General features: G+C 62.5%; 54 protein-coding genes and 1 tRNA gene (1 of these 55 cut by a window edge). 29 read left to right on the top strand and 26 right to left on the bottom strand.

The features are described from left to right. On the top strand, positions 1 to 190 hold a 190-nt coding region (locus IFU31_RS21625; RefSeq protein ID WP_206759191.1), incomplete at its 5' end, for a hypothetical protein. 27 nt (positions 191 to 217) lie between these two features. Here IFU31_RS21625 and tyrS read toward each other — a convergent pair. Then, positions 218 to 1,417, bottom strand: a complete 1,200-nt coding sequence (gene tyrS, locus IFU31_RS20585; RefSeq protein WP_192056420.1) for a tyrosine--tRNA ligase — start codon at positions 1,415 to 1,417, stop codon at positions 218 to 220. A 209-nt stretch (positions 1,418 to 1,626) separates the two neighbouring features. On the opposite strand from tyrS, the gene IFU31_RS20590 reads away from it, so the two are divergent. Together IFU31_RS20590 and IFU31_RS20595 are read left to right on the top strand one after the other, a co-directional pair. Next, positions 1,627 to 3,090 carry a peptidoglycan DD-metalloendopeptidase family protein gene (locus IFU31_RS20590; RefSeq protein ID WP_192104442.1) on the top strand — a complete coding sequence of 488 codons (1,464 nt, stop codon included), beginning with the start codon at positions 1,627 to 1,629 and terminating at the stop codon, positions 3,088 to 3,090. A gap of 3 nt (positions 3,091 to 3,093) precedes the next feature. Continuing rightward, complete coding sequence (locus tag IFU31_RS20595; RefSeq protein ID WP_192104444.1) at positions 3,094 to 4,185, top strand: anhydro-N-acetylmuramic acid kinase; 1,092 nt, start codon at positions 3,094 to 3,096, stop codon at positions 4,183 to 4,185. A gap of 59 nt (positions 4,186 to 4,244) precedes the next feature. Here IFU31_RS20595 and erpA read toward each other — a convergent pair whose 3' ends face one another. After that, a complete protein-coding gene (gene erpA / locus IFU31_RS20600) occupies positions 4,245 to 4,595 on the bottom strand; it encodes an iron-sulfur cluster insertion protein ErpA (protein WP_122477191.1) in 351 nt (116 codons plus the stop codon). A gap of 140 nt (positions 4,596 to 4,735) precedes the next feature. Further along, complete coding sequence (gene argC, locus IFU31_RS20605; RefSeq protein WP_192060016.1) at positions 4,736 to 5,770, bottom strand: N-acetyl-gamma-glutamyl-phosphate reductase; 1,035 nt, start codon at positions 5,768 to 5,770, stop codon at positions 4,736 to 4,738. A gap of 135 nt (positions 5,771 to 5,905) precedes the next feature. On the opposite strand from argC, the gene hemJ reads away from it, so the two are divergent. From hemJ to coq7, 4 genes are all read left to right on the top strand, one after another. Further along, positions 5,906 to 6,331 (top strand): protoporphyrinogen oxidase HemJ, encoded by a 426-nt coding sequence (hemJ, locus tag IFU31_RS20610; protein ID WP_122477187.1) that lies wholly within the window; start codon positions 5,906 to 5,908, stop codon positions 6,329 to 6,331. 95 nt (positions 6,332 to 6,426) lie between these two features. Then, positions 6,427 to 7,200 (top strand): SDR family NAD(P)-dependent oxidoreductase, encoded by a 774-nt coding sequence (locus IFU31_RS20615; protein ID WP_192056428.1) that lies wholly within the window; start codon positions 6,427 to 6,429, stop codon positions 7,198 to 7,200. 69 nt (positions 7,201 to 7,269) lie between these two features. Then, positions 7,270 to 7,608, top strand: a complete 339-nt coding sequence (locus tag IFU31_RS20620; protein ID WP_043192498.1) for a histidine triad nucleotide-binding protein — start codon at positions 7,270 to 7,272, stop codon at positions 7,606 to 7,608. A 78-nt stretch (positions 7,609 to 7,686) separates the two neighbouring features. Beyond that, a complete protein-coding gene (gene coq7, locus IFU31_RS20625) occupies positions 7,687 to 8,334 on the top strand; it encodes a 2-polyprenyl-3-methyl-6-methoxy-1,4-benzoquinone monooxygenase (protein WP_122714957.1) in 648 nt (215 codons plus the stop codon). A gap of 49 nt (positions 8,335 to 8,383) precedes the next feature. Here coq7 and IFU31_RS20630 read toward each other — a convergent pair whose 3' ends face one another. After that, on the bottom strand, positions 8,384 to 8,806 hold the full coding sequence (locus IFU31_RS20630; RefSeq protein ID WP_122477181.1) for an OsmC family protein: 423 nt from the start codon (positions 8,804 to 8,806) through the stop codon (positions 8,384 to 8,386). A 200-nt stretch (positions 8,807 to 9,006) separates the two neighbouring features. Between IFU31_RS20630 and crp the strand changes: the two genes are divergently transcribed. Continuing rightward, positions 9,007 to 9,645 (top strand): cAMP-activated global transcriptional regulator CRP, encoded by a 639-nt coding sequence (crp, locus tag IFU31_RS20635; protein WP_122714955.1) that lies wholly within the window; start codon positions 9,007 to 9,009, stop codon positions 9,643 to 9,645. A gap of 31 nt (positions 9,646 to 9,676) precedes the next feature. Here crp and IFU31_RS20640 read toward each other — a convergent pair whose 3' ends face one another. From IFU31_RS20640 to IFU31_RS20700, 13 genes are all read right to left on the bottom strand, one after another. Next, a complete protein-coding gene (locus tag IFU31_RS20640; protein ID WP_192104446.1) occupies positions 9,677 to 10,366 on the bottom strand; it encodes a lipoate--protein ligase family protein in 690 nt (229 codons plus the stop codon). 41 nt (positions 10,367 to 10,407) lie between these two features. Beyond that, the gene (trpC, locus tag IFU31_RS20645; RefSeq protein WP_192104448.1) at positions 10,408 to 11,208 is read right to left on the bottom strand and encodes an indole-3-glycerol phosphate synthase TrpC; all 801 of its coding nucleotides are present in this window, start codon (positions 11,206 to 11,208) and stop codon (positions 10,408 to 10,410) included. Further along, positions 11,205 to 12,254, bottom strand: coding sequence for an anthranilate phosphoribosyltransferase (gene trpD, locus IFU31_RS20650; protein ID WP_192056434.1), 1,050 nt, complete (start codon positions 12,252 to 12,254; stop codon positions 11,205 to 11,207). The genes trpC and trpD overlap by 4 nt, the downstream gene beginning before the upstream one ends. A 9-nt stretch (positions 12,255 to 12,263) precedes the next feature. Continuing rightward, positions 12,264 to 12,863, bottom strand: coding sequence for an aminodeoxychorismate/anthranilate synthase component II (locus tag IFU31_RS20655; RefSeq protein ID WP_122477174.1), 600 nt, complete (start codon positions 12,861 to 12,863; stop codon positions 12,264 to 12,266). Between the two features lie 77 nt (positions 12,864 to 12,940). Further along, positions 12,941 to 14,419 carry an anthranilate synthase component I gene (gene trpE / locus IFU31_RS20660; RefSeq protein WP_192104450.1) on the bottom strand — a complete coding sequence of 493 codons (1,479 nt, stop codon included), beginning with the start codon at positions 14,417 to 14,419 and terminating at the stop codon, positions 12,941 to 12,943. Positions 14,420 to 14,478: 59 nt separating this feature from the next. Beyond that, positions 14,479 to 15,297 (bottom strand): phosphoglycolate phosphatase, encoded by an 819-nt coding sequence (locus tag IFU31_RS20665; protein WP_185795321.1) that lies wholly within the window; start codon positions 15,295 to 15,297, stop codon positions 14,479 to 14,481. Further along, positions 15,294 to 15,968 (bottom strand): ribulose-phosphate 3-epimerase, encoded by a 675-nt coding sequence (rpe, locus tag IFU31_RS20670; RefSeq protein WP_122477170.1) that lies wholly within the window; start codon positions 15,966 to 15,968, stop codon positions 15,294 to 15,296. The genes IFU31_RS20665 and rpe overlap by 4 nt, the downstream gene beginning before the upstream one ends. A 312-nt stretch (positions 15,969 to 16,280) precedes the next feature. Then, positions 16,281 to 17,108: an ABC transporter permease gene (locus IFU31_RS20675; RefSeq protein ID WP_122795540.1), complete on the bottom strand. Its 828-nt coding sequence runs from the start codon at positions 17,106 to 17,108 to the stop codon at positions 16,281 to 16,283. Positions 17,109 to 17,119: 11 nt separating this feature from the next. After that, positions 17,120 to 18,367, bottom strand: coding sequence for an ABC transporter permease (locus IFU31_RS20680; RefSeq protein ID WP_192104452.1), 1,248 nt, complete (start codon positions 18,365 to 18,367; stop codon positions 17,120 to 17,122). A gap of 78 nt (positions 18,368 to 18,445) precedes the next feature. Beyond that, a complete protein-coding gene (locus IFU31_RS20685) occupies positions 18,446 to 19,480 on the bottom strand; it encodes an ABC transporter substrate-binding protein (protein WP_192104454.1) in 1,035 nt (344 codons plus the stop codon). Between the two features lie 96 nt (positions 19,481 to 19,576). Next, positions 19,577 to 20,692 (bottom strand): ABC transporter ATP-binding protein, encoded by a 1,116-nt coding sequence (locus IFU31_RS20690; RefSeq protein ID WP_122477165.1) that lies wholly within the window; start codon positions 20,690 to 20,692, stop codon positions 19,577 to 19,579. A 201-nt stretch (positions 20,693 to 20,893) separates the two neighbouring features. Continuing rightward, entirely contained in the window at positions 20,894 to 21,523 is a 630-nt protein-coding gene (locus tag IFU31_RS20695) for a response regulator (RefSeq protein WP_185795322.1), read from the bottom strand. Positions 21,524 to 21,558: 35 nt separating this feature from the next. Continuing rightward, positions 21,559 to 23,556 carry a sensor histidine kinase gene (locus tag IFU31_RS20700; protein WP_192104456.1) on the bottom strand — a complete coding sequence of 666 codons (1,998 nt, stop codon included), beginning with the start codon at positions 23,554 to 23,556 and terminating at the stop codon, positions 21,559 to 21,561. Between the two features lie 169 nt (positions 23,557 to 23,725). Here IFU31_RS20700 and IFU31_RS20705 point away from each other — a divergent pair, with 169 nt between their 5' ends. Continuing rightward, complete coding sequence (locus IFU31_RS20705) at positions 23,726 to 24,670, top strand: alpha/beta hydrolase family protein (RefSeq protein WP_192104458.1); 945 nt, start codon at positions 23,726 to 23,728, stop codon at positions 24,668 to 24,670. A 31-nt stretch (positions 24,671 to 24,701) separates the two neighbouring features. Here IFU31_RS20705 and IFU31_RS20710 read toward each other — a convergent pair whose 3' ends face one another. From IFU31_RS20710 to IFU31_RS20720, 3 genes are read right to left on the bottom strand one after another with little or no spacing between them, the layout of a single operon-like run. Next, positions 24,702 to 25,469, bottom strand: coding sequence for a DnaJ domain-containing protein (locus IFU31_RS20710; protein WP_192104460.1), 768 nt, complete (start codon positions 25,467 to 25,469; stop codon positions 24,702 to 24,704). Between the two features lies 1 nt (position 25,470). After that, positions 25,471 to 26,130 (bottom strand): N-acetylmuramate alpha-1-phosphate uridylyltransferase MurU, encoded by a 660-nt coding sequence (gene murU, locus IFU31_RS20715; protein WP_192104462.1) that lies wholly within the window; start codon positions 26,128 to 26,130, stop codon positions 25,471 to 25,473. Further along, the gene (locus tag IFU31_RS20720; RefSeq protein WP_192060032.1) at positions 26,127 to 27,140 is read right to left on the bottom strand and encodes an aminoglycoside phosphotransferase family protein; all 1,014 of its coding nucleotides are present in this window, start codon (positions 27,138 to 27,140) and stop codon (positions 26,127 to 26,129) included. Before IFU31_RS20720 ends, murU begins: the two co-directional genes overlap by 4 nt. Before the next feature lie 130 nt (positions 27,141 to 27,270). On the opposite strand from IFU31_RS20720, the gene IFU31_RS20725 reads away from it, so the two are divergent. From IFU31_RS20725 to IFU31_RS20775, 11 genes are all read left to right on the top strand, one after another. Continuing rightward, positions 27,271 to 30,033 carry an LPS-assembly protein LptD gene (locus IFU31_RS20725; protein ID WP_192056451.1) on the top strand — a complete coding sequence of 921 codons (2,763 nt, stop codon included), beginning with the start codon at positions 27,271 to 27,273 and terminating at the stop codon, positions 30,031 to 30,033. Beyond that, positions 30,014 to 31,330: a peptidylprolyl isomerase SurA gene (gene surA, locus IFU31_RS20730; protein ID WP_192104464.1), complete on the top strand. Its 1,317-nt coding sequence runs from the start codon at positions 30,014 to 30,016 to the stop codon at positions 31,328 to 31,330. The genes IFU31_RS20725 and surA overlap by 20 nt, the downstream gene beginning before the upstream one ends. Further along, on the top strand, positions 31,327 to 32,313 hold the full coding sequence (pdxA, locus tag IFU31_RS20735) for a 4-hydroxythreonine-4-phosphate dehydrogenase PdxA (protein ID WP_192104465.1): 987 nt from the start codon (positions 31,327 to 31,329) through the stop codon (positions 32,311 to 32,313). The genes surA and pdxA overlap by 4 nt, the downstream gene beginning before the upstream one ends. Then, a complete protein-coding gene (gene rsmA / locus IFU31_RS20740; protein ID WP_192056455.1) occupies positions 32,313 to 33,119 on the top strand; it encodes a 16S rRNA (adenine(1518)-N(6)/adenine(1519)-N(6))-dimethyltransferase RsmA in 807 nt (268 codons plus the stop codon). The genes pdxA and rsmA overlap by 1 nt, the downstream gene beginning before the upstream one ends. A gap of 108 nt (positions 33,120 to 33,227) precedes the next feature. After that, positions 33,228 to 33,608 carry a Co2+/Mg2+ efflux protein ApaG gene (gene apaG, locus IFU31_RS20745; protein ID WP_122477148.1) on the top strand — a complete coding sequence of 127 codons (381 nt, stop codon included), beginning with the start codon at positions 33,228 to 33,230 and terminating at the stop codon, positions 33,606 to 33,608. Continuing rightward, entirely contained in the window at positions 33,608 to 34,489 is an 882-nt protein-coding gene (locus IFU31_RS20750) for a symmetrical bis(5'-nucleosyl)-tetraphosphatase (protein ID WP_192104466.1), read from the top strand. The genes apaG and IFU31_RS20750 overlap by 1 nt, the downstream gene beginning before the upstream one ends. A 28-nt stretch (positions 34,490 to 34,517) precedes the next feature. Continuing rightward, positions 34,518 to 34,841: a thiosulfate sulfurtransferase GlpE gene (glpE, locus tag IFU31_RS20755; RefSeq protein WP_122477145.1), complete on the top strand. Its 324-nt coding sequence runs from the start codon at positions 34,518 to 34,520 to the stop codon at positions 34,839 to 34,841. Between the two features lie 307 nt (positions 34,842 to 35,148). Continuing rightward, complete coding sequence (locus tag IFU31_RS20760) at positions 35,149 to 37,071, top strand: PrkA family serine protein kinase (RefSeq protein WP_122477144.1); 1,923 nt, start codon at positions 35,149 to 35,151, stop codon at positions 37,069 to 37,071. A 104-nt stretch (positions 37,072 to 37,175) separates the two neighbouring features. Next, positions 37,176 to 38,447, top strand: a complete 1,272-nt coding sequence (locus IFU31_RS20765) for a YeaH/YhbH family protein (RefSeq protein ID WP_122477142.1) — start codon at positions 37,176 to 37,178, stop codon at positions 38,445 to 38,447. Beyond that, positions 38,444 to 40,006 (top strand): SpoVR family protein, encoded by a 1,563-nt coding sequence (locus IFU31_RS20770; RefSeq protein ID WP_122477140.1) that lies wholly within the window; start codon positions 38,444 to 38,446, stop codon positions 40,004 to 40,006. The genes IFU31_RS20765 and IFU31_RS20770 overlap by 4 nt, the downstream gene beginning before the upstream one ends. 66 nt (positions 40,007 to 40,072) lie before the next feature. After that, entirely contained in the window at positions 40,073 to 41,296 is a 1,224-nt protein-coding gene (locus tag IFU31_RS20775; RefSeq protein WP_192104468.1) for a multifunctional CCA addition/repair protein, read from the top strand. A gap of 82 nt (positions 41,297 to 41,378) precedes the next feature. Here the strand turns inward: IFU31_RS20775 and folK are convergent, their stop codons facing one another. Further along, positions 41,379 to 41,894 (bottom strand): 2-amino-4-hydroxy-6-hydroxymethyldihydropteridine diphosphokinase, encoded by a 516-nt coding sequence (gene folK, locus IFU31_RS20780; protein ID WP_192104470.1) that lies wholly within the window; start codon positions 41,892 to 41,894, stop codon positions 41,379 to 41,381. Further along, the gene (folB, locus tag IFU31_RS20785) at positions 41,885 to 42,238 is read right to left on the bottom strand and encodes a dihydroneopterin aldolase (protein WP_192104472.1); all 354 of its coding nucleotides are present in this window, start codon (positions 42,236 to 42,238) and stop codon (positions 41,885 to 41,887) included. Before folB ends, folK begins: the two co-directional genes overlap by 10 nt. Before the next feature lie 76 nt (positions 42,239 to 42,314). Here folB and plsY point away from each other — a divergent pair, with 76 nt between their 5' ends. After that, the gene (plsY, locus tag IFU31_RS20790) at positions 42,315 to 42,884 is read left to right on the top strand and encodes a glycerol-3-phosphate 1-O-acyltransferase PlsY (protein ID WP_192104474.1); all 570 of its coding nucleotides are present in this window, start codon (positions 42,315 to 42,317) and stop codon (positions 42,882 to 42,884) included. An 18-nt stretch (positions 42,885 to 42,902) separates the two neighbouring features. Here plsY and tsaD read toward each other — a convergent pair whose 3' ends face one another. Continuing rightward, positions 42,903 to 43,928, bottom strand: coding sequence for a tRNA (adenosine(37)-N6)-threonylcarbamoyltransferase complex transferase subunit TsaD (gene tsaD, locus IFU31_RS20795; RefSeq protein WP_122477133.1), 1,026 nt, complete (start codon positions 43,926 to 43,928; stop codon positions 42,903 to 42,905). Between the two features lie 195 nt (positions 43,929 to 44,123). Between tsaD and rpsU the strand changes: the two genes are divergently transcribed. From rpsU to IFU31_RS20830, 7 genes are all read left to right on the top strand, one after another. Then, on the top strand, positions 44,124 to 44,339 hold the full coding sequence (gene rpsU, locus IFU31_RS20800) for a 30S ribosomal protein S21 (RefSeq protein ID WP_002551877.1): 216 nt from the start codon (positions 44,124 to 44,126) through the stop codon (positions 44,337 to 44,339). 308 nt (positions 44,340 to 44,647) lie between these two features. After that, positions 44,648 to 46,606 carry a DNA primase gene (gene dnaG, locus IFU31_RS20805; protein WP_122477131.1) on the top strand — a complete coding sequence of 653 codons (1,959 nt, stop codon included), beginning with the start codon at positions 44,648 to 44,650 and terminating at the stop codon, positions 46,604 to 46,606. A 67-nt stretch (positions 46,607 to 46,673) separates the two neighbouring features. Beyond that, entirely contained in the window at positions 46,674 to 48,518 is a 1,845-nt protein-coding gene (rpoD, locus tag IFU31_RS20810; protein ID WP_122477129.1) for an RNA polymerase sigma factor RpoD, read from the top strand. A 152-nt stretch (positions 48,519 to 48,670) separates the two neighbouring features. Continuing rightward, complete coding sequence (locus IFU31_RS20815; RefSeq protein ID WP_244657720.1) at positions 48,671 to 51,841, top strand: bifunctional diguanylate cyclase/phosphodiesterase; 3,171 nt, start codon at positions 48,671 to 48,673, stop codon at positions 51,839 to 51,841. A gap of 14 nt (positions 51,842 to 51,855) precedes the next feature. Beyond that, a tRNA-Ile gene (locus IFU31_RS20820) sits at positions 51,856 to 51,932 on the top strand. Next, positions 51,921 to 52,214 carry a formate/nitrite transporter family protein gene (locus IFU31_RS20825; RefSeq protein ID WP_342345300.1) on the top strand — a complete coding sequence of 98 codons (294 nt, stop codon included), beginning with the start codon at positions 51,921 to 51,923 and terminating at the stop codon, positions 52,212 to 52,214. The genes IFU31_RS20820 and IFU31_RS20825 overlap by 12 nt, the downstream gene beginning before the upstream one ends. 41 nt (positions 52,215 to 52,255) lie before the next feature. Continuing rightward, the gene (locus IFU31_RS20830; protein WP_192104476.1) at positions 52,256 to 53,026 is read left to right on the top strand and encodes a nuclease-related domain-containing protein; all 771 of its coding nucleotides are present in this window, start codon (positions 52,256 to 52,258) and stop codon (positions 53,024 to 53,026) included. A 37-nt stretch (positions 53,027 to 53,063) separates the two neighbouring features. Here IFU31_RS20830 and IFU31_RS20835 read toward each other — a convergent pair whose 3' ends face one another. From IFU31_RS20835 to IFU31_RS20845, 3 genes are all read right to left on the bottom strand, one after another. Beyond that, entirely contained in the window at positions 53,064 to 54,260 is a 1,197-nt protein-coding gene (locus tag IFU31_RS20835; protein ID WP_192104478.1) for a type II toxin-antitoxin system HipA family toxin, read from the bottom strand. Further along, on the bottom strand, positions 54,260 to 54,511 hold the full coding sequence (locus tag IFU31_RS20840; protein ID WP_192104480.1) for a helix-turn-helix transcriptional regulator: 252 nt from the start codon (positions 54,509 to 54,511) through the stop codon (positions 54,260 to 54,262). The genes IFU31_RS20835 and IFU31_RS20840 overlap by 1 nt, the downstream gene beginning before the upstream one ends. Positions 54,512 to 54,620: 109 nt before the next feature. Beyond that, positions 54,621 to 56,057 (bottom strand): DUF2723 domain-containing protein, encoded by a 1,437-nt coding sequence (locus tag IFU31_RS20845; protein ID WP_192104482.1) that lies wholly within the window; start codon positions 56,055 to 56,057, stop codon positions 54,621 to 54,623. Positions 56,058 to 56,403: 346 nt separating this feature from the next. On the opposite strand from IFU31_RS20845, the gene IFU31_RS20850 reads away from it, so the two are divergent. Next, on the top strand, positions 56,404 to 56,560 hold the start of the coding sequence (locus tag IFU31_RS20850; RefSeq protein ID WP_185795339.1) for an Lrp/AsnC family transcriptional regulator. Its footprint extends 311 nt past the window's final position; only the first 157 of its 468 coding nucleotides appear in the window; the start codon lies at positions 56,404 to 56,406; its stop codon lies beyond the right edge, outside the window.

The following is a 56,560-nucleotide window of genomic DNA, read 5'->3' on the forward strand; positions in this document are numbered from 1 at the left end:
CTCGCTTCGATCACTCGTCAGCGGGAGGCGAATTCTACAGCGTTTCAAACCGCTGTCAACTGCCTTTTTCACCGCTTCCGACCTTGACGATCGAAACCCTTCCGAACCCTCTGAAACGGCCAACTCATTGATTAACAAGGAGTTTATCGTTTCCGCTGCGCCGGAAGTGGGGCGAATTATAGACACTTGAAGTTCGCCGTCAAGCCCTTGTTTCGGATTATTCGTTTTTTAGCGTAATGCGGGCAAAAGCCTTCTTCCCGGCCTGCACTATATGGGTCGCACCCAGTGTGAAGACGAATGCCCGATCTACCACGACGCCATCGACACGAACACTTCCGGCATTAAGTAGATCGCGAGCGCCCGCGGCGTTCTTGACCATCCCTGCTTTATTAAGGATAGCGGCAATGGGCATATCTTCAGCGCCTGCGATATCCATTTCCGGCAGATCCTCCGGCAACTCGCCCTCCTTCATGCGATTGCCCGCAGCCTTGTGCGCGCTTTGGGCGGCTTCCTCGCCATGGAATCGCGCGACGATTTCTTCGGCGAGCTTGATCTTGATGTCACGAGGATTGGCGCCGGCCTCCACGTCAGCCTTGAACGCTTCGATCTCGTCCATGCTGCGAAAGCTGAGCAGTTCGAAGTAACGCCACATCAACGCATCCGGAATGGAGACCAGCTTGCTGTACATGATGCCGGGCGCTTCCTGGATGCCGACGTAGTTACCCAGCGACTTGGACATCTTCTTCACGCCGTCCAGGCCTTCCAGCAACGGCAGGGTGACGATGCACTGAGCTTCCTGACCATAGGCGCGCTGCAACTCGCGCCCCATCAACAAGTTGAATTTCTGGTCGGTACCGCCCAGCTCGACGTCTGCGCGCAGGGCGACAGAGTCATAACCCTGAACCAGTGGATAGAGGAACTCGTGGATGGCGATCGGCTGGTTGCTGGTGTAGCGCTTGCTGAAGTCGTCACGCTCGAGCATGCGCGCCACGGTGTACTGCGAAGCCAGGCGAATGAAATCGGCCGGGCTGAGGACGTCCATCCAGGTGGAGTTGAACGCCACCTCGGTTTTGGCCGGGTCAAGGATCTTGAACACCTGGGCCTTGTAGGTTTCGGCATTCTCGAGCACCTGCTCACGGGTCAAGGGCGGGCGCGTGGCGCTCTTGCCACTGGGATCACCGATGGAGCCCGTGAAGTCACCTATAAGGAAGATGACCTGGTGACCCAGCTCCTGGAACTGCCGAAGCTTGTTGATCAGCACCGTGTGACCCAGGTGCAGATCCGGAGCGGTGGGGTCGAAGCCTGCCTTGATACGCAGCGGCTGACCGCGCTTGAGCTTCTCGACCAGTTCGGATTCGACAAGCACCTCTTCCGTGCCGCGCTTGATCAGCGCCAGCTGCTCTTCAACAGACTTCATATAGGTCCTACAACGCTCGGATTCAAAGGGCTCAACGATACAAGATCACGGGTCAAATACAAGGCGCGAGCACAGATGTGACTCATTGGCGCCAAGCAAACGTCTGCGAGCTTGCTTTAGAGGGGTTTTGGTTATATTTTATACAGTTATTTCATCTTCATCATGTCATTCATCTCATCTTTCCATCTTCAAAAGTCAAAAAATCACCTATGACCAAGCAACCGCCTAAAGCGCCGCCGCTTTATCCGAAGAGCCACCTTGTGGCTGCCAGCGGCATAGCCGCCCTCCTCAGCCTTGCCTTGCTGGTATTCCCCTCCAGTGATGTGGAAGCAAAGCGCACCATCATGAGCCTGGAAATGCCGGCTCCCGCAGAACAGCTCAAGGACGCCGAACAGGACACTCCGGTAGCCCCGATCGCCGAGCAGGCTGCTCCCGCGCCATTTGCCCAGATCGAACCCTCTGCCGCGACAGACACCGAGCAGGCTGCACAGCCAGCTGCGCCGGCTACTCCTCAGGTAGCTGCGAGCAAGGAAGCGACTGTCGCCAAGGACGTCGCAGCGGTCAAGAAAGAGCCTTCGCACCGTCAAGTCGTTGTGGCCAAGGGCGACACGCTCTCCACGCTGTTCGAAAAGGTTGGCCTGCCAGCTTCCACCGCCGCCCAAGTGGTAGGCACTGACAAGAAGGCCAAGCAGTTCACCCAGCTCAAGCGTGGGCAACTGCTGGAGTTCGAGCTGTCGCCTGAAGGCGATCTGCTCGGCCTGCACAGCAAACTCAGCGAGCTGGACACCATCCGCCTGACCAAGGCCGGCAATGGTTTCGCATTCGAGCGTGAAACCAGCAAGCCAGTGACGCGCGAAGCCTATGCGCACGGAGTCATCAAGAACTCCCTGTCGCAATCTGCGGCGCGCGCGGGTCTGTCCCACAGCCAGACCATGGACATGGCCAGCATTTTCGGCTACGACGTGGACTTCGCTCAGGATATTCGCCAGGGCGATGAGTTCGATATCGTCTACGAGCAGCGTGTGCTCAACGGCAAGGTGATCGGCACTGGCGGCATCCTGGCCGCGCGCTTTACCAACCGCGGCAAGACCTATACCGCAGTCCGGTACACCAACAAGCAAGGCAACAGCAACTACTACACCGCCGATGGCAACAGCATGCGCAAGGCGTTCATTCGTACCCCGGTGGACTTCGCCCGCATCAGCTCGCGCTTCTCGATGGGCCGCAAGCATCCGATCCTGAACAAGATCCGCGCGCATAAGGGCGTCGACTACGCAGCGCCGCGGGGCACGCCGATCAAGGCTGCCGGCGACGGCAAGGTGACACTGGCCGGCCGCCGCGGTGGCTACGGCAATACTGTGATCATCCAGCACGGCAATAGCTACACCACGCTGTACGGGCATATGCAGGGCTTTGCCAAGGGCATCAAGACCGGCGGCAGCGTCAAGCAAGGCCAGGTCATCGGCTACATCGGCACCACCGGTTTGTCCACGGGCCCGCACTTGCACTACGAGTTCCAGGTCAATGGTGTCCATGTTGACCCACTGGGCCAGAAGCTGCCGATGGCCGACCCGATTGCCAAGGCCGAAAAACAGCGTTTCAACCAGCTGAGCCAGCCGTTGATGGCGAAGATGGACGCCGAGCGGACGACGCTGTTGGCGAGCAAGCGCTGAGTCATGACTTACTACCTGGGGGTAATGTCCGGCACCAGCCTGGACGGGCTGGACATTGCCCTGATCGAGCAGGACCGCTCGACTCGGCTGGTCGCGACGCACTATGTGCCCATGCCCGAAGCACTGCGCCAGCAACTGCTGGAACTGTGCGCCAGCGGTCCGGATGAGATAGCCCGGGCCGCTCTGGCGGAAAACCAGTGGGTCGCGTTGGCGGCTAATGGCATATCGGCCTTGCTCACCGCACAGCAACTGGCCCCTGCAGACATCCGTGCCATCGGCAGCCACGGCCAGACCGTTCGCCACGAGCCTGCCCGTGGCTTCACCGTGCAGATTGGCAACCCTGCCCTGCTGGCAGAACTGACCCAGATCACCGTGGTAGGCGATTTTCGCCGCCGCGATGTCGCAGCCGGTGGTCAAGGTGCTCCCCTGGTGCCGGCTTTCCACGAGGCCCTGTTCGGCGCCGAAGGCGAGGCGCGTGCGGTGCTCAACGTGGGTGGTTTCAGCAACCTCAGCCTGATTGGCGGGAATACGCCGGTCAGCGGTTTCGATTGCGGACCTGGCAATGTGCTGATGGATGCCTGGATTCAGCTCAAGCGCGGCCTGGACTATGACCAGGGTGGCGCCTGGGCAGCAACCGGCACGCTACAGCCGCATTTGCTCGGCGCGCTGCTGGGCGACCCGTTCTTCGCTGGCAGCGGACCGAAAAGCACGGGCCGCGAGGTGTTCAATCTGGGGTGGCTGCAGCGACACCTGGAGGCGCGGCCCGCGCTCGCCGATGCCGACGTTCAGGCAACGCTTCTCGAGCTGACCGCGCAGAGTACCGTACAGTCGCTGCGTGTCGCCCAGCCGACCACCCATGCGCTGCTGGTCTGTGGCGGCGGCGCGCACAACCAGACGCTGATGACGCGCCTGCAAGCCTTGTTGCCAGACACTCAGGTGGCCAGTACGGCGAAAGCCGGTGTCGACCCGGACTGGGTCGAGGCAATGGCGTTCGCCTGGCTGGCCGATTGCTGCCTGCAGGGCATAGCCGCCAATCGGCCGAGCGTGACTGGCGCACGCGGCCTGCGAGTACTGGGCGCTATATACCCGGCTTGAAGCCTGACGCCTGAAACGAAAACGCCGCGCAGATGCGCGGCGTTTTTGTTGGCGCTGGATCAGATCGAGAAGGACTGACCGCAACCGCAAGTGGTGCTGGCGTTCGGGTTGTTGATGACGAACCGCGAACCTTCCAGACCTTCCTGGTAATCCACCTGCGCGCCGGCCAGGTACTGGAAGCTCATGGGATCGACCACCAGGCTGACGCCTTCGCGCTCGACGATGGTGTCGTCTTCGGCAACGTCTTCATCGAAGGTGAAGCCATACTGGAAGCCCGAGCAGCCGCCACCGGTGACGAAGACGCGCAGCTTGAGGCGATCATTACCCTCTTCGTCGACCAGGTTCTTGACCTTGATGGCGGCCCCTTGGGTGAATTGCAATGCCATGGGGGTAAAGGATTCGACGCTCATGTAGAAGTTCTCCCGGCGTACGCCGTCATAATGCTCAATGGCGGCATTATCCGCTTCTCCTACGAAAATGGTCAAGAATTAGCCAGTGGCAAACGCAAAGAGGCCCGCAAGCGGGCCTCTGGAAACCGCTGCGGCAAGCGTCAGGGCAGCATGCCGGCGTGAGACAGACCGAAGCGCTCGTCCAGGCCGAACAGGATGTTCATGTTCTGTACGGCCTGGCCCGACGCCCCCTTGACCAGGTTGTCGATGACCGAAAGCACGACGACCAGATCACCGTCCTGTGGGCGATGCACGGCGATCCGGCAGACATTGGCGCCGCGTACGCTGCGGGTCTCGGGGTGGCTGCCGGCCGGCATGACATCGACGAACGGCTCGTCGGCATAACGCGCCTCGTACAACGCCTGCAGATCGACCGATTTGTCGACGACGGTGGCGTACAGCGTGGAGTGAATGCCACGGATCATTGGAGTGAGATGGGGAACGAAGGTCAGGCCCACTTCGCCGCCAGCCGCGCGACGCAGGCCCTGGGTTATTTCAGGCAGATGGCGATGCCCCTTGACTGCGTAGGCCTTCATGCTTTCACCCGCCTCGCAGAACAACGAGCCTACGCTGGCGCCACGACCCGCGCCGCTGACACCCGACTTGCAGTCGGCGATCAGACGCGTGTTGTCGGCCAGGCCGGCCTCGAGCAGCGGCAGGAAACCCAACTGGGTGGCCGTGGGATAGCAACCCGGCACGGCGATCAGACGCGCCTGACGGATCTGCTCGCGGTTGACCTCGGGCAAGCCGTAGACAGCGTCGACCAGCAGCTCGGGTGCACCATGGGGCTGGCCGTACCATTTGGCCCATTCATCGGCATCCTGCAGACGGAAGTCGGCGGACAGGTCGATGATCTTGGTTCCCGCCGCGAGCAGCTCACCGGCCAGGGCATGGGCGACGCCATGGGGCGTGGCGAAGAACACCACGTCGCAAGCACCCAACGTCTTGATGTCAGGGACGCTGAACGCCAGGCCGTCGTAGTGGCCTCGCAGGTTGGGGTACAGGTCGGCAACGGGCAGGCCAGCCTCGGATCGGGAGGTAATGACCTCTACCTGCGCCTGCGGATGCTGCGCCAGCAGACGCAGTAGTTCGACCCCGGTATAACCCGTGCCGCCGACGATACCGACCTTGACCATAAAATGCCCTCTTCACGATGCGACTGGAAAGCCTTCGATGATAGGGGGCCTGCGTCTGTGTAACAACCGTTGAGATGACGTGAGCGCTGGCAGACTCTACTATCGACGCTACCGTGAACCTGGGAATAACTGGAAATGCTTTATCTATGGATCAAGGCCCTGCACATCGTCAGCGTTGTCTGCTGGTTTGCCGGGTTGTTCTACCTGCCGCGCCTGTTCGTCTACCACGCCCAGAGCGAGGACACCGTCAGCCGCGAACGCTTCGCCGTCATGGAGCGCAAGCTGTACCGCGGGATCATGACGCCGGCGATGATCGCCACGTTCATCTTCGGCATCTGGCTGATCGCGCTGTCGCCGGGCTGGATGAGCCAGGGGTGGATGCATGCCAAGCTGACCCTGGTCATCTTGTTGACCGGCTATCACCACGTATGCGGCGCGCAGATGAAGCGTTTCGCGCGGGGCGAAAACAAGCGTAGCCATGTGTTTTTCCGCTGGTTCAACGAAATTCCGGTGCTGGTGCTGCTGGCCGTGGTGATTCTGGTGGTGGTCAAGCCATTCTGATCCTGCGCACAAGCAACGCGCTCAAAGCCGGTGCGCCCTGTAGACTGTCCATATGAAATCGCGCCAGCTTGCCTGGCGCGGGTATGGAGAATTCGATGACCCGTTATGCCATGATCACAGGCGCGTCGGCAGGCCTGGGCCTGGCCATGGCCGAAGCCCTGGCCAGGCGCGGACGCAGCCTGCTGCTGGTGGCGCGCCACCGTGACCCGCTGGAAATCATTGCCGCTGAACTGACCCAGCGCTTTGGTGTGGAAGTACTGTTTCGTGCCTGTGACCTCGGCGAGCCATTGCGGCTATCCGGCTTCCTGCTGGAGCTCGAGGAAAGCGAACGTCAGATCGACCTGCTGGTGAACTGTGCCGCCGTGCGCTCCCATGGGCACTTTCTTGCCCAGGACTGGAGCCAGGAACAGGACCTGATCGAACTGAACATTCTGGCCCTGACCCGCCTCTGCCATGCCCTGGGCAACGCCATGGCCGTGCAGGGCGGTGGGCAGATTCTCAATGTAGCCTCGCTGGCCGCGTTTCAACCCGGCCCATGGATGAGCAGCTATGCGGCCAGCAAGGCCTATGTCCTGCATTTTTCCGAAGGGTTGCGCGAGGAACTCAAGCAGACCGGGGTGAGGGTCTCGGTGCTGTGTCCGGGCCCCGTACGCGCAAGCCAACGGCGAATTCCGCGCCTGGCGGGCAGCTCGCTGGTGCTGGACGCCGAGCAGGTCGCCTTGCAGACCGTGCGCGCGCTCGCCCGCGATCGCGCGGTGATCGTACCCGGACGGCGCAATGGCTGGCTGGCAAGGGCTCCACGCCTGTTCCCGCGCTGGCTGACGCGGAGATTGGCCGGGTGGATCAACAAGGCCTATGCCCCGCATTGAAGCAGGCAACACTGGGCGCTGGACGCAAGCCTCAGTACACTGACCCTTCGACCGCCATGGAGATGCATTGTGGATACTCTGTTTACCAAGATCATCAACCGGGAGATTCCGGCCAGGATCATCTACGAGGACGACCAGGTGTTGGCCTTCCACGATATTGCGCCCCAGGCTCCGGTGCATTTCCTGGTCATCCCGAAAAAGGCCATTCGTACGCTCAACGACCTGACCGAAGACGACAAGGGCCTGGCAGGACACATTCTGTTCACCGCCCAGCGCCTGGCCAAGGAGCTGGGTTGCGAAGAAGGTTTCCGGGTGGTGATGAACTGCAACGAACTGGGCGGTCAGACCGTCTACCACATACACATGCATGTGCTGGGGCAGCGCCAGATGAACTGGCCGCCCGGCTGACCGGCATTCATTCGAGCCGCAGCCCAGTGCTGCGCGCTCGTGCGCCAACATGCAGGCAAGATTTCAACGGAGGTGCCCATGGCTACCCAGCGTCACTACTCGCCGATTGACCGATTGTTGCTGCAGGCCGACACGGCCATGCGCACCCTGCTGCCGTTCAGCGGCCATCCGTCGCGACCGTCGCCGGCCGTCGTCCAGCCCGAGGTGACGATGGACAAGCAACAGAGCCGGCACGTGGCCGGACTGATGCGCATCAATCACACCGGTGAGGTCTGCGCACAGGCACTGTACCAAGGCCAGGCACTGACCGCGAAGCTGCCCCAGGTGCGCAAGGCCATGGAGCATGCAGCAGAAGAGGAAGTGGATCACCTGGCCTGGTGCGAGCAGCGCATTCGTCAATTGGGCAGCCATACCAGTGTGCTCAATCCGCTGTTCTATGGGATGTCGTTCGGTATCGGTGCAGCCGCAGGGATTATCAGTGACCGTGTGAGCCTGGGCTTCGTGGCAGCCACCGAGCACCAGGTGGTCAAGCACCTCGACGAGCATCTGCTGCAACTGCCTGCCGAGGACGTGAAATCGCGGGCGATCCTGGCGCAGATGCGCAGTGATGAGCAGGCCCACGCCGAATCGGCGCTCGACGCCGGCGGAGCCAGGTTTCCGGCACCGATACGCTTTGGCATGAGTTTGCTGGCCAAGGTCATGACCAAGAGCACCTATCGCATCTGAATGCGTGTGAGGCATGCAGAAAGGGCGCTCGGTGAGCGCCCTTTTTCATTCATCCCAGCTCGACGATCTCGTAGTCATGGGTGATCTCGACGCCGGCGCGTCCCAGCATGATGGATGCCGAGCAGTACTTCTCTGCCGAGAGTTCCACCGCACGCTTGACCTGGGCCTCTTTCAAGCCGCGGCCCTTGACCACGAAATGCAGGTGGATCTTGGTGAAGACCTTGGGGTCTTCGCTGGCGCGTTCGGCTTCCAGAAAGGCCTCGCAGCTTTCGATGGGTTGCCGCGATTTCTTGAGGATGCTGACCACGTCATAGTTGCTGCAGCCGCCCAGGCCCAGGAGCAACATTTCCATGGGGCGCACGCCCAGGTTGCGACCGCCGCTTTCGGGAGGCCCGTCCATGACCACGACATGGCCGCTGCCTGACTCGCCCAGAAACATGGCCTCGCCGGCCCATTGAATACGCGCCTTCATCTTTCCGGACTCCCGTGTTCATAAAGCGGGTGAGCTTAACACAGCGCAGTTGTAACGATTGATGAGGCAGGATCGGCCGAACCGCCTGCCTCCCCGTCTAAATGGCGTGTGACTCTAGAGTGTGTCTGATAAGCTGACGCCAATGTACTGGCGTATCGCCGTGATTCATGCAGATAGATTGCCCTTTCCGGAACCAAGTCATGACCGCTGCCGCGCACAAGATCAAGAACCTCGAGAAGCTGCTCGCACACGGTCAGCGTTATCGGTTCGCCGCCAAGACCACCTTGATCGCCGCAGGTGCGCGTGACGACTCGCTTTCGTTGATTCTCAAAGGTTCGGCGACGGTGGTGATCGAGGCGGAGGAAGGTCGGGAGCTGGTGATTGCCTACCTCAACGTTGGCGATTTCTTCGGCGAGCTGGGCCTGTTTCAGACTGCAAGCGGCACACAGGCACACAACGCATGGGTACGCGCCAAGACCGAATGCGAAGTGGTGCAGATCAGCTATGCCGCGTTTCGCGAATTGGCCCAGCAGGAGCCGGAGATGCTCTACGCGGTGGGTGGACAGATGGCGCAACGTCTGCGCGACACCACGCGCAAGGTCGGCGACCTGGCGTTCTTCGATGTCACCGGACGGGTTGCCCGCTGCCTGCTCGACCTGTGCAAGCAGCCCGACGCCATGACCCACCCCGATGGCATGCAGATCAAGATCACCCGGCAGGAAATCGGGCGTATCGTGGGTTGTTCACGGGAGATGGTCGGTCGCGTGCTCAAGGATCTTGAAGAGCGCAGCGTGGTCCATGTCAAAGGCAAGACCATGGTGGTGTTCGGCACGCGCTGAGCGCAAGGCAGCCTCCACGCTCGGGCAGCGTTCAAGCCAGCGCCGACAGCATCCGCGTATAGACGGCGTGCAGCTCGTCGATCAGGTCAGGGGCGGGATGACGCTCATGCAGCGCGATATGGCTGTCGGCCTTGACCCGCTGTTCCAGACCACATTGCCGATTGAACAGATTGACCGCTGCTGCCATGGATTCACGCTCGTCATCCATCAGCATCGCCCCGTGCACCAACACCACCGGACGTGTGCTGCTCAAGCCCTGGCGCCAACGCTGCGCCGTGCCGACCCATTTGCGGCCGTCGAGATTGACGTTGAAACGGCCATCGCAAAAAGCCCCTTCTATTTCACCCAACGACGCACTGCCACCCAGTCGTTCGAGGGCATCGAGCAACGGCTGGCACAGGCGGCGGTAAGCCGTTTCGATACGATGCTGATCGCCTTCAGGCTGCGGAGCCACATACACCAACGCGACGTTGATGGTGGATGACGACTGCGGCACCGGTTCGCCGCCGGTTTCGCGCAGCAGCACCGGCCAGCCGCTGGCGGCCGAGGCGAGGCTGGCCTCCTGGAAACCATCGAGGCGGCTCATGCGTCGTGGCATCACCAGCGTGCGATCCGTCGGGCACCAGAACAGCAACCCCCAGGCTTGCTCGCCTTTGCAGACAGCGCCGAGCAGATCCTGCTCGGCGCGCAAACCCTGTTCCGTAGGCAAATGCACAAGCATTGACTGAGACTCATGAGGTGAAGGCCAAGGCGGCCATTGGATCAGGGGAAGAACAACCGCTGCAGCTCCAGGCCTGGATCTTCGGCGCGCATGAATGCTTCGCCGACCAGGAAGGAATAGACCCCGTTGATTTCCATCAACTGGACATCGGCGCGGTTGAAAATTCCGCTCTCGGTGATCACCAGGCGATCACGTGGAATGCGTGGAAGCAGATCCAGGGTGGTTTCCAGGCTGACGTCGAAGGTGTGCAGGTTGCGGTTGTTGACCCCGACCAGCGGCGTGTCCAGGGTGTTCAGCGCGCGCTCCAGCTCATCGCCGTCGTGCACTTCGACCAGTACGTCGAGGCCGAGCCCTTTGGCCACTGCGGCAAGTTCAGCCATTTGCGCATCCTGCAGTGCCGAGACGATCAGCAGGATACAGTCGGCGCCCAGTGCCCGTGCCTCGATCACCTGATAGGGATCGATCATGAAGTCCTTGCGGATCACCGGCAGCTGGCAGGCGCCGCGTGCCTGTTGCAAGTACAGGTCGGCGCCCTGGAAAAAGTCGATGTCGGTCAGCACCGACAGGCAGGTAGCCCCGCCCTTCTCGTAGCTGCGGGCGATGTCGGCCGGAACGAAGTGTTCGCGGATGACGCCCTTGCTTGGCGAAGCTTTCTTGACCTCGGCGATCACGGCTGGCCGCTTCGAAGCAGCCTGGGTGATCAAGGCCTGGGCAAACCCGCGCGGCGCGTCGGCCGCGGCGGCAAGACGCTCAAGCTCGGCGAGGCTGACTCGCGCGCGCCGCTCGGCCACTTCCTGCGTCTTGCGCGCCAGTATGTTTTCCAGCACGGTGGGCACGCTCATGCTTCGTTCTCCTGCTTGAATACCGCGGTAAAGGCACCCAGTTCTTCGAGCTTTTCGCGGGCCAGCCCGGTATGCAATGCATCGTGAGCCATGGCCACGCCCTCTTTCAGGCTGCTCGCTACATCGGCAGCGTACAGTGCGGCGCCGGCGTTGAGCACGATCATTTCGGCCGCTTTCTCGCCCTGCTCGGTCTTGCGCCGACCCAAGGCGTCGCGGATCAATTCGAGCGAGGCTGCCGGGCTGTCGACCACCAGGCCATGCAAGCTCTGGCTCTTGATGCCGAAGTCTTCGGGCTCGACCCAATATTCGCTGACCTCGCCATTCTTGAGCTCGGCAACGAAGGTCGGCGCGGCAAGGCTGAATTCGTCCAGGCCATCGCGCGAATGCACCACCAGTACATGCTTGCTGCCCAGGCGCGCGAGCACTTCGGCCAGCGGTCGGCACAAGGCCTGGGTGAACACACCCACCACCTGATGCTTGACGCCGGCCGGGTTGGTCAGCGGGCCGAGCATGTTGAACAGGGTCCGCAGGCCCAGGTCGCGGCGCGGGATGGCCGCGTGCTTCATGGCACTGTGATGGGCCTGGGCGAACATGAAGCCGATGCCGACGCTGTCGATGCAGCGGGCGACCTGCTGTGCGTCCAGGTTGAGGTAGACGCCGGCAGCTTCGAGCAGGTCGGCGCTGCCGCTCTTGCCGGACACCGCGCGGTTGCCATGCTTGGCCACCGTGCAGCCGGCTGCCGCGACGACCAATGCCGAGGCGGTGGACACGTTGAAGATGTTGGCGCCGTCGCCACCGGTGCCGACGATGTCGACCACTTTGTCCAGGGTTCGCAGTTCGACCTTGCTGGCGAGTTCGCGCATTGCCGTCACGGCGCCGACGATCTCGTCGATGGTTTCGCTTTTCATGCGCATGCCCATCATGAAGGCGCCGATCTGCGCTTCGCTGCACTGGCCGGTCATGATGTCGAGCATCACCGCGCGCATTTCCTCGGTGGTGAGGTCCAGCTGGCTGACGATACGGGTCAGCGCGCTCTTGATATCCATGGGTATTCCTTAGCCCTGGCGGCTGCCGCCGGTCTGCTTGAGAAAGTTGGCGAACAGCTCGTGGCCTTGCTCGGTCAGGATCGATTCGGGGTGGAACTGCACGCCTTCGACATTCAGAGTCTTATGCCGCAGGCCCATGATTTCGTCCACCGTGCCGTCTTCGTGGGTCGTCCAGGCCGTGAGCTCCAGGCACTCGGGCAAGGTCTGCGCCTTCACCACCAAAGAATGGTAGCGGGTGACCGTCAGCGGATGGTTGAGACCTTCGAACACGCCCAGGTCGGTGTGGGTGATCGGGCTGGTCTTGCCGTGCATGACCTGACGGGCGCGTACCACGTCGCCGCCGAAAGCCTGGCCGATGGACTGGTGGCCCAGACAGACGCCGAGGATCGGCAGCTTGCCGGCAAAATGCCGGATCACGTCGAGGGAAACACCGGCTTCGTTGGGGGTGCAGGGACCGGGCGACACGACGATGCGCTCAGGTGCCAAGGCTTCGATCTGGGCGATGCTGAGTTCATCGTTGCGGATGACTTTGACGTCGGCGCCCAGTTCGCCCAGGTACTGCACGACGTTGTAGGTAAAGGAGTCGTAATTGTCGATCATGAGCAACATGGTGCTTAACCTCTCGAATCTGCTGACGGACCACCGGCTCGCTGGAACCGGTGGACACTGGCTTGCCGGGTCCGGAATCAGTCTGGCGACTGCTCGGCCAGGGCCACGGCCTTGAACATGGCGCGACGCTTGTTCAGCGTCTCTTCCCATTCCAGCGCAGGCACCGAGTCGGCGACGATGCCGCCGCCGGCCTGCACGTGCAGCTCGCCGTTCTTGATGACCGCGGTACGAATGGCGATCGCGGTGTCCATGTTGCCGTTCCAGGCGAAGTAGCCGACCGCGCCGCCGTAGACACCGCGCTTGACCGGCTCCAGCTCGTCGATGATTTCCATGGCGCGGATCTTCGGCGCGCCGGACAAGGTGCCGGCCGGCAGAATGGCGCGCAGGGCGTCCATCGCGGTCAGGCCCTGCTTGAGGTGGCCGGTCACGTTGGACACGATGTGCATCACGTTGGAGTAACGCTCGATGACCATCTTTTCGGTCAGCTTCACCGAGCCGACTTCCGATACCCGGCCCACGTCGTTGCGGCCCAGGTCGATCAACATCAAGTGCTCGGCGATCTCCTTGTCGTCGGACAGCAGGTCGACTTCAAGCGCATGGTCGGCTTCCTCGGTAGCACCGCGTGGGCGCGTGCCGGCAATCGGGCGTACGGTGATCAGGTCGTCCTCGACACGCACCAGCACTTCGGGTGAGCTGCCGACCACATGGAAGTCGCCGAAATTGAAAAAGTACATGTAGGGCGTTGGGTTGAAGCAGCGCAGTGCGCGGTACAGGTCGATCGGCGCGGCCTTGAAGTCGATGGACATGCGCTGCGACGGCACCACCTGCATGACGTCGCCCGCCAGGATGTACTCCTTGATGGTGTCGACGGCGCCTTCGTAGTCGGACTGGGTAAAGCTTGAGCGAAACACCGGGTCACTGGCCTGCGGGCGGTTGAAATCCAGACCGCGGCGCGGAACGATGGGCTGGCGCAGTCGCTCCATCAAGGTTTCCAGCTGGCTGCGGGCCTGTTCGTAGGCGTCGGCCTGGGCCGGATCGGCGAGGACGATGGCGTGCATCTTGCCCGCCAGGTTGTCGAACACCACCACCGCGTCGGACACCATCAGCAGGATGTCCGGAACCCCCAGCGGATCGGGGTTGGGGCACGGGCCCAGGCGTTTTTCAACGTAGCGCACGCAGTCGTAGCCGAAGTAACCGACCAGGCCACCGTTGAAGCGTGGCAGACCGGCAATGCTCGGCACGTTGTAGCGTGCCTTGAAAGCTTCGACGAAGGCCAACGGGTCTTCGACTTCGCACGCTTCGATCTCGACGCCGTCGCAGGTCACGCTGGCGTGGTAGCCATGGACGCGCAGGACGGTGCGGCACGGCAGGCCGATGATCGAGTAACGGCCCCACTTCTCGCCGCCCTGCACCGATTCCAGCAGGTAGGAATTGGGCTGGTCGGCCAGCTTCAGGTAGATGGACAGGGGGGTGTCGAAGTCGGCCAGGGTTTCGTGGGCCATCGGAATGCGGTTGTAGCCTTCGGCAGCCAGGCGCAGGAAGTCTTCGCGGGTCATGATTCAGCCTCGTGATGGAGGGGTCGAACGGTCTGTGGGCAAACGTTGGAACGGAAAAGTCAGGCGCGCCAACGCCAGCGGGCCAGGGCCTTGATGACTTTCATCCAGAGTTTGCGAGTGACCACCACGATGGAATCTCTATGAGCGGGGGAGTTGCCGTTGGCCAACGTTATCCCAGTGGCCGGATCGAAGCAACCAGGCATCAGCGCGCGCAGATCGTCGATCACCAGCGCCGGTGATTCCTCGGCGATCGGACGCCCGTGATTGTAGCCGTAGCTGAGCGCAATACAGGTCACGCCGGCAGCCTTGGCCGCCTGCACGTCGCTGCGTGAATCGCCGACGAACAAGGAATGCTGCGCCTTGACCTTGGCCATTTTCATGACGAAAAACAGGGCAGCCGGATCGGGCTTCTGCTGGGGCAGCGTGTCGCCGCCAATGATCCACTTGAAATAGCGGCCCAGGCCCATCTGGTCCAGCAAGGGGGCGACGAAGCGCTCCGGCTTGTTGGTGATCAGCGCCATCTTCACGCGTTTCTTGTGCAGCCATTTCAGTGTTTCGTGCACGCCTGGGTAGACCTGGGTCAAGGCATGGCTGGACGCATAGGCCGCCGAAAAAAGCTCGAGGGCGTGCGCGGTTTCCGCCTCGCCCACGTGCTGGTGCTCGAGGCCACCCGCGAGCGCCCGGCGAACCAGCACGCGGGCACCGTTGCCAACCCATTCGCGGACAGCTTCGAGCCCCGCCGGCGCGCGCCCCAGCTGGGCCAGCATGGTGTCGACGGCGGCGGCCAGATCGGGTACGGAGTCCACCAGCGTGCCGTCCAGGTCGAACATCACCAGCCGTGGCAGGCCGCCGGGAAACAGCCGCTCCATGGCACTCATGAACGGGCCAGCGTCAATTCCGTGCGCATTTGCTCGATCACATGGCGGTAGTCCGGCGCGTTGAAGATGGCCGAGCCGGCAACGAAAGTGTCGGCCCCGGCGGCGGCGATCTCGCGGATGTTGGCGACGTTGACGCCACCGTCGATCTCCAGGCGGATATCGCGGCCGCTGGCGTCGATCAGGGCGCGGGCTTCGCGCAGCTTGTTCAGCGTACCGGGAATGAACTTCTGGCCGCCGAAGCCGGGGTTGACGCTCATCAGGAGGATCATGTCGACCTTGTCCATGACGTATTCGAGCAGGTTCAGCGGTGTGGCCGGGTTGAATACCAGACCAGCCTTGCAGCCGCCCTCGCGGATCAATTGCAGCGAGCGGTCGATGTGCTGGGTCGCCTCGGGGTGGAAGGTGATGTAGCTGGCACCTGCCTCGATGAAGTCGCCGATGATGCGGTCGACCGGGCTGACCATCAGGTGCACATCGATGGGCGCGCTGACGCCGTATTTGCGCAGCGCCGCACACACCATCGGGCCGATGGTGAGGTTGGGGACATAGTGGTTGTCCATCACGTCGAAGTGGACGATATCGGCGCCAGCGGCGAGTACGTTATCGACTTCTTCGCCCAGGCGGGCGAAGTCCGCGGAGAGGATGGACGGGGCAATTGCGAAGGGCTGCATGGCGCACCTATTCAGGCTGGAATCACGGTGGCGCGCATTGTAGCTCAGGCGGCATGAGCGGGCGAATTGCGCTGGAGCAGATCAGGATTCGCTGTGGTTTGTCAGGGACACCAGGGTGAGCCTTTCGCGGCCGATGACCGCTCCTACGGAGGCCTTTACCGGGCTGGACGACATCGCATGGTCTTTGTCCGGTTGTCGTAGGAGCGGTCTGTGGCCGCGAAAAGGACGACGCGGTTTGCCTGGGACAACGGGGTGGGCCTTTCGCGGCCGATGACCGCTCCTACGGGATGTGAGGAGTGCTCATCGGGTGCGTTAATGGACGGCGGCGGTGCGCAGCTTTTCGCCGCGGCCGCGCAGCCATTCCAGTACCAGCAGCAGCAACACCGAGAAGACGATCAGCAGGGTGGCCGCGGCGGCGATGGTCGGGCTGAGGTTCTCGCGGATGCCGCTGAACATCTGCCGAGGCAAGGTGGCCTGCTCCGGCCCGGCCAGGAACAGGGTCACCACCACTTCATCGAACGAGGTGGCGAAGGCGAACAGCGCGCCGGAAATCACCCCCGGTGCAATCAGCGGCAGGGTCACCCGACGGAACGTGGTCAGCGGCGAAGCGCCAAGGCTGGCCGCCGCCCGTACCAGGTTGTGGTTGAAACCCTGCAACGTCGCCGACACCGTGATGATCACGAACGGTACACCCAGCACCGCGTGCACCACGATCAGCGAGAGAAAGCTGTTGCCCATCCCCAGCGGCGCGAAGAACAGATAACTGGCCACGCCGATGATCACCACCGGTACCACCATCGGCGAAATGACCAAGGCCATCACCAGGGACTTGCCAGGGAAGTCGCCGCGGGTCAGACCGATTGCTGCCAGGGTACCGAAGATCATCGCGACGACCGTGGCGGCCGGGGCGATGATCACGCTGTTGCGCAGCGCGCGCATCCACTCTGCCGAACCGAAGAAATCCTGGTACCAGTGCAGCGAAAAGCCCTGCAGGGGATACACCAGAAAGCTGCCGGAGTTGAACGACAGCGGAATGATCACCAGTACCGGCAGGATCAGGAACAGCAGAATCAAACCGCACAGGATGCGCAGGGTGTAGAACCACAGGCGTTCGATGGGCGACAGGTAAGGGCTCGTCATGTCAGTGTTCCTCAGCTCAGGCGCAGGCGGCTGGCGCCGACCAGCCAGCTATAGATCAGGTACAACACCACGGTGGCCAGAAGCAGCAGGCCGCCCAGCGCGGTCGCCATTCCCCAGTTGATGCTGGTGTTGGTGTAGAAGGCCACGAAGTAGCTGACCATCTGGTCGTTGGGGCTGCCCAGCAGCGCCGGAGTGATGTAATAGCCGATGGCCAGGATGAACACCAGCAGGCAGCCGGCGCCAACCCCGGCGTAGGTCTGCGGGAAGTACACCCGCCAGAAGCTGGCGAACGGATGGCAACCCAGGGAAATGGCCGCACGCATGTAAGTGGGCGAGATGCCTTTCATCACGCTGTAGATGGGCAGGATCATGAACGGCAGCAGGATGTGCACCATGGAGATGTAGACCCCGGCGCGGTTGAACACCAGCTCCAGCGGTTTATCAATGATGCCCATGGCCATCAGTGCGCTGTTGATCAGACCGCCCGATTGCAGCAGCACGATCCAGGCGGCGACACGCACCAGGATGGACGTCCAGAAGGGCAGCAGCACCAGGATCATCAGCAGATTGCTCTGCCGGGTCGGCAGGTTGGCCAGCAGATAGGCCAGGGGATAGGCCAGCGCCAGGCAGATGGCGGTAATCACCAGCCCCATCCAGAACGTGCGGGCGAAGATGTCCAGGTAGATGGCCTGGTCCGCCGTGGCAGGCGCCACCTCGCCGAGGTCGTCGATGCGGTGATCGACCGCCGCCAGCAGGTAGAACGGCGTGAGGGTACTGGTGTTGCGGCGGATCGCCTGCCAGTAGGCCGGGTCACCCCAGCGCTCGTCGAGTGCCTGCAGCGCCTCTTTGTAGGAGGCCGGTTCGGTCTTGAACGGCAGGGCACGAGCGGTTTTCGCCAGCAGGCTGCGGTAGCCGGCCAGCTCCATGTTCAGACGCTTGGACAGATCGCCCAGGCTTTGATTCTTGCGCGATTCGGCGAGGTCCTCGGCCAGTGACCGGTACACCGGTTCGTCGGGCAGGCCCTTCCCGTCCCACGCGGTCACGGCCGCCACGGTGCGCGGCATGCCTTCGACCACTTCGGGGTTGCCGACGCTTTTGTACAGGAGCGCGGCGATGGGCACCAGAAACACCAGCAGCAGGAACAGCACCAGCGGCGCAATCAACGCCTGGGCTTTCCAGCGGTTGCGCCGTTCGGCCCGGGACAGCCGCTGTTTCAAGGTGAGGCTGGCGTCCTGTTTGAGAGGCACTGCGACGGCCATGGTCAACTCCGCGAATCATTCAGGTCTAAAAAGGCGCGCCCGGCAGGCGCGCCCATGACAGCGTTGCCGCGACGCGTGTTACTTGGCAGCCCAGGCATTGAAGCGCTGTTCCAGTTGCTCGCCGTTGTCGGCCCAGAAGCTCACGTCGATCTGCACCTGATTGACGATGTTTTCCGGCGTGGTCGGCATGTCCTTGAGAATGTCCTTGTTCAGCAGCGGCACGGCCTGGGTATTGGCAGGGCCGTAGGCGATGTTTTCCGAGTAGGTTTTCTGCTGCTGCGGCGCGACCGACCAGGCGATGAATTTCTTGGCGGCTTCGACATTGTTCGCCCCCTTGGGAATGGCCCAGGCATCGAAGTCGTAGATGCCGCCGTTCCAGACCACTTTCAGGTTGCTCTCTTTCTGCACGGCCGCGATGCGCCCGTTGTAGGCCGAGCTCATGACCACGTCGCCGGAGGCCAGGTACTGCGGCGGCTGGGCACCGGCCTCCCACCACTGGATGCTGGGCTTGAGTTCATCGAGTTTCTTGAAGGCGCGGTCCTGGCCGGCCTTGGTGGCGAGCACCGAATACACGTCCTTGGGCGCTACGCCGTCGGCCATCAGGGCGAATTCCAGGGTGTACTTGGCACCCTTGCGCAAGCCACGCTTGCCCGGGAATTCCTTGGTGTTCCAGAAATCGGTCCAACCGGTGGGCGCAGTCTTGAGTTTGTCGGCGTTGTAGGCCAGCACTGTGGACCAGACGAAGAAACCTACACCGCAGGGCTGGATGGCACCCTTGACGAAGTCTTCCTGCTTGCCGAACAGCGCCGGATCGAGCTCTTCGAACATGCCCTCGTCGCAGCCGCGGGACAGCTCGGGCGATTCCACCTCCACCAGGTCCCAGGACACGCTCTTGGTATCGACCATGGCCTTGACCTTGGCCATCTCGCCGTTGTACTCACCGGCGACGATCTTGCCGGAGCCGGCCTTTTCCCACGGTTCGTAGAACGCCTTGACCTGCGCGGCCTTGTTGGCCCCGCCGAAAGACACCACGGTCAGGTCGGTAGCGGCCAACGCCTGGCCGGCGCAGAACAGGCCGAGCGTCAGCCCGGTCAATTTCAAGTGCTTGAGCATTTAATCGTCTCTCCAAGTGCAGGTGGGTCAAGCGCGGGGCGATGGTTCGCCTCTGATCGTTTTGGTACGGTTGCAGCGACTTCAGCGGTGAAGCCCTCATTGATCCAACAGCGGGTCCAGCGCGCGGGCGTGTTCCAATGGCCAGCCCAAGGGCACCACGTCGCCCACGGCCAATGCGGGGTCGAGCTGGGCGATGGGCTGCTTGACGAAGAAATCGGTCTTGCCGCACACCTCCAGGCGCACCCGTACGTGATCGCCCAGGTAGATGAATTCGGCGACTCGCCCCGAGAAGCGGTTGATGCACTCGCCGCTGTGGCCGTTCAGGCGAACCCGTTCGGGCCGAATCGACAGGGTCACCGGTGCGCCTATCTGGCCGACATTGATCGCCAGCGCCTCGATTTTTTCACCCCGTGGCAGTTCGACGATGCAGCGCTCGCCCTCGCGGCTGAGCAGACGTCCGTTGATGCGGTTGTTTTCGCCGATGAAGTTGGCGACGAAGGTGTTCTTCGGCTCCTCGTAGAGGGCACGGGGTGGGGCGATCTGCTGGATCTCGCCCTGATGGAACACGGCCACGCGGTCGGACATGGTCAGCGCCTCGCCCTGATCGTGGGTCACGTACACCACGGTGACGCCCAGGCGCTGGTGCAGGTGCTTGATCTCCATCTGCATGTGCTCGCGCAGCTGTTTGTCCAGGGCACCCAGCGGTTCGTCCATGAGCACCAGTTGCGGCTCGAAAACCAAGGCGCGGGCCAGGGCCACACGCTGTTGCTGTCCGCCGGACAGCTGCGCCGGATAGCGGTGGGCAAAGGCATCGAGCTGGACCATGCCGAGCACCCGCTTGACCCGCTCGCTGATGTCGGTCTTGCTCAGGCCGCGCACGGACAGGGGGAAGGCCAGGTTTTCCGCCACGGTCATGTGCGGAAACAGGGCGTAGTTCTGGAACACCATGCCGATGTCACGCTTGTGCGGCGGCACGTGGTTGATCGAGCGTCCGGACAGCTGGATTTCCCCCGCCGTGGGGGTTTCGAAGCCTGCCAGCATCATCAGGCTGGTGGTCTTGCCGGAGCCGGAGGGGCCGAGGAGCGTAAGGAACTCGCCCTTGCGGATGTCCAGATTGAGGTCCTTGACGATGAGGTTTTCACCGTCATAGCTTTTCTGCACGCCACGGAAGCTGACCAGTATCTCGTCCGTACTTGCGCTTGCCTCGCTCATACCCACACCTTTGTTGAATGACTGCCGTGGGGTCAAGCCTAGAGAAGGCCGCAACCCTTGCAAATCGGGGGCTGGGAGAGATTGCCATGGGGTAGTTGGAAGATTCGGGGTAGGGATTGCCCTACAGGCATGTCGCCCCTGAGCATGGGCGAGAAGTGCCAGAGCGGCTGCGTGGCAGAACCCCGGGTGCCACTGTCGTTTTCAGACCAGCTTGTGCTCCATCGCGTACTTCACCAGGTCGGCCAGCGACGCCACATTGAGCTTGTGCATCAGGCGCGCCTTGTGGGTGCTGATGGTTTTGCTGCTCAGGGCCAACTGCTGGGCAATGTCGTTGACGTTGGCGCCGCGAGCCAGGCGTTCGAACACCGAGAACTCGCGCTCCGACAGCAGGGCATGCCGCGGCCGGGCATCGGTGAGCCCGACCTCGAAGACCATGCGGTCGGCCAGGGCCGGGTCGATGTAGCGCCCGCCCGCGGCGACTCGGCGGATAGCGGTCAGCAGCAGCGCCGGGTCGCTGTCCTTGGTGGCATAACCTGCCGCGCCGACTTTCAATGCACGCGCGGCCATCTGCGCCTCGTCGTGCATGGACAACACCAGAATGGCCGGCGGATGAGGCAGCGCGCGGATCCGCGGAATGGCCTCCAGCCCATTGACGCCCGGCATGGAGATGTCCAGCAGGACCACGTCGCAAGGGGTGACGCGCAAGATCTCGAGCAACTGCTCGCCATTGCCGGCCTCCCCTGCCACCACCAAGTCCTTGGCCAGGGCGATCAATTGCTTGATGCCTTCACGCACGATGGTGTGGTCTTCGGCCACCAGCACTCGGATCAACGGGTCACCCTCCAGCAATCAATTCAACGGTGCGCTCAGTTCAACGGCACGGTGACCGTCAGGGCAGTGCCCTCCCCCAGCTGGCTGCTCAGTTCAAGCCGGCCACCGAGCATCAGTACGCGCTCGCGCATGCCTACCAGGCCGAACGACAGCGAGCTCACTTCGGCAGGTTCGAAGCCGCAGCCATCGTCGGTGATCGACAGACGCAGGTCGTTGCCTTCCTGGCTGAGCTCGATTTGCACAGTATGCGCCTGGGCGTGGCGAATGACATTGGTCAGCGCCTCTTGCAGAAGGCGAAAGAGGCCCACGGCCTTGGCGTCGTCCAGAGGCGGCAACTGTTCCGGAACGCTGACCAGGCAGGGAATCTGGGTGCGCTCCTCGAAGCGATGCGCCTGCCACTCGATGGCTGAGGCAATACCGGCATCCAGTATCGGCGGGCGCAAGGCGGTGGCCACGTCGCGCACCTGCTGGAACAGCTGGGCAATCAAGCGCTTCATGCTGTTGAGGCGTTCCTGAAGCCCGCTATCGAGGTCGGCGTAGGCCAGTTCGCACATCGAGGTTTCCAGTTTCAGTACCGTGAGGATCTGCCCCAGTTCGTCGTGCACTTCTCGGGCAATGCGCGCCTTTTCTTCCTCGCGCACGGTTTCCAGGTGCGCCGACAGCTCGCGCAGTTGCGCCTCGCTGTGCTGCAGGGCAGCCAGCGCCCGCCGCCGCTCGGTCACATCGGTGAGGTAGACCACCAAATACTCGGCTTCGCGAAAGCGCAGGAAGCTCAGCGAGACATCGGTGGGCAGGACGCTGCCGTCGGCGCGTACGCAGTGGGTTTCGAAGGTTTGCGCAGTGTGTTCGCTGGCCCTGGCCAGCCGCCACAGGTTCAGCCAGCGGTCCATGCTCAGGCCCGGTTCGAAGTCGGCCAGGGGCTTGTCCACCACCGCGCCGGTGCCGTAGCCGAGCATGCGCTCGGCAGCGCGGTTGGCGTAGCGCACATGGCTGTCCCAGTTCACCCAGAGTATGCCGACCGTGCTCTGTTCGATGGAGAACTGGTTGACCCGCAGGGCTTCCTCGCTCGCCGCGCGCAGGGCAATGTCTTCCCGAGCCGCCAGCAGTTGCCGTTCCAGCGCGTGGACCTGGCGGCGCTGCCAGACCAGCAGTGCGATGATGGCCACGGCGATCAGCACCAGCAGCAGGCACAGGTTCTGCCAGAACCCTCGGGATTCGCTCAGGCGCGGGTACTGTGGCTGCAACCACCGCTCGTGCAGCCGCTCCAGGTCCTTGGCGGGCAGGGACTCCAAGGCCACGGTGACGATATGCGCCAACTGCGGCCAGTCGCGCCGCGTCGCCACCCGCAGCAACTGTGGATAACCTATGTCGCCGACCACCACCAGCTCGTCGAACTCGGCCTCGCGGGACAGCCGGCCCAACTGCGCCTCGTCCACCACCGCATAACGTGCCTGCTGGCTGAGCAGCAATTGCAGGGCCTGCCGTTCCAGCGGCACACCTTGCAGATTGAGGTGGCTGTAGGTGTTGCGCAAATAGTCGGCCACTGCGCCCGGCATGCGCACGGCGACGCGGTCGCTGGGGGAAAGCTTTTCGAGATCGATGGCGACTTCGCCATTGCGCTCGCCCACCAGCAACTGCGGCACGCGCAGGTAGGGATCGGAGAACTGCCACAGTTTCAACCCGGCAGGGGTTTGCGCAAGACCGGGCGCCAGGTCCACCTCGCCTGCGCGCAAACCCTGTTCCAGCGCCGGCTGGTCGGCGTAGTTGCGCCAGATCAGCTCCACCTGCATGGCCTTGGCCAGCCAGTTCATCAGGTCGACGTTGACGCCGGACAACTGGCCCAGGCGACGGTCCAGTTGCGCATAGGGTTGCTGCAGTACCAGCCCGACGCGCAAGGTGCGATGCTCATCCAGCCACTGGATCTGCGCAGCGTCGAGCGGCAGCTTCACGGCGGGCACGGCGGCGGCGCCATGAACGAGCAACGGCAGGCACAATCCGCCCAGCAGTGAAAGGCGACGCAGCAGTGGGTACATATCGGTATGAACGACCTTTGCGTGGATGGCACTAAGCTATAGGCTTTGAATATCGACCGGTGTCGGGATTATCCGCGAGAAAAGGATCGCCTGTCAGGTTGCATCGATGGCAGCATGCACTCGGCCCGGTATCGAACAAGCGAGTCATTCATTTGGGCGGGAAGTACCGATGAAAGTTGTTCAGTTGAGAGCCGTTTGCCTGGCATTGCTGGTGCCCCTGCACGGTGTTGCAGTGGCCCAAGAGGCCGCGCCAGCCAAGGAGACGGCCGAAGTCCGCCAGCCTCTGGCGGAGCGCAGCGTCGAGGATGCCCAGGCACTGGAACGTCAGTTGCCCGCCAGCGAGCAGCAACAATTGCAGGCCGGCAGCGACGAGTTCCTGTCGTTGTGGCGTCCGGCCAATACCGCCGATGCGCAGGGTACGGTGATCATCGTGCCAGGGGCCGGGGAAACGGCGGACTGGCCTCAGGGCGTGGGGCCGTTGCGGCGCAAGTTGCCGGATGCGGCGTTCAACACCCTGAGCCTGAGCCTGCCGGACCTGGTCAGCCAGATGCCTTCGGCCAGGCCAAACGAGAAACCGCCATTGCCGGTGACCACCGACACCCAGGCGACGCCACCGGACGCCGGCGCCGGGGTGGAAAAAGCCACGGCTCAGGACGCCGATACGGCCAGCACCGAGGTGCAGCTGCAAGACCCGATGCAGGTGGATGCCGAGCGGATCTTTGCCCGCATCGAAGCCGGCATCGCTTTCGCCCAGCAACACAACTCACGCAGGATCGTGCTCTTGGGGCATGGCAGCGGCGCTTACTGGGCGACCCGCTACATGGCCGAACGGCAGCCGGCGCACGTGCAGAAGCTGGTGTTGGTGGATACCCGCACACCGGGCAATGCGCCGCAGCAGATCGACGAACTGGCCGCGCTGCTCAAGGTGCCCACCACTGATGTCTACTACAGCGATCGTCAAGCAGCGGCTGACGCCGCGCAACGGCGTTTGCAGGCCAGCAAGCGGCAGAAAGGGGCGGTGTACTCGCAGGTTTCGCTCAGGTCGCTGCCGGACAAGGCCGCGCAGGCCGAGCAGCTGTTCCGGCGGGTCAAGGGTGCCTTGAATGCGCAGTAAGCCACTGCGCGGTTGATGCCACGCCTGCGCATCAGCGCAGGTCCAGGCGCTCGCGGATCAGGCTGTAGGCGTTGTGCAGTTCGCGCGTACGGTCGGTGGCCTCGCGAATCTGCGCCGGTGTGGCACCACCGCCCACCAGTTTGTCGGGATGGTGGCGGCTGAGCAGACGCCGATACGCACGCTTGATCTGGTCGGGCTCGGTGGTCGACGAAACCCCCAACAGGCGCAGTGCTTCTTCGAAGGCGCCGCCTCGCTTGGTCACCGGTCTGTGGCGCGGCTCGTAATCCTGCCCCAGCCCCTGCACCCGTGCCGAGGACCAGCCCAGCCACTTGCCCCAGCTGACTACCAGTTCGCGCTCGGCGGTACCGGCCTGGCCATCGGCCCAGACCATCCGCCAGCAGGCACGCAGCATGCCTTCGGCGGAGTTGGGTTGGTGCTTGAGAAGCAGCAGGTGACTGCGCAGCTGATCGCCTCCCGTCTTGCCGCGATTGAACGCAACGATGGCCCGTTTTCGCGCCTGCTCGTTGAGGTTCAAAGAGCGCATTTCCCGACGCGCCTGCTGGATATGCACCGCCAGCACCTGGCCTTCGGCCTTGGCCACTCGCCCCAGCAGGACGAACAGCAGTTGCTCGTCACGCAGCACCGATTTGCCCTTGAGCCTATCTACCAATTCACTCCAGGTCTGCAACCTGAGGTGTCGATCCAGCGCCTGGCCGAGCACTATGCCCAGCAGCGCCCCTGGAATGCTGGCGAGGGCATAACCTGCCGCCGCGCCGACTACCGTTCCGGGCCACAACATATCAACCTCGCTCGGCCAGCAGGCGGTCGAGTTCGGTCAGGCGTTGCGCAGTGCCGACGTCGATCCACTGGCCCTGATAGTGTTCGCCGGTGACCTGCCCCACGTCCATTGCGCGGCGCAGCAGCGGTGCGAGCTTGAAGGCTGGCTCTCCATGGCCGTCGAACAGATCGGGATGGAGCACGGCAATACCGCTGTAGGTCAGGCCAGGCTGGTCGCGCACCTGGCCTTCGACCAGGCTGAAGTCGCCTTCGGGGTGATGAGCCGGATTGTCGACCAGCACCAGATGCGCGTGGCCCGCCAACGGACCGCGCAACCGACTGAAGTCGTAGTCGGTCCAGATGTCGCCGTTGACCACCACGAACGGTGCATCGCCGAGCAATGGCAACGCGTGGCGAATGCCACCGCCGGTTTCCAGTGGCTCGGTTTCGCGGGAATACTCGATGGCCACCCCGTAGCGAGCACCGTCGCCCAGATAGTCTTCGATCTGCTGGCCCAGCCAGGCGTGATTGATCACCACCTCGGCAAAGCCGGCCTGGGCCAGGGCCAGCAGGTGATACTCGATCAACCGCTTGCCGCCGGCGGCCAGCAACGGCTTGGGCGTGGTCAGGGTCAGCGGGCGCATGCGCTCGCCTTTGCCTGCCGCCAGGATCATGGCTTTCATGAGGACACTCCAAGGCTCTTGAACAGTTCACCCAGTTCAGCCAGCTCGGGGCGCCGCGCGAGCACCGTCTCTATATAAGAGAAGAAACGCGGCGCGTCGGCCAGATAACGGGGTTTGCCATCACGATGGCAGATACGGGCAAAAATGCCGATCACTTTCAGATGACGCTGCACGCCCATCAGATCACTGGCACGGCAGAACTCGGCGAAGTCCAGCTGCACCGGCACGCCCTGCTCGCCCGCCTGTTCCCAGTAGCGCTGCAGCCACGCCTGCACACGCGCTTCGGGCCAGCTGAGGAAGGCGTCCTTGAACAGGCAGGTGATGTCGTAGGTGACCGGGCCGTAGACCGCATCCTGAAAGTCCAGCACACCCGGGTTAGGCTCGCTGCGCATGAGGTTGCGCGGCATGTAGTCGCGATGCACCAGCACCTTGGGCTGCGCCAGGGCGCTGTCGATCAGGCGCGTGCACACCCGTTGCCAGGCTGCCGATTGCTCGGCGTCGAGCTGCTTGCCCAAAGCCTTGCCGACATACCATTGCGGAAACAGCTCGAGCTCGCGCTGCAACAGCGCAACGTCGTAGCTGGGCAGGTCACCGCTGGCCGGCAGTTTCTGCAGTGCCAGCAGCGCGTCGATGGCATCGGCAAACAGCGCGTCGGCGTTGTCCGCATCGATCACGTCCAGGTAGGTCTGGTGGCCCAGATCGCTCAACAACAGGAAGCCGCGCTCGAGGTCCTGGGCATGAATCTGCGGCACATTGAGGCCGGCGCTCGCCAGCAGTTCGTCGATTTTCACGAACGGCGCGCAGTTTTCCTGGGGCGGCGGCGCATCCATGACGATAAAACTGCGACCCTGGCCCTGCCAGCGAAAGTATCGGCGAAAACTTGCATCGCTACTGGCCGCGGTCAACGTGGCCGGGGGTACGGCGCCCCATTGGCGAGCCTGGAAGAGCTTCTCGAGCTGCTCGTCGAGCCATGTTTTGAGGTGTTGCAGGCGTACATCTTGATCAGGCATTGCAAGGGTCTCCGACGGCGCTAGCCGTCAAGCGGGTCATGCTTTATTATCCAGCATCTTTTTCAGACCATCGAGAGGCGTGCGGCCCCCCCGCGGGCAAGATGGCACGCAGGAAGCCCGGACTAATAAGATGGCATTGAAATCCCCCGCGTTTCGTAAAAAATTTCCGTTGCTGGTCACTGGCGGTTTGCTGGTGATGCAACCCATGGCCACCCCGTTCGTTTTTGCTGCAGAGCAATTCGACTGCCAAGTCTCCGCTGCTGGTGCCTGGGACTGCAACCCCAAAGCCAACGCCGCGCAGTTGCCGCCGCGCCCCGTGCACGACGGCGCGGCAGTGGCGAGCGGCGGCAGCGGTGCCTCTTCACGCGAAGAGAAAACCGTCGGGCCGGTTGCGGTCACGCAGAGCAAGGGCCGTGGCCTGAGCTCGCGCAGCCCCGACTACAGCCATCTCGACTGGGTGCCGCGCAGCAAGCTGACCGCCGCCCAACTGGCCGAGACCGGGCCGTACTGCTCCGGTGCGTACATCGAGCCGGTGCGTCCGGGCATGAACGACGACACCCCGAAGAGCGAGGCGCCGACCTTCATCGGCGCCAAGGCTTCGCGCTACCAGACCGAGGAGCAGATCGCCTCGCTGGCCGGTGACGTCGTGATGCGCCAGGGCAGCATGCAGATCGAGGCCGACGAGGCCAGCCTGCACCAGGCCGAGAACCGCGGCGAGCTCAACGGCAACGTCAAGCTGCGCGACAACGGCGCGCTGGTCGTGGGCGACCACGCCCAGATCCAGCTCGACACCGGTGAGGCCCAGGTCGACAACGCCGAATACGTGCTGCACAAGTCGCGCATCCGCGGCAATGCGCTGTACGCCAAGCGGGCCGAGAACGCGATCATCCGCCTCAAGGACGGTACCTATACCACCTGCGAGCCGGACAGCAACGCCTGGCAACTCAAGGGCAACAACATCACGCTGAACCCGGCCACCGGCTTCGGCACCGCGACCAACGTCACCCTTCGCGTGAAGGATATTCCGGTGCTGTACACGCCGTATATCTACTTCCCGATCGACGACCGTCGCCAGTCCGGCTTCCTGCCGCCGTCCTTCGCCAGCGACAGCGACAGCGGCTTCACCCTGGTTGCCCCGTACTACTTCAACCTGGCGCCGAACTACGACGCCACGTTGTACCCGCGCTACATGGCCAAGCGTGGCTTGATGATGGAAGGCGAGTTCCGCTACCTGACCAAGACCAGCGAAGGCCAGTTCGGCGGCGCGTACCTGAACGACGAAAACGACGATCGCAGCCAGCAGTCCGACTACGACAAGACCCGCTGGATGGTCAACTGGCAGCACAAGGGCGGCCTGGATTCGCGCCTGACCACTGAAGTCGACTACACCGACATCAGCGATCCGTACTACTTCCAGGACCTGCAGTCGGACCAGATCGGCGTCGAGCGCACCGACTGGATCAACCAGCAGGGTGCCCTGACCTATCGCGGTGACAACTACACCGCACGTTTGAACGCCCAGGCGTACAAGCTGGCGACCGTGGCCGACATCACCCCGTACAACCGCATGCCGCAGATCACCTTCAACGGTGCGCTGCCTTACCATCCGGGCGGTCTGGACTTCACCTACAACAGCGAGATCGTGCGTTTCGAGCGTGACCTGCGCACCGGCACCTTCATCAACGAAGACGGTTTCGGCGAGCGCCGCATCGACAACAACGTGACAGGCCTGGCGCGTGCCAACGGCAACCGCCTGAACCTGGAGCCGGGCGTGTCCCTGCCGCTGAACTGGAACTGGGGCTTCGTGCGTCCGTCGCTCAAGTACATGTACACCCAGTACGATCTGGATCTGGACAGCCAGGGCAAGAACAGCCTGCTGGCCGACGAGCGTTTCAGCAGCTCGCAGAACCGCGGCGTACCGATCGCCAGCATCGACAGCGGCCTGTACTTCGACCGCGACACCCAGATGTTCGGCACCAACTTCCGCCAGACCCTGGAACCGCGCCTGTTCTACCTCTATGTTCCCGAGGAAGACCAGACCGACATTCCAGTGTTCGACACGTCGGAAACCACCTTCAGCTATGGCTCGCTGTTCCGCGAAAACCGCTTCACCGGTTCCGACCGCGTGGGTGACGAGAACAAGCTGTCGCTGGGCGTGACCAGCCGCTGGATCGAGGAGAACGGTTTCGAGCGTCAGCGCGTGGCCGTCGGCCAGGCCGTGTACTTCAAGGATCGTGAAGTGCAACTGCCGGGCGTCGATTTCAAGACGCGCGACGATGCCCAGGCCAACGTTTCGCCGTACGCCCTGGAATACGAATATCGCTTCAACCGCGACTGGCGCTTCAGCTCGGACTTCAACTGGGATCCGGACAGCCGCAGCACCCGTTCGGGCAGCGCGATGTTCCACTACCAGCCTGAAGACAACCCGAACAAGGTGGTCAACCTGGGCTACCGCTACCGCGACGACACCGTGCACTACGATTCGGCGACCGGTCGCTGGACCTTCGGTGGCGACTACGGTCAGCCGGGTGATCCGAACTACGTGAAGGACTACTACAAGATCCAGCAGCATGACTTCTCGGTCATGTGGCCGATCGTGCCGCAGTGGAGCGTCATCAGCCGCTGGCAGTTCGACTACAACCGCAATCGCACGCTGGAAGCCTTTGGTGGTTTCGAATACGACAACTGCTGCTGGAAGATGCGTCTGATCAACCGCTACTGGGTTGACTACGACGAGTACAGCCAGGCCGCCCCGCAGAACGAAAAAGGCGACCACGGCATCTTCCTGCAAATCGTGCTGAAGGGCCTCGGTGGCGTGGTAGGCAATAAGGTCGAGGGTTTCCTCGACAAGGGCATTCAAGGTTATCGTGAACGTGAAGACCAAGCTATGTGATCTGCTGCGCCCAGTCGTGCTGGGCGCCATGCTGCTGGGCACCACGGCGCACGCCGCGGTGCAACAGCTGGACCGCGTCGTGGCCATCGTCGACAACGACGTGGTCATGCAAAGCCAGCTCGACCAGCGCGTCAAGGAAGTGCAGCAAACCATCGCCAAGCGTGGCGGTGGCGTACCTGCGGCGAGCGTCCTGCAACAGCAGGTGCTGGAACGCCTGATCGTCGAGAATCTGCAGCTGCAGATCGGCGAACGTTCCGGCATTCGCATTACCGACGAAGAACTCAACGGCGCCATCGCCACCATTGCCCAGCGCAACAACATGTCGACCGAGCAGTTCCGTGCCGCACTGGCGCATGACGGCCTGTCGTATGACGATGCGCGCGAGCAGGTGAAGCGCGAGATGATCATCAGCCGCGTACGCCAGCGTCGCGTGGCCGAGCGCATCCAGGTATCCGAGCAGGAAGTGAAGAACTTCCTCGCCTCGGACCTGGGCAAGATGCAGCTGTCCGAAGAACTGCACCTGGCCAACATCCAGATCCAGGTCCCGGAAAGCGCCAGCTCGGCGGCTATCCAGGCAGCGGCGAGCAAGGCCGAGGACATCTATCGCCAGCTCAAGCAGGGTGCCGACTTCAACAAGTTGGCGATTGCCAGCTCGTCGAGCGAGAACGCCCTGGAAGGCGGCGACATGGGCTGGCGCAAGCCTGCTCAGCTGCCGGCACCGTTCGACCGCATGCTCAGCAGCATGCCGGTCGGCGATGTCACCCAGCCAGTGCGCACGCCCGTGGGCTTCATCATCCTCAAGGTGCTGGACAAGCGCGGTGGCGCCACCCAGACCGTTGACGAAGTGTACGTACGTCACATTCTGTTGAAGCCGAGCGAGATTCGCAGCCCGGCCCAGACCGAAGAACTGGCACGCAAGCTGTACGAACGCATCGAAAACGGCGAAGACTTCGCTACCTTGGCGAAGAATTTCTCGGAAGATCCGGGTTCGGCGCTCAACGGCGGCGATCTGAACTGGGTCAACCCTCAGTCGCTGGTGCCCGAGTTCCGCGAAACCATGGCGTCGACGCCGGTGGAAACGGTTTCGCGTCCGTTCCAGACCCAGTTCGGCTGGCATGTGCTGCAGGTGCTGGGGCGCCGTGCGACCGACAACACCGAGCAGGCCCGCGACCAGCAGGCAATGACCGTGTTGCGCAACCGCAAGTATGACGAAGAGCTGCAGACCTGGATGCGCCAGATCCGCGACGAAGCCTACGTCGAAATCAAGCTGCCTGGCGCCGACCAGGCTGCGCAGTGACCCCCAAGCGTTTCGCGTTGACGCCCGGTGAGCCGGCGGGCATAGGTCCAGACCTGTGCCTGCTGCTGGCCGCGCAACCCCAGCCTCACCCCCTGATCGCCATCACCAGCCGTGACCTGCTCGCCAAGCGGGCCGCGCAGCTGGGGCTGGCCGTCAGCCTGCTGGAAGTCGATGCCGACGCCCTCCCCGACCAGCCTGCGCCAGCGGGCAGCCTGTACGTCTGGGACACGCCTCTGGGCGCGCCGGTGCTCACCGGCCAGCTGAATACCGCCAACGCCGCGTTCGTGCTGCAGACCTTGACGCGTGCAGCGCAGGGCTGCCTCGACGGGCTGTTCGCGGGCATGATCACCGCGCCGGTGCACAAGGGTGTCATCAACGACGGTGGCATTGCGTTCTCCGGACACACTGAATTCCTCGCCGACCTCACCGCTACCGAACAGGTGGTGATGATGCTTGCAACCGGCGATCTGCGCGTGGCACTGGTAACCACTCACCTGCCCCTGCGCGAGGTGGCCGATGCGATCACCGTCGAGCGCCTGGAGCGGGTCACGCGCATTCTGCACGCCGACCTGCAGGGCAAGTTCGGCCTGGCCCGGCCGCGCATCCTGGTCTGCGGTCTGAACCCCCATGCCGGCGAGAGCGGCCACCTGGGCCGCGAGGAAATCGACATCATCGAGCCTACCCTGGAGCGTCTGCGCGCCGAAGGCATGGATCTGCGCGGGCCGCTGCCCGCCGATACGCTCTTCACTCCCAAATACCTGCAGCATTGCGATGCGGTGCTGGCGATGTATCACGACCAGGGCCTGCCCGTACTCAAGTACAAAGGCTTTGGCGCCGCGGTCAACGTGACCCTGGGGTTGCCGATCATCCGCACCTCCGTGGACCACGGCACCGCCCTGGACCTGGCCGGAACCGGCAAGGTCGATACTGGCAGCCTGCGCGTCGCCCTCGACACCGCCTATCGAATGGCCGAGACATTTTAATGACCGAGCACTACCAACACCGGGCGCGCAAGCGCTTTGGCCAGAACTTTCTCCACGATGCCGGCGTGATCGACCGTATCCTGCGCTCCATCCACGCCAAGCCCGGTGAACACCTGCTGGAAATCGGCCCGGGCCAGGGCGCCCTTACCGAAGGCCTGCTGGGCAGCGGTGCGCAACTGGACGTGGTGGAACTGGACAAGGACCTGGTGCCGATACTCAATCAGCAATTCGCCGGCAAGGGCAATTTCCGCCTGCACCAGGGCGATGCATTGAAGTTCGACTTCACCAGCCTGGGCGCCGAGGCTGGCAGCCTGCGCGTGGTCGGCAACCTGCCGTACAACATCTCCACCCCACTGATCTTCCACCTGCTGCACAACGCCCACCTGATCCGCGACATGCATTTCATGCTGCAGAAGGAAGTGGTCGAGCGCATGGCAGCAGGCCCTGGCGGCGGCGATTGGGGACGGCTGTCGATCATGGTTCAGTACCACTGCCGTGTCGAGCACCTGTTCAACGTCGGGCCGGGCGCGTTCAATCCGCCGCCCAAGGTCGATTCGGCCATCGTGCGCCTGGTACCTCACACCACCCTGCCCCACCCGGCCAAGGATCACCGCCTGCTCGAGCGAGTGGTGCGCGAAGCCTTCAACCAGCGGCGCAAGACCTTGCGCAATACGCTCAAGGCGCTGCTGCCCGTCGAAGCGATCGAAGCGGCCGGCGTCGACGGCAGCCTGCGGCCCGAACAGCTCGACCTGGCGGCTTTCGTGCGCCTGGCTGATCAACTCGCCGAACGAAGCGACCCGCTCTGACCTCTAACCTGGACCAAGCGATTGGTCCACAGGCCACCGCGTTGCCCCGGACTGACCCTGAACCGGCCAACGCCGGCTACATTAGCTCTCGTTTTCAAGGCCCTTTGCATGTCCGATCCCCGTTATCAGATCGACGTCAGCGTCGTGACCCGTTTCCTGGCAGAACAATCACAGCCCGAGCAGCAGCGTTTTGCCTTTGCCTATACCGTTACCGTGAGCAACAACGGACAGATACCGGCTCGCCTGCTGTCTCGCCACTGGGTGATCACCGATGGCGATGGCAAGGTCGAGGAAGTCCGGGGCGCCGGTGTCATTGGCCAGCAACCGCTGATCGCCGCCGGTGAAAGCCACACCTATTCCAGCGGCACGGTGATGGCCACCACGGTGGGCAACATGCAGGGCAGCTATCAGATGCAGGCCGAAGACGGCAAGCAGTTCGAAGCCGTCATCGCCCCGTTTCGTCTCGCCGTACCAGGCGCCCTGCACTGATGGCAGTGTACGCAGTCGGTGACTTGCAAGGCTGCCTGCAGCCACTCAAGTGCCTGCTGCAACGGGTCGCCTTCGACCCTGCCAAGGACACACTGTGGCTGGTGGGCGACCTGGTCAACCGCGGGCCGAGTTCGCTGGAAACCCTGCGCTACCTGTATGGCATGCGTGACGCGCTGGTGTGTGTGCTGGGCAATCACGACCTGCACCTGCTGGCGGTGGCCAACGACGCCGAGCGGCTCAAGCGCGGCGATACCTTGCGCGAAATCCTCGACGCACCCGACGGCCCGCAGTTGCTCGACTGGCTGCGCCGGCAGAAGCTGCTGCACCATGACGAACAGCGCAATGCCGTGCTGGTGCATGCCGGGATCCCACCACAATGGTCGCTGCGCAAGGCCTTGCGCCTGGCCGCCGAGGTCGAGACCGCGCTGCGTGATGACCAGCTGTTCAAGCCTTTTCTGGACGGCATGTACGGCAACGAGCCGAACAAGTGGGACAAGGCGTTGCAGGGCGTTGCCCGCTTGCGTGTGATCACCAACTACTTCACCCGCATGCGTTTCTGCACCGCCGACGGCAAGCTCGACCTCAAGGGCAAGGAAGGCGCCGACACCGCGCTGCCCGGCTACGCGCCCTGGTTCGCCCACAAGGAGCGCAAGACGCGCGACCTGAAGATCATCTTCGGCCATTGGGCGGCGCTGGAAGGGCGTTGCGAGGAGCCGGGCGTGTTCGCGCTCGATACCGGATGCGTGTGGGGCGGTGCGATGACGCTGCTCGACGTCGACAGCGGCGAGCGCCTGTCCTGCAAATGCACCGATGAGGGTGATATGCACTTGCCTGCAGCGACCCCCGCGGCGAATTTCCCTCCCCCGAGCGACAAACGCTAGAATGGGCGACCAGCCCAGGAGCCTGTCCATGACCGAATTCAAACGCATCCCTCCGCAAGACGTCCAGAGCCTGCGCGAACAGGGCGCCGTGGTGGTGGATATCCGCGACCCGCAAACCTTCGCGGCTGGCCATATCACCGATTCCACGCACCTGGACAACCACTCGCTGCACGGTTTCATCACGGCGGCCGATCTGGACAAGCCGCTGGTCGTGGTCTGCTACCACGGCAATTCCAGCCAGAGCGCCGCTGCCTACCTGGTCAGCCAGGGCTTTTCCGATGTGTACAGCATGGACGGCGGCTTCGAGCTGTGGCGCAGCACCTTTCCGGGCGAAACCAGCCAGGCTGAATAATCCTTCGCAAGCCCCGCGCGACGAAATTTTTTTCGTCGCCGACGCCGCGCCCCACGGGCCTTCGCAGCATTGTCGCCAGGCCCTGGCGGCAGTTAATTGCGCATCCGCGCTTGAAATCTTCGATAACCAACTATCCTTAAGCTCAGGCCATCCATAACAGGGGAGAGCCGGTACACCGGCGCGCGGGTCAATCGGTCAAGGCTACAAGGGTGTTCTGGGGGGTATACGGCCACCACGGGGTTTGGGTGACCGCCAGCATCAACTGAGTGATCCGACGTCGGCTCCACGTATCGAGCGAGGTGACGTCATGAGTATCTTTAGCCACTTCCAACAACGCTTCGAATCCACACGCCAGGAAGAGCTCTCGTTACAGGAGTACCTCGAGCTGTGCAAAACCGACCGTAGGACCTACGCGTCTGCCGCCGAGCGGATCCTGATGGCGATAGGAGAGCCCGAATTGCTCGACACGTCGGCCAATTCCCGGCTGTCGCGCATCTTCTCCAACAAGGTGATTCGTCGCTACCCAGCGTTCGAAGACTTCCACGGCATGGAGGAATGCATCGACCAGATCGTGTCGTACTTCCGCCATGCGGCGCAGGGCCTGGAAGAAAAGAAACAGATCCTGTACCTGCTGGGCCCGGTAGGCGGCGGCAAGTCGTCGCTGGCCGAGAAGCTCAAGCAGCTGATCGAGAAGGTCCCGTTCTACGCGATCAAGGGCTCACCGGTGTTCGAGTCCCCCCTGGGCCTGTTCAACGCCACCGAGGACGGCGCGATCCTTGAAGAAGACTTCGGCATTCCGCAACGCTACCTGAGCACCATCATGTCGCCCTGGGCCACCAAGCGCCTGGCCGAATTCGGCGGTGACATCAGCCAGTTCCGCGTGGTCAAGCTCTACCCTTCCATTCTCAACCAGATCGCCGTGGCCAAGACCGAGCCGGGCGACGAGAACAACCAGGACATTTCCGCGCTGGTGGGCAAGGTCGACATCCGCAAGCTGGAGGAATACCCGCAGAACGACGCCGATGCCTACAGCTACTCGGGTGCCCTGTGCCGGGCCAACCAGGGCCTGATGGAATTCGTCGAGATGTTCAAGGCGCCGATCAAGGTGCTCCATCCGCTGCTGACCGCCACCCAGGAGGGTAACTACAACAGTACCGAGGGCCTGGGCGCGATTCCCTATTCGGGCATCCTGCTGGCGCACTCCAACGAATCGGAGTGGCACAGCTTTCGCAACAACAAGAACAACGAGGCGTTCATCGACCGGATCTACATCGTCAAGGTGCCGTACTGCCTGCGTGTCAGCGACGAGATCAAGATCTACGACAAGCTGCTGTTCAACAGCTCGCTGTCCAAGGCTCATTGCGCGCCCGACACCCTGAAGATGCTGGCGCAGTTCACCGTGCTGTCGCGGCTCAAGGAGCCGGACAACTCCAACATCTATTCGAAGATGCGCGTGTACGACGGCGAGAACCTCAAGGACACCGATCCCAAGGCCAAGTCGATCCAGGAATACCGCGACACCGCGGGCGTGGATGAAGGCATGAATGGCCTGTCGACGCGCTTCGCCTTCAAGATTCTTTCCAAGGTGTTCAACTTCGACCCCCACGAGATCGCCGCCAACCCAGTGCACCTGCTTTATGTACTGGAGCAGCAGATCGAACAGGAGCAATTCCCTGCCGAGGTGCGCGAGCGGTACCTGCGCTTCCTCAAGGAATACCTGGCACCGCGCTACATCGAGTTCATCGGCAAGGAGATCCAGACCGCGTACCTGGAGTCGTACAGCGAGTACGGGCAGAACATCTTCGACCGCTACGTGCTGTACGCCGATTTCTGGATTCAGGATCAGGAGTACCGCGACCCGGAAACCGGCGAGATTCTCAACCGCGTGGCCCTCAACGAAGAGCTGGAAAAGATCGAGAAGCCAGCCGGCATCAGCAATCCGAAGGATTTCCGCAACGAGATCGTCAACTTCGTGCTGCGCGCCCGCGCCAACAACAACGGCAAGAATCCGACCTGGCTCAGCTACGAGAAGCTGCGCGTGGTGATCGAGAAGAAAATGTTCTCCAACACCGAGGACTTGTTGCCGGTCATCAGTTTCAACGCCAAGGCCAGCAAGGAGGACCAGCAGAAGCACAACGACTTCGTCACTCGCATGGTCGAGCGCGGCTATACCGACAAGCAGGTCCGTCTGCTGTCCGAGTGGTATCTGCGGGTCAGGAAGTCGCAGTGATCACGCGGTAGGTTTCAGGCTGCGACGGGCCCAGGCAGGCATCGATGCCCGGGCCTTTCGCTGCTCTCGACTTGTGGCTTGCAGCCCGGCTGCCCGGAGGCCTAATGAGCTATGTGATCGACCGACGCCTCAATGGCAAGAACAAGAGTACGGTGAACCGCCAGCGTTTCCTGCGGCGTTACCGTGACCACATCAAGAAGGCCGTGGAAGATGCCGTCGGCCGTCGTTCCATCACCGACATGGAACATGGCGAGCAGATCAGCATTCCCGGCCGCGATATCGACGAGCCGGTGTTGCAGCACGGCCGCGGTGGCAAGCAGACCGTGGTGCACCCCGGCAACAAGGAGTTCACCGCCGGCGAACACATCGCCCGCCCCCAGGGCGGAGGCGGCGGCAAGGGGCCTGGCAAGGCGGGCAACTCCGGCGAGGGCATGGACGAGTTCGTGTTCCAGATCACCCAGGAGGAGTTTCTCGAATTCATGTTCGAGGACCTGGAGCTGCCCAACCTGGTGAAGCGCAACCTCAGTGGTACCGACACCTACAAGACGGTGCGTGCCGGTATCAGCAACGAGGGCAACCCTTCGCGCATCAACATCATCCGCACCCTGCGCTCGGCCCATGCGCGGCGCATAGCGCTTTCAGGCAGCAGCCGCGCCAAGCTCAAGGCGGCCAAGCTTGAGCTCGAGCGTTTGAAGATCGAGGAACCGGACAATTTCGGTGACATTCAGGCATTGATCGGCGAAATCGAAAAGCTCAGCGCCCGCATCCATCGCGTGCCCTTTCTGGACACCTTCGACCTCAAGTACAACCTGCTGGTCAAGCATCCCAACCCCAGTTCCAAGGCGGTGATGTTCTGCCTGATGGACGTGTCCGGTTCCATGACCCAAGCCACCAAGGACATAGCCAAGCGCTTCTTCATCTTGCTGTATCTGTTTCTCAAGCGTAACTACGACAAGATCGAAGTGGTGTTCATCCGCCATCACACCAGCGCCCGCGAAGTCGACGAGGAAGAGTTCTTCTATTCGCGCGAGACCGGCGGCACCATCGTTTCCAGCGCCCTGAAACTGATGCAGGAGATCATGGCCGCGCGGTACCCAACCAACGAATGGAACATCTACGCCGCCCAGGCCTCGGACGGCGACAACTGGAACGACGACTCACCGATTTGCCGGGAAATCCTCACCCAGCAGATCATGCCGTTCGTGCAGTACTACACCTATGTGGAAATCACGCCGCGCGAACATCAGGCCCTGTGGTACGAATACGAGCGCATCAGCGAGTCGTTCGCCGATACGTTCGCCCAGCAGCAGCTGGTGTCGGCCGGTGATATCTATCCGGTCTTCCGTGAACTCTTCCAGCGCAGGTTAGCGACATGACCGCCAGAGAGCAGAAGCGCCAACCCATCTCCACGGGCTCGGAATGGACGTTCGAGCTCATCCAGACCTACGACCGGGAAATCAGCCGCATTGCCGAGCGCTATGCGCTGGACACCTACCCCAACCAGATCGAGGTGATCACTGCCGAGCAGATGATGGATGCGTACGCCTCGGTGGGCATGCCCCTGGGCTATCACCATTGGTCCTACGGCAAGCATTTTCTCAGCACCGAGAAGTCCTACACCCGCGGCCAGATGGGCCTGGCCTACGAGATCGTCATCAACTCCGATCCGTGCATCGCCTACCTGATGGAAGAGAACACCATCTGCATGCAGGCGCTGGTGGTGGCCCATGCCTGCTATGGGCACAACAGCTTCTTCAAGGGCAACTACCTGTTCCGCACCTGGACCGACGCCAGTTCGATCATCGATTACCTGGTGTTCGCCAAGTCCTACATCATGAAGTGCGAGGAACGTCATGGCATCGATGCCGTGGAGGATCTGCTCGATTCCTGCCACGCCCTGATGAACTACGGCGTCGACCGCTACAAGCGTCCCTATCCGATTTCCGCGGAAGAAGAGCGTCGCCGCCAGGCCGATCGCGAAGAGCACCTGCAGCGGCAGATCAATGATCTGTGGCGTACCATTCCCAAGGGCGCCGACAAGAACCGCGAGGAAGACAACGCCCGGTTCCCGGCCGAGCCGCAGGAGAACATCCTGTATTTCATCGAAAAGCATGCGCCGCTGCTCGAGCCCTGGCAGCGCGAGATCGTACGAATCGTGCGCAAGATCGCCCAGTACTTCTACCCGCAACGCCAGACCCAGGTGATGAACGAGGGCTGGGCAACGTTCTGGCACTACACCCTGATGAACGACCTCTACGACGAAGGCCTGGTGACCGACGGCTTCATGATGGAGTTTCTGCAGTCGCACACCAGCGTGGTGTTCCAGCCCGGTTTCGACAGCCCCTACTACAATGGCATCAACCCCTATGCCCTGGGCTTTGCCATGTACCGCGACATACGCCGCATGTGCGAGCACCCGGACGATGAAGATCGTCACTGGTTTCCCGACATTGCCGGCAGTGACTGGCTGTCGACCATCAAGTTCGCCATGAGCAGCTTCAAGGACGAGAGCTTCATCCTGCAGTACCTGTCGCCCAAGGTCATTCGCGACCTGAAGCTGTTCAGCATCATGGACGACGATCAGCGGGACGAGTTACTGGTGCCAGCCATCCACGATGAAAACGGCTATCGCACCATTCGCGAAACCCTGGCGGCGCAGTACAACCTGGGTAACCGCGAGCCCAATGTGCAGATCTGGAGCATCGATCGACGCGGTGACCGCTCGCTGACCCTGCGTCATCAACAACATGACCGCAAGCCACTGGGCGAATCCACCGACGAGGTGCTCAAGCACCTGCACCGCCTGTGGGGGTTCGATATCCACCTGGATACGCTGCAGGGCGATCAGTTGGTCAAGACCCATCACGTGCCACCGCGCAGCGAGCATGCGGACGGCAGCCATGGGCGGATGGACCTCAACGTCGTCCACCTCTGAGGCAGGTGCGTGCGCAAAACCGCCGATGGCTTGGTGTTATCCTTCCGGGCCATCGGAGGTGTTGCAATGAAGATCTATGAAGTGGGTGGAGCGGTGCGCGACCGCTTGCTGGGTATACCGGTCGTGGACATCGACCGCGTGGTGGTCGGTGCCGACGCCGAACGCATGCTCGCTGATGGCTATCGTCCCGTGGGCAGTGATTTCCCGGTGTTCCTGCATCCGCAGACCGGCGAGGAATATGCCCTGGCACGCACCGAGCGCAAGAGTGGACGTGGCTATGGCGGGTTCGTCTTCCACGCCAGCCCGGACGTGACCCTCGAACAGGACCTGTCGCGGCGCGACCTGACCATCAATGCCATGGCCGAGGACGACGACGGCCGCATCATCGATCCGTACGGCGGTCAGCAGGACCTGAACGAGCGCCTGCTCAGGCACGTGTCCCCAGCGTTCATCGAAGACCCCTTGCGCGTGCTGCGGGTCGCACGTTTCGCCGCGCGCTATGCCGGACTGGGTTTTCGCGTGGCCGAACCGACCCTGCAGCTCATGCGTCAGTTGAGCGAGTCGGGCGAGCTGCAGGCCTTGACCGCCGAACGCAGCTGGAAGGAGATTTCCCGAGCATTGATGGAGGCTCATCCCCAGGTGTTCATTCAAGTGCTGCGCGATTGCGGGGCGCTGGAGCACCTGCTGCCTGAGGTCGACGCGTTGTTTGGCGTGCCGCAGCCGCCGGCCCATCATCCAGAGATCGACACCGGCGTGCATACCCTGAGCGTGCTTGAACAGGCGGCGCGCCATGGCCAGCCACTGAGCGTGCGCTGGGCGTGCCTGCTGCACGACCTGGGCAAGGGCACCACGCGCCCCAGCGAGTGGCCGCGGCATATCGCCCACGAGCAGCGGGGCGTGAAACTGATCAAGGCGGTCAACGAACGCTTCAAGGTGCCCAGGGATTGTCAGGAGCTGGCGGTGTTGGTGGGTGAATATCACACGCACGGCCATCGAGCCCTGGAGCTCAAGCCGTCGACGCTGCTGGAGCTGCTGCAGAGCTTCGATGTGTACCGTCGCCCCGGGCGCTTCGAGGATTTCATCATGGCGTGCGAGATGGACGCGCGTGGCAGGTTGGGGTTCGAGGCACGGGAATACCCCCAGGCGGATTATCTAAGGGGCGCGGCTGCAGCGGCGCGGGGGGTGGCGGTTCAGCCGCTGGTTGCCGAGGGGTTCAAGGGCCAGGCGTTGGGCGAGGCGTTGAAGCGGGCGCGGTTGGAGGCACTCAAGGCGTATAAGGCGGGGGTTTGAGGGTGGCCTTGGGGGCCTCTTCGCGGGCAGAGACCCGCTCCCACAGGTGGGGAGCTGTGCTTGTGAAGAAGACGGTGATGATTCAAAGCGTGACGGGAGTCAATTGCTGCCCGCGCCATTCGAATGGAACGGGGGCCAACACCTGATCGATGTTCGACTCGCGCCAAAGCTGGTCAAGACTCACCCCTGCGCCTGGATGCACCAACTCTGGCGCGATCAATGCCAATGGCCACAGTACAAACGCATTTTTCAGAATTTCGGCACGGGGCAGCACCAGTCCGTCGAAGTTACCGACCAGGTCGCCGTACAGCAATACATCGATATCCAACGGCAGACCTTTGCGCTCCGGGGCGTAGCGGCCATTGTCGGCTTCGATGAACTTCAACCGACGATCCAGTGCGGTCAACGGCAAGTCGGTCAGCCCGGTTACCACCAGATTGAAGAACGGGCCGCTCTTGATGCCTACCGGCTGGCTTTCGAATACCGCTGAACAGCGCATGTCCACGAGCAAGGACGCCAACGCATCGAGCCCCGCACACAGATGGCGTTCTCGGTCGGTGTTGCTGCCCAGGCCCAGGTAGATTCTATTCAGCGACATCCGCGCTCGATCTCCACACCGACACCTTGCGCCGCCGCGACGGCACCCGGCTTGGTGATCTTGAGCCGCAGCCAGGGAATGCCGAATTCGCTCATCAACTGCTGGGCCAGACGTTCGGCGAACGTCTCGACCAGTTCGAAGCGAGCCTGCGCGGCAAATGCCTGGACGCGCTGCGACACCGTCGCATAGTCGAGGGCCAGGGTGAGGTCGTCGCCAGCCGCAGCCGGGCGGTTGTCCCAGGCAAACACCAGGTCCAGACGCAGGCACTGACGAATGTCACGCTCCCAATCGTAGGCGCCGATCACCGTGTCGACCTCCAGACCTTCGATAAACACTCTGTCCAAGCACTTCACTCCGCAGCACGACAAGGGCGCCAGGCGCCGTTAGAATCAAGGGTTTCCAGACCCGGAAATAGTAAGCATGTTCTGGTTGCTGGCGCTTGGCGCCTACCTGCTCGGCTCGCTGTCCTTCGCTATCGTGCTCAGTCGCGCGACGGGCACTCCCGACCCGCGAATGAGCGGTTCGGGCAACGCCGGGGCAACCAACATGCTGCGCCTGGCCGGTAAAAAGCTCGCCATCCTCACTCTGCTGGGCGACTTGTGCAAGGGTTTGCTGCCGGTGCTGGCCGCCGCCTGGGCCGGGATGACCCTCGGGCAGCAAGCCTGGATCGGGCTCTGCGCGGTAATCGGCCACCTGTTCCCGCTGTATTTCCACTTCAAGGGCGGCAAGGGCGTGGCCACCTCCGCTGGCCTGCTGCTGGGGCTGTACCCACCCGCTGCACTGCTGGCAATGCTGGCCTGGGCGCTGACCTTTCGGCTCACCCGCACCAGTTCGCTGGCGGCCCTGATCGCCACGCCCCTGACCCTGCCGTTACTGGCCTGGCAGCGCCCTGAGGCGCTGCTACCCATGAGCGTGCTGACGGTGCTGGTGATCTGGCGTCACCGCGGCAACCTGCGCGATCTGTTCGCCGGCCGCGAGCGTCACTTCTGAGCGGGCTGGCCAGCACGTTCAAAGCGGTGGCAACTGCTCCATTGGCCAACGTGCCTGGACACTGATCGCCAGGGTTTCCTGCTGGCCGGCCAACAGCCGCTGACAACCAGCATAGGCGATCATTGCGCCGTTATCCGTACAGAACTGCGGACGGGCGTAATAGACATTGCCACCCAGTTCACCCAGCATTTTTTCCAGGCCCTGGCGCAGCGACTGGTTGGCGCTCACCCCGCCGGCGATCACCAGACGCTTGAGGCCGGTCTGCTTCAAGGCGCGACGGCATTTGTAGGTCAGGGTATCGACCACCGCCTGCTCGAAGGCCAGGGAGATGTCGCAGCGGGTCTGCTCGCCGTCGTCTCCGGCGCTGCGGCACTGCTGCCAGGTGTTGAGGGCGAAGGTCTTCAAGCCGCTGAAACTGAAATCCAGGCCAGGGCGGTCGCACATCGGTCGGGGGAAGGTAAAGCGCCCCGCCACACCCTGCCTGGCCAAGCGAGCGATCTCCGGGCCACCCGGGTAATTCAGGCCGATCAGCTTGGCGGTCTTGTCGAAGGCTTCCCCGGCGGCATCGTCCAGGGTCTCGCCCAGCAACGCATACTGGCCAATACCGTCGACCTGCACCAATTGCGTATGGCCGCCGGACACCAGCAGAGCGACGAACGGAAACTGCGGCGGCTGCTCTTCCAGCATGGGCGCCAACAGGTGGCCTTCCATGTGATGAACGCCCAGAGCCGGTATGTCCCAGGCGAACGCCAGCGCCTGCGCACAGGAGGCACCTACCAGCAGCGCCCCGACCAGGCCGGGGCCGGCCGTGTAGGCGATGGCGTCGATCTCGGTTGCCGCGCAGTCGGCTTCGGCCAAGACCTGGCGGATCAACGGCAGCATGCGTTTGACGTGATCGCGCGAGGCAAGCTCGGGCACGACCCCGCCATAGGCGCGATGCAGGTCGATCTGGCTGAACAGCGCGTCGGCCAGCAGGCCGCGTTCGCTGTCGTATAATGCGACACCGGTTTCGTCGCAGGACGTTTCCAATCCCAGTACTAGCATGGCCAGGCCTTGTGGAGCTCTATTCGAAGGCGCGCATGATAGTCGTCGAACAAGGCACCGACCAGCGGTTTTCGATCAGAGGCTTTGCATTCCTGTCGGGTAAGGGTTAACATCCGCAACCCTTAAAAACCGACGTACTTATGCGCGATTTTGCCATGAGATGTCGACCCCGGTAATGAATGAAGGTAGCTCTGGATGCCAGCCGTCAAAGTTAAAGAGAACGAACCCTTCGACGTAGCTCTGCGTCGTTTCAAGCGCTCCTGCGAAAAAGCCGGTGTACTGGCTGAAGTTCGTAGCCGCGAATTTTACGAGAAGCCGACTTCGGAGCGTAAGCGCAAGGCAGCAGCCGCTGTCAAACGCCACGCCAAGAAAGTCCAGCGCGAACAGCGCCGCGCCGTTCGTCTGTACTAATACACAGACGTTCGTTGCAAGCTTCTGCCTTGCCCGGCCCACAGCCGGGCTGCCGGCAGTTGCAGCAGTACCCCGCCTCAACCGTCAGAACTGGTTTCATCGCCAGATCGTGCGCGTCATTCTGACGAGCCTTGCAAGGCTGCAGACGAGCACACTTATTCCTTTGGTAACGCCCTGCTTCGACTGCTGCCCCCGGGCTCCGTTGAACGTACAGACGTTTCCGATACAGAAATCTGCGCTGCAACACCTGCCAGACCGATTTCCAATGGGTACACTTCCGCTCCTGGGCTGCTGATAAAGAGAACGCCATGGCCGGGCTGATTCCCCAAGGCTTCATCGACGACCTGCTCAACCGCACCGATATCGTCGATGTCGTGCAGTCTCGCCTGCAAATGAAGAAAGCCGGCAAGAACTACACCGCCTGCTGCCCGTTCCACAAGGAAAAGACTCCCTCGTTCAGCGTCAGCCCCGACAAGCAGTTCTATTACTGTTTTGGCTGCGGCGCGGGCGGCAATGCCCTTGGCTTCATCATGGACCACGACAACCTGGACTTCCCCCAGGCCGTCGAGGAACTGGCCAAGGCCGCCGGCATGGAAGTGCCGCGCGAAGACAGCGGGCGCAACAGCAAGCCTCGCCAGCCCACCGACTCACCGCTGTACCCCTTGCTTGAAGCTGCCGCGCAGTTCTACCGCATGGCGCTCAAGGGGCATGCGCAACGTCGCGCGGCAGTCGACTACCTCAAGGGTCGGGGCCTGTCCGGCGAGATCGCCCGCGATTTCGGCCTGGGCTTCGCCCCGCCCGGCTGGGACAACCTGTTCAAGCACCTGAGCAGCGACAGCCTGCAACAGAAAGCCATGATCGACGCCGGCCTGCTGGTGGAGAACGCCGACTCCGGCAAGCGTTACGACCGTTTTCGCGACCGCGTGATGTTCCCCATCCGCGACAGCCGCGGACGGGTCATCGCCTTCGGTGGCCGCGTGCTCGGTGACGACAAGCCCAAGTACCTGAACTCGCCGGAAACCCCGGTGTTCCACAAGGGCCAGGAGCTGTACGGCCTGTACGAGGCACGCAAGCACAACCGCAACCTCGACGAGATCATCGTCGTGGAAGGCTACATGGACGTCATTGCCCTGGCCCAGCAAGGCCTGCGCAATGCCGTCGCGACCCTGGGCACGGCCACCAGCGAGGAACATCTCAAGCGCTTGTTCCGCGTGGTGCCCAGCGTGCTGTTCTGCTTCGACGGCGACCAGGCCGGCCGCAATGCCGCCTGGCGCGCACTGGAAGCTGCACTGCCGAGCCTGCAGGATGGGCGCAAGGCGCGCTTCCTGTTTCTGCCCGAAGGCGAAGACCCGGATACTCTGGTGCGCTCTGAGGGAACAGACGCCTTCCGCGCCCGCATCAACCAGCACGCACAGCCGCTGGCCGACTATTTTTTCCAGCAGTTGACCGAAGAAGCCGATCCGCGCTCGCTCGAAGGCAAGGCGCACATGGCGACACTGGCTGCGCCGCTGATCGACAAGGTGCCCGGCGCCAATCTGCGCACGTTGATGCGCAACCGCCTGAGCCAGATCACCGGCTTGAGCGGCGAGGCTGTCAGCCAGCTGGTGCAAAGCGCCCCTGCCGCACCGATGCCCAGCCATGATCCGCTGGCCGATTACGATTCGATGCCGGGTTATTCGCCCGACTTCAGTGACTTTCATGCGCCGCCGGCCTTCGAACCACAGCAACAATGGACATCGGCCAAGCCAGGCGGGAAGAAATGGGAAGGCAAGCCCTGGAAGGGCAAAGGCAAGCGTGATTTCGAGCCGCGCCCGCAGCCGCGCACGCCGGTGACCGTCGAGCCGCCTACCCTGAGCGCGCTGCGAACCTTGCTGCACTACCCGCAACTGGCGGAAAAGGTCGAGGACGTCAGCCATTTTGCCGATGAAGAACAGGTACACGCGCAGTTGCTGGTGGCATTGCTCGAAGCCCTGCAGAAGAATCCTAAGCTACGCTCTCTGCAGTTGATCGCGCGCTGGCACGGCACCGAACAGGGCAAGCTGCTGCGAGCACTGGCCGAGAAAGAATGGCTGATCGATGCCGATAACCTTGAACAACAGTTTTTCGACACTATAACTAGCTTGTCCGCTCGCCAACGCGAGCGTTGTCTCGAGCATTTGCTCAGAAAATCAAGACAGAGTGAACTGAGCGCAGAGGAAAAGAATCAACTGCGCGAGCTACTCAGCCGCAATGTTCACGCACAAACCCCGACCTCAACTGGCGCGTGAGGTCCTAGCTCGGGTATAATCCTCGGCTTGTTTTTTGCCCGCCAAGACCTTCAGTGGATAGGGTGTTATGTCCGGAAAAGCGCAACAGCAGTCTCGTATCAAAGAGTTGATCACCCGTGGTCGTGAGCAGGGTTACCTGACTTACGCCGAGGTCAACGATCACCTGCCCGAGGATATTTCAGATCCGGAGCAGGTGGAAGACATCATCCGCATGATCAACGACATGGGGATCAACGTATTCGAGAGTGCTCCGGATGCGGATGCCCTTTTGTTGGCCGAAGCCGATACCGACGAAGCGGCGGCCGAAGAGGCCGCTGCCGCGTTGGCCGCGGTCGAGACCGACATCGGTCGCACGACCGACCCGGTGCGCATGTACATGCGCGAAATGGGTACGGTCGAGCTGCTCACGCGTGAAGGCGAAATCGAAATCGCCAAACGTATCGAAGAGGGCATCCGTGAAGTGATGGGCGCAATTGCGCACTTCCCCGGCACGGTCGAGCACATCCTCAGCGAATACGATCGTGTGACCACCGAGGGCGGCCGCCTGTCCGACGTGCTCAGCGGCTACATCGACCCGGACGAAGGCATTGCGCCGCCGGCCGAGGTACCGCCGCCGGTCGAGAAATCGGCCGACAAGGCCGATGGCAAGGATGACGACGACGACGAAGCCAACAGCGACGACGAGGACGAAGTCGAAAGCGGTCCGGATCCCGTCATCGCACAGCAGCGCTTCGGCGCCGTGTCCGACCAGCTCGCCGTTACCTTGAAGGCTTTGAAGAAGCATGGCCGCCACAGCAAGCAAGGCATTGCCGAGATGCTGCTGCTGGCCGAGCTGTTCATGCCGATCAAGCTGGTGCCCAAGCAGTTCGAAGGCCTGGTGGAGCGTGTTCGTGGTGCTCTGGAGCGTCTGCGTCAGCAGGAACGCGCCATCATGCAGCTGTGCGTGCGTGATGCACGCATGCCGCGTGCCGACTTCCTGCGCCAGTTCCCCGGCAACGAAGTCGACCAGACCTGGAGCGATGCCCTGGCCAACGGCAAGGCGAAGTACGCCGAAGCCATCGGTCGCCTGCAGGCCGACATCCAGCGCTGCCAGCAGAAGCTGAGCGCGTTGGAAGCGGAAACCGGCCTGACCATCGCCGAGATCAAGGACATCAACCGTCGCATGTCGATTGGCGAAGCCAAGGCGCGTCGGGCGAAGAAAGAGATGGTCGAGGCCAACCTGCGTCTGGTGATCTCGATTGCCAAGAAGTACACCAACCGTGGCCTGCAATTCCTCGACCTGATCCAGGAAGGCAACATCGGCTTGATGAAGGCGGTGGACAAGTTCGAATACCGTCGCGGCTACAAGTTCTCGACGTACGCCACCTGGTGGATTCGTCAGGCCATCACTCGCTCGATCGCCGACCAGGCACGCACCATCCGTATTCCGGTGCACATGATCGAGACCATTAACAAGCTCAACCGCATTTCGCGGCAGATGCTGCAGGAGATGGGTCGCGAGCCTACGCCTGAAGAGCTGGGCGAGCGCATGGAGATGCCCGAGGACAAGATCCGCAAGGTCTTGAAGATCGCCAAGGAGCCTATCTCCATGGAGACGCCGATTGGTGACGACGAAGACTCCCATCTGGGTGACTTCATCGAAGACTCCACCATGCAGTCGCCGATCGACGTGGCCACCGTGGAGAGCCTCAAGGAAGCCACGCGCGAAGTGCTGGGCGGCCTTACTGCACGGGAAGCCAAGGTGCTGCGCATGCGTTTCGGCATCGACATGAACACCGACCACACCCTCGAGGAAGTCGGCAAGCAGTTCGATGTTACCCGCGAGCGTATCCGCCAGATCGAAGCCAAGGCGCTGCGCAAGCTGCGTCACCCGACCAGAAGCGAGCACCTGCGCTCGTTCCTCGACGAATAAGCTTCTGCGACGAGCACCACCAGAACCCCCGGCCCTGTCGGGGGTTTTGCATCATGGACCGATGGCCTTCAAGTTTGTTATCACCCCCTCTTCCCGCTGGCCGCCGCGCCCGACTACACTGGCCTTTTCTGCGCTGGTCCAACGAGGCTGCCATGCATCGACTGCCGGCACTTGTGCTGCTGACTTCGCTCGCCGGGCCAGCCATCGCCGACACCCCTCCTCCCGCTGGCTACCCGCCAGGGCAACTTGAACGTGCGTCGTTGCACACCGACGGCACAAACGCGCGCCCTGCGTTCGCAGCGCTGGCAAGCGACCGCGCGCCGTCGCTGGACGAGGAGACTGTGGCCGATGCCGCGCCCGCGCGCGACTGGTACAACACCCTGATCTACGGTCTGCCAGGGCTGGTCATGTTGGTGATTGCTCTGGGCGTGGTGATCCGCATCAACCGTCGCCTGACCTCGGAGATCAGCCAGCGCATTGCCCTGGAGCATGAGCTGCGCAGCAGCGAATACCATTACCGCGGCTTGGTCGAGAGCCTTTCGGCCATCGCCTGGGAAGCCGACACCTCCGACTACACCTACAGTTACGTCTCGCCCCATGCCGAGGCCCTGCTGGGCTACCCTCTGCAGAGCTGGCTGGAGCCGGGCTTCTGGCAGCGCATCCTGCACCCCGAGGACGCCCGCCGAGCGCGCGCCTACTGCTCGGAACAGACCGCCGCAGGCGTCGGACATGCCCTTGAATACCGGGTGATCACCGCCGACGGACGCAGCCTGTGGGTACGCGACATCGTCAGCCTGATCAAGCATGACCTGCGCCCGGTGATGCGCGGCCTGATGATCGACATCAGCGAAACCAAGAAGATCGAGGAGGCCCAGCGCCTGTCCGAGCAGAAATTCGCCTCGGTGTTCCGCCAGTGCCCCGACATCCTGGTCATCGCGCGGCTCAGCGACGGCTGCCTGCTGGAGGTCAACGAGGCCTTCGAAGAGCAGATCGGCCTCAAGGCGCCTCAGGTGGTCGGACGCCGCGCCGCCGAGCTGGATATCTGGGGCGTGGACGGCGTGGCACCGCGCTTGCTCAAGCGCCTGCAGGGCGGCAGCGTGCGCAACCTGGAGATGACCTTTCGCCGCGACAACGGCCAGCGCTTCACCGGCCTGCTCTCGGCCGAGCCGTTCGAACTGGAAACCACCGCTGCTCTGGTCGTGGTGGTGCGCGACATCAGCGAGCTGAAGCAGACCCAGCAACGCCTGCAGATTTCCGAAGAGAAATTCGCCAAGGCGTTCCACGCCTCGCCCGACGGTATGCTGCTGACCCGGCAGAGTGACGGGCTGCTGATCGAGGTCAACGAAGGCTTCAGCATCATGACCGGGCACAAGAGCAAGACCTCGCTGGATCGCTCGACCCTGGAGCTGGGCATCTGGGCCGACCCCAACGAGCGCAAGCGGCTATTGGAGAAACTGCAGCGGCAAGGCTTCGTTCGCGACTTCGCCTGCCGTATTCGGCGCATCGATGGCCAGGTGCGACTCTGTGAGGTGTCGGTGCGCCCGCTGCCGATCGGCGGCGACGCTTGCATGCTGACAATTGCCCGCGACATCACCGAGCGCCACCAGATGCAGCACAAGCTGGCGCTGGCGGCGACCGTGTTCGAGAGCACCGCCGAGGGCGTGCTGATCACCGACACCCAGCAGCGCATCAGCATGGTCAACCGCGCCTTCACCGAGATCACTGGCTTCAGCGAACAGGAGGTGCTGGGGCAGACCCCTCGCCTGCTCGCCTCGGGCCAGCACGACAGCGCGTTCTACATCGCCATGTGGCATCGGCTGGCGGCCGAAGGGCATTGGCAGGGCGAGATCTGCAACCGGCGCAAGAACGGCGAGCTGTACCCCAGCTGGCTGACCATCAGCTCGGTGCGCAACGGCGACGAAGCGATCACCCATTTCGTGGCCGTGTTCGCCGACATTTCCAGCCTCAAGCACGCCCAGGCGCGTCTGGACTATCAGGCCCATCACGACCCCCTGACCGGCCTGCCCAACCGCACCCTGTTCGAAAGCCGGTTGGCCGCCGCCCTGGCCAGCCAGACCGAAGCCGGCGGCCAGGGCGCGGTGCTGTTCCTCGATCTCGATCGTTTCAAACACATCAACGACAGCCTCGGCCACCCGGTGGGCGACCTGCTGCTCAAGGGCATCGCCCAGCGCCTCAAGGAGCAAGTGCGCGACATCGACACCGTGGCGCGCCTGGGCGGCGACGAGTTCATCATCCTGCTGCCGGGCCTGGCCCACGCCAGCGATGCCGAGCATATCGCCGCCAAGGTCCTGGCCTGCTTTACTGCGCCGTTCCAGGCCGGCGACCACGAGTTCTTCACCAGCGCCAGTATCGGCACCAGCCTGTATCCACAGGATGGCAGCGACGTCGCCACCCTGGTCAAGAACGCCGATGCCGCCATGTACCGCTCCAAGGCCAAGGGCCGCAACCGGGTAGAGAGCTACACCCGCGACCTCACCACCCAGGCGACCACCCGCATCGCGCTGGAGCACGAGCTGCGCCGCGCGATCGAGCGCGACGAGCTGAGCCTGAGCTATCAGCCCAAGTTCAGCATCGACACCCACAGCCTGGTGGGCGCCGAAGCGCTGATCCGCTGGAAGCACCCCAACTTCGGCGACGTGCCGCCCGAGCAATTCATTTCGCTGGCCGAAGAGAACGGGATGATCCTGCAGCTCGGCGATTGGGTGCTGGAACAGGCCTGCCGACAGATGTGCGAGTGGAAACGGCTGTACCACGAGTTCGGCCCGCTGTCGGTCAACCTTGCCGGCGCCCAGCTGCGCCAGCCCAACCTGCTCAAGCGCATCGAAGGACTGCTGGCCGACAGCGGCCTGCGCCCGCAGTCGCTGCAGCTGGAGATCACCGAAAACTTCATCATGAGCCAGGCCGAAGAAGCCTTGGTGGTGCTGCATCAACTCAAGCGCCTGGGCGTACAGCTGGCCATCGACGACTTCGGCACTGGCTACTCCTCGCTGAGCTACCTCAAGCGCCTGCCGCTGGACATCCTCAAGATCGACCAGTCGTTCGTCCGCGGCCTGCCCGACGACCCCCACGATGCCGCCATCGTGCGGGCCATCATCGCGCTGGGCCGCAGCATGCAACTGACCGTCATCGCCGAAGGCGTGGAAACCCCCGCACAGCAGGCATTCCTCGCCCGCGAAGGCTGCGAGCAGATCCAGGGCTACCTGGTCAGCCTGCCCCTGCCCCCCGAGCGTTTCGCCGCGACCTTTCTTCGTATGCGCCTTTCGGATTTTTCGGATAGCACTCCCTTCAATCCATCGCTATAATCGGCGGCCTTCTGGGGCCTATAGCTCAGTTGGTTAGAGCAGGGGACTCATAATCCCTTGGTCGTAGGTTCGAGTCCTACTGGGCCCACCAAGATTCGAGAGCCGCGCTTTGCGCGGCTTTTTTTGTTTTGGAAAGGCCTTTGTCGCGATCGGCTTCCAGCACGTGGTCGCCAATATGTTCGTCATACCGGCGGCGATCTTTGCCGGGGCTTTGAGCTGGGCGCAGTTTGGCGATAACTTCGTTCCGGTATTCCTGGGTAACGCCGTGGGAGGCGCGGTCTTCGTCGGGCTGGCCTATCATGTGGCGTACTTCAAGACGGCAACCGGCTCCGAAGCGTCAGCCACGGCCAGTAGCTCGCGAACGCAGAAATAATCCAGCTATGCTGGCGTTGGTACTGTCATCAAGGTTGAGAAATGGATTTCACACCCCTCATCGCCCAGCTCTGGGGCACGCTGAGCTGGGCGCTTCCGCTCCTGTTGCTCATCACGTTGTTCAAGTCGCCGTGGGTCAAGGGTCATATCGGTGAGCTGCTGATACGCTTGTTTGCACGCTGGCAACTGGACCAACACACCTATCGCCGCCTGCATAACGTCACCCTGAATACGCCTGACGGCACGACGCAGATCGATCACGTGTTTCTCTCGGTCCATGGCATTTTCGTGCTGGAAACGAAGAACATGAGCGGCTGGATTTTCGGCACTGAACAACAGGCGCAGTGGACGCAGAAGTTTCCCAGGCGCAGCTTCAAATTCCAGAACCCTCTTCGGCAGAACTACAAACATCTGAAGGCGCTGGAAGTCACTTTGGGGGTGAGCCCTGCCCACTTGCATTCGGTGATCACGTTCGTTGGGGGCAGTACGTTCAAGACCGATATGCCGGCCAACGTGACTCGGGGCATCGGCTTCATCCGCTATATCAAGTCGTTTCGGCAGGGGGTGTTCAGCGAGGCGGAAGTCGATGACATGTTGCAAGCATTGAAGGCCGGACGTCTGGCGCCGAGCCTTGCGACTCATCGCGAACACGTGCAACACCTCAAGCGTCGCGGCGATCCAAGCGCTGAACGTTGTTGCCCGAAGTGCGGCAGTGCGCTGGTCATTCGCACGCGGAAAACGGGAGCTAATGTGGGTCAGCAATTTTGGGGATGTTCGGCTTTTCCCAAGTGTCGAGTCATGCAAAGTCTCTAAGGTGCTGCGCTCCATCAGACTCTTGATTGAAGGCAAACTACCCAAATGTTTGCCTGAAGGGATCGGCACTTTTCTGTATTGCGGCGACCACGTGCTGCGCTTGCTCCGTCACCTCACCCGAGCTCGCCAGCACCTGCTCCAACGCCTCCAATTGCCTGCGGATCACTTCTTGTGGCTGCTCTACAGCACAGAGCTGGGCGAAATCCAGCAGGCCCTGTCGCGAGGCGAACATTGATTTGTTGCCGATCAAGTCCAGGGCAAGTACGTCGTCAGGGATATAGGCCGTGGTGTTGACGATGTCGTAGGCGGGTGCAAGCCGTGCATCGCCCTGGGCGGGATTGGCGTAGAGCAGTCCGAAGTTTTTCAGATGAGCATCGCCGTTGCCGACGATGCAGCTGAGAGTCACGATGGCGAATAGCTGAGACAGTGAATGCTCTATCCGGTCCGGGGCGCAGAACATACGGATGGCTCTGGCAATGGACGAGTAGCTCTTGCTGTACTTCTGTTCGGCAGCCAGGCCCATGAGGGCTGTCATGTCCTCGAAGCCAATGGGGTTGAGCTGCTCGTCCCGATCGAAGCGGCGCATGACGAATAGTTTGGTGTTATCGGACAGGTAGAATTCCGGCACGACGATTCCAGAAGCCTTGGCCACGGACATGCAGAGAAACTCGTTGATCGCCAGGCCAGGGAATTCATCTCGGCCGCTCTTGATGATCAGTTCGGACGTTTTCGAGGTGAATCGCTGCGGCGCGTGGTTTTGATGCTCAGGTACCAGCACCTTGGGTTGCACCCCTGAGATGCCGGCACGCAGGATGTACCGATCAACCAGGCTGGCGAAGATGTCCTCGGCACCATCCCAGGCGAGGATCTCATCCAGCCTTTCTCCGGGGAACTGTTGGCGTTGCAACAGCGCATCGACTTCCGGCGAGTTGACTGCGACTCGCCCGATGGGCGAACTGCTGCCTGAAAGTGCCAGGAGTAGCATTGGATCGACGTTTGTCACCTTGGCTAGGCGATTACGCAGCTGCTCCAGCACGTAACCCTCAGGCAGATTCATCTGGAAGATGGGATGAAGTTCGCGATGGCGATATTCATCCATTCGCGGAGGCATGAGCAAACTGATCGCCCTGTGGGCACTAGCGTCATCGCGATAGCGGAAGATGTAGTCATCTTCGCTGCGCATCACTCTTCCGCTCTCTCCTTCCGGGGTTGAAACCTGCAGTAGGGTCGGCATCAGTCGAATATCCCGTGAATTTCATCCAGCGTGGGCAGCACGGCAGGTATGACCGTGAGTTCGCAATTCAGAGCAGCGAGCACGCGTGCATAGGCGGTCATGCCGACCGAGAGATCGCCCTTCTCGATCGCGATGACCTTCTGCCGTGTGACAAAAGCTAATGCGGCAAGCCGGGCTTGAGTCATGCCACGATTGAGGCGGCGTTGCCGGATTTGCGCGCCCAGACGGATGGCAATAAGCTCGTAATCCATGTTCTGTATACGTGACAAAGTGAGGTCAATGTAACGTATACCCAACCCTAACGAAAATAAAGCGTCGGCTGACACAAAGTGCAGCCTTTAGGCTCCTCTCTGGAAACCCTCACTTCGCCTGCAAACGAAACCCCAGCAAATTCTCCTGCAACCGGTACTGCTCCCCAATGTTCCCGCAAAAGCTGGTGCGTGGCAGAAAGGCGCCGGCGCCGTTCAGGTAGGGCGGGATGTTAGTGCTCTGTTCGCAGCCTTGCAGAATGCGACCGCGCAGCGCGCCGTTGGCCTGGGCGGAGCGCAGGGCGCCCAGCGGGGTGGTGTCGGCGACGACCAGGGCGCCGGGCGGCACCAAGGTTTCGTAGGTGCGGGCGAATTGGTGCGCGGAGCGGTCTTGCAGGTAGGGCACCAGGTAGTAGCGGATGTCGTTGCGAAACGGCAGGGCTTCGGTGTGGGTCGGCAGCTTGACCCAGCCGTTGGCGTACAGCCCCCACATCGACAGCATGGCCACCGGCCCCGCCAATACCGACAGGTAGACGACGGCAGTGCCGATACGGCTGCCAGGCAGGTATCTGGCCAGGTGGACCACGCCGAGGATGCTGGCCAGGGCGATGCCCGGCAGGAACAGGGTAAAGCGGTCGAATACGCCGTAGGACACGGCGAACAGGAAGTTGAGCAGCAGCGCTGCCCAGAGCACCTGCAGCGCGCGGGTTTTCGGCCACAGGATGAGGCCAAGAATCTGCGGGCCGATCAGCGACAACGCCAGCAGCACCACGGCGTTTTTCTCGTGCCACAGGTCGTCGAAACGCCAGAGCGTGTCATTGCGGCCGCCGGCGATGATCGCCAGTTGGTCGGGGCCTGCCAGGTAACGGCGGGTGATGTCGAACAGGCTCATGCCAGTGCCCAGGTCGTTGATCACGGCAGGCCAGGCTGGCGCAAAACCCAAGGCGATGCCGGGCAGCACCAGCAGCAGGCGCAGCTTGTGTTGCACGGCCAGCTGCACATACAACGGCAGTAGCACCACCAGTGTCAGTGGGTGAATCGCCAGGGCCAGGCCACTGAGCGCGCCGATGGCCAGCAGGCGGCCGGTGGCACCGAGTCGCGCCGGTGCGGCGAAACACAGCCAGTAGGCGCCGATGATCAGCACGGCATGCAGTACGTAGGGTTCGGCCTTGGTGGAGGCCCAGAACACGGCGTGGGCCAGCACGGTGGCGGTTGCCGCCAGCAGCGCCAGGTGGCGTGGGGTGCCGACACTGACCGCCAGGCCGTGGACGACCATGGCCAGTGGCAGCAAGAGGATGGCGTTGAGCAGGCTGAGCAGGTGCATGCCCAGCAGCGCATGAATGACGCGAGCGATGAGCGCGTAGAACGGATGGCTGACCGGCCCCAGGGAGGAGCTGAAGAACGGGCCCTGGGCGGCGTCGGCCAGCATCAGGCCATTGTCCATCCATTGCACCGGACCGCTGGCGGCCAGGAAGCTGGCGATCACGGCGCACGCCAGCATCAAGCCGGCCACGACGGTCGGCATGTGCGTGCCACGGGTTGAACTCATGTTCCTTGTTCTCCTGTTCCTTGCTCTGTAGGGACCGCGAGCAGCGGGTTGTTCAGTAAAGGTCTGAATGCAAACAGCATCGGTAGGTGAACTATCGCGTGGCGAACTATAGAGGGATTGATAGTTTTGCCACTTCAATTTAATCAATCCATTGCACTCAGACTGCCGCTCGCCTGACGCCAGAAACAGCAAGTTCGACTATACTTTCAACAAGTCGCGTCAAACTTTCCGTTCAACTGCAGGGTGCTGAACAAAGGGCTCCGCGTGATTTGAAAAAGCGTGGCTGGCAACATTGCTTTGAGCACGGCGCCGATCAATGGCCTAATCGACGCTCGCCCACTCGCTGATGGAGCCTGTTTTGTCCGACCGCCACTCGTTTGCCCTCGATGCCCTAGACCGCCAACTGATCGCCGCCCTGCAGATCAATGCCCGCGAAAGCGTGGCGATGCTCGCACGCGGCCTGGGCATCGCCCGTACCACGGTCACCGCACGGCTGGCGCGGC

Source organism: Pseudomonas sp. CFBP 13602, assembly GCF_014842725.1.
GTDB lineage: Bacteria > Pseudomonadota > Gammaproteobacteria > Pseudomonadales > Pseudomonadaceae > Aquipseudomonas > Aquipseudomonas baltica.

Coding starts and splice junctions, on each gene's coding strand:
- tyrS (WP_192056420.1), bottom strand. CDS start 1,417: ATGAAGTCTGTTGAAGAGCAGCTGGCGCTGATCAAGCGCGGCACGGAA.
- IFU31_RS20590 (WP_192104442.1), top strand. CDS start 1,627: ATGACCAAGCAACCGCCTAAAGCGCCGCCGCTTTATCCGAAGAGCCAC.
- IFU31_RS20595 (WP_192104444.1), top strand. CDS start 3,094: ATGACTTACTACCTGGGGGTAATGTCCGGCACCAGCCTGGACGGGCTG.
- erpA (WP_122477191.1), bottom strand. CDS start 4,595: ATGAGCGTCGAATCCTTTACCCCCATGGCATTGCAATTCACCCAAGGG.
- argC (WP_192060016.1), bottom strand. CDS start 5,770: ATGGTCAAGGTCGGTATCGTCGGCGGCACGGGTTATACCGGGGTCGAA.
- hemJ (WP_122477187.1), top strand. CDS start 5,906: ATGCTTTATCTATGGATCAAGGCCCTGCACATCGTCAGCGTTGTCTGC.
- IFU31_RS20615 (WP_192056428.1), top strand. CDS start 6,427: ATGACCCGTTATGCCATGATCACAGGCGCGTCGGCAGGCCTGGGCCTG.
- coq7 (WP_122714957.1), top strand. CDS start 7,687: ATGGCTACCCAGCGTCACTACTCGCCGATTGACCGATTGTTGCTGCAG.
- IFU31_RS20630 (WP_122477181.1), bottom strand. CDS start 8,806: ATGAAGGCGCGTATTCAATGGGCCGGCGAGGCCATGTTTCTGGGCGAG.
- crp (WP_122714955.1), top strand. CDS start 9,007: ATGACCGCTGCCGCGCACAAGATCAAGAACCTCGAGAAGCTGCTCGCA.
- IFU31_RS20640 (WP_192104446.1), bottom strand. CDS start 10,366: ATGCTTGTGCATTTGCCTACGGAACAGGGTTTGCGCGCCGAGCAGGAT.
- trpC (WP_192104448.1), bottom strand. CDS start 11,208: ATGAGCGTGCCCACCGTGCTGGAAAACATACTGGCGCGCAAGACGCAG.
- trpD (WP_192056434.1), bottom strand. CDS start 12,254: ATGGATATCAAGAGCGCGCTGACCCGTATCGTCAGCCAGCTGGACCTC.
- IFU31_RS20655 (WP_122477174.1), bottom strand. CDS start 12,863: ATGTTGCTCATGATCGACAATTACGACTCCTTTACCTACAACGTCGTG.
- trpE (WP_192104450.1), bottom strand. CDS start 14,419: ATGACCCGCGAAGACTTCCTGCGCCTGGCTGCCGAAGGCTACAACCGC.
- IFU31_RS20665 (WP_185795321.1), bottom strand. CDS start 15,297: ATGAGTGCCATGGAGCGGCTGTTTCCCGGCGGCCTGCCACGGCTGGTG.
- rpe (WP_122477170.1), bottom strand. CDS start 15,968: ATGCAGCCCTTCGCAATTGCCCCGTCCATCCTCTCCGCGGACTTCGCC.
- IFU31_RS20675 (WP_122795540.1), bottom strand. CDS start 17,108: ATGACGAGCCCTTACCTGTCGCCCATCGAACGCCTGTGGTTCTACACC.
- IFU31_RS20680 (WP_192104452.1), bottom strand. CDS start 18,367: ATGGCCGTCGCAGTGCCTCTCAAACAGGACGCCAGCCTCACCTTGAAA.
- IFU31_RS20685 (WP_192104454.1), bottom strand. CDS start 19,480: ATGCTCAAGCACTTGAAATTGACCGGGCTGACGCTCGGCCTGTTCTGC.
- IFU31_RS20690 (WP_122477165.1), bottom strand. CDS start 20,692: ATGAGCGAGGCAAGCGCAAGTACGGACGAGATACTGGTCAGCTTCCGT.
- IFU31_RS20700 (WP_192104456.1), bottom strand. CDS start 23,556: ATGTACCCACTGCTGCGTCGCCTTTCACTGCTGGGCGGATTGTGCCTG.
- IFU31_RS20705 (WP_192104458.1), top strand. CDS start 23,726: ATGAAAGTTGTTCAGTTGAGAGCCGTTTGCCTGGCATTGCTGGTGCCC.
- IFU31_RS20710 (WP_192104460.1), bottom strand. CDS start 25,469: ATGTTGTGGCCCGGAACGGTAGTCGGCGCGGCGGCAGGTTATGCCCTC.
- murU (WP_192104462.1), bottom strand. CDS start 26,130: ATGAAAGCCATGATCCTGGCGGCAGGCAAAGGCGAGCGCATGCGCCCG.
- IFU31_RS20720 (WP_192060032.1), bottom strand. CDS start 27,140: ATGCCTGATCAAGATGTACGCCTGCAACACCTCAAAACATGGCTCGAC.
- IFU31_RS20725 (WP_192056451.1), top strand. CDS start 27,271: ATGGCATTGAAATCCCCCGCGTTTCGTAAAAAATTTCCGTTGCTGGTC.
- rsmA (WP_192056455.1), top strand. CDS start 32,313: ATGACCGAGCACTACCAACACCGGGCGCGCAAGCGCTTTGGCCAGAAC.
- apaG (WP_122477148.1), top strand. CDS start 33,228: ATGTCCGATCCCCGTTATCAGATCGACGTCAGCGTCGTGACCCGTTTC.
- IFU31_RS20750 (WP_192104466.1), top strand. CDS start 33,608: ATGGCAGTGTACGCAGTCGGTGACTTGCAAGGCTGCCTGCAGCCACTC.
- glpE (WP_122477145.1), top strand. CDS start 34,518: ATGACCGAATTCAAACGCATCCCTCCGCAAGACGTCCAGAGCCTGCGC.
- IFU31_RS20760 (WP_122477144.1), top strand. CDS start 35,149: ATGAGTATCTTTAGCCACTTCCAACAACGCTTCGAATCCACACGCCAG.
- IFU31_RS20765 (WP_122477142.1), top strand. CDS start 37,176: ATGAGCTATGTGATCGACCGACGCCTCAATGGCAAGAACAAGAGTACG.
- IFU31_RS20770 (WP_122477140.1), top strand. CDS start 38,444: ATGACCGCCAGAGAGCAGAAGCGCCAACCCATCTCCACGGGCTCGGAA.
- IFU31_RS20775 (WP_192104468.1), top strand. CDS start 40,073: ATGAAGATCTATGAAGTGGGTGGAGCGGTGCGCGACCGCTTGCTGGGT.
- folK (WP_192104470.1), bottom strand. CDS start 41,894: ATGTCGCTGAATAGAATCTACCTGGGCCTGGGCAGCAACACCGACCGA.
- plsY (WP_192104474.1), top strand. CDS start 42,315: ATGTTCTGGTTGCTGGCGCTTGGCGCCTACCTGCTCGGCTCGCTGTCC.
- tsaD (WP_122477133.1), bottom strand. CDS start 43,928: ATGCTAGTACTGGGATTGGAAACGTCCTGCGACGAAACCGGTGTCGCA.
- rpsU (WP_002551877.1), top strand. CDS start 44,124: ATGCCAGCCGTCAAAGTTAAAGAGAACGAACCCTTCGACGTAGCTCTG.
- dnaG (WP_122477131.1), top strand. CDS start 44,648: ATGGCCGGGCTGATTCCCCAAGGCTTCATCGACGACCTGCTCAACCGC.
- rpoD (WP_122477129.1), top strand. CDS start 46,674: ATGTCCGGAAAAGCGCAACAGCAGTCTCGTATCAAAGAGTTGATCACC.
- IFU31_RS20815 (WP_244657720.1), top strand. CDS start 48,671: ATGCATCGACTGCCGGCACTTGTGCTGCTGACTTCGCTCGCCGGGCCA.
- IFU31_RS20830 (WP_192104476.1), top strand. CDS start 52,256: ATGGATTTCACACCCCTCATCGCCCAGCTCTGGGGCACGCTGAGCTGG.
- IFU31_RS20835 (WP_192104478.1), bottom strand. CDS start 54,260: ATGCCGACCCTACTGCAGGTTTCAACCCCGGAAGGAGAGAGCGGAAGA.
- IFU31_RS20840 (WP_192104480.1), bottom strand. CDS start 54,511: ATGGATTACGAGCTTATTGCCATCCGTCTGGGCGCGCAAATCCGGCAA.
- IFU31_RS20845 (WP_192104482.1), bottom strand. CDS start 56,057: ATGAGTTCAACCCGTGGCACGCACATGCCGACCGTCGTGGCCGGCTTG.